This is a genomic window from Thermogemmatispora onikobensis, assembly GCF_001748285.1.
Taxonomy (GTDB): Bacteria; Chloroflexota; Ktedonobacteria; order Ktedonobacterales; family Ktedonobacteraceae; genus Thermogemmatispora; species Thermogemmatispora onikobensis.
On the sequence record NZ_BDGT01000009.1, the window covers coordinates 1 to 57671 of the forward strand.

Sequence of the window (57671 nt, forward strand, 5' to 3'; positions counted from 1 at the left end):
TGCCAGGCGCCCAACGGGCATAGGCACAGATCTCGCTGGCATCCTCGGTGCTCAGATTGAAGCCGCCTCCACCATGAGTGTGCACATCGATGAAGCCCGGCAGCACTATGGCATCCTCAGCCTCGATAACTAGGCCCGACTGCTCCCCTCCACCCACCTGCTCAATACGCCCATCGGCAACCGTCATGCTGCTGTCAGGCAGCTCGGCCAATGCATCGACGAGATGCGCTCCTTGAAAGGTGAATCTGCCCAAATACGTACTCCTTCACTGGTTCAGCGATTTGACACTGGTATTTCACACTGTGGAGTACTCCCAGGAGAAGAGAACTTTTCTACCTGCGACCACAGTATTATATAAAACGCGACCACACCTGCAACGAAAGGCATGTGTACGCGCTTGTACACTCCTGCCACTTGACGCACTGTCGCTCGCCGACAGAGGGCAACCAGGTGGCTATGTGATCTATACAACTATTCATTTATACCTCCAGGCACAAGAGTACCAGGAGATGAGCAACTTGGCAAGTCCATCCACCTGCTCTGGCTTCTGGAGAAAGCACGGCGCGTTCGTTAAGCAGTAGGGTGACGTCAGAGGCAATAGCAGCAGATCGAGGGGGAGCCAGTGACTGGCGTATGGAGGGCAGCAGCCCATCAGGAGAAGAGGGACCAGAGAGAGCAACAGGCTCGGACGTCGGGCAGGCGCCTGACTCATTACTGCCAGGGTAGAGACAAGACGAGCCTGCCCGCCCGACGTCCTCACTTCAGCGAGGAATGCGCTCCTCTGCAGAGGCAAGCAGAGGCATACCGCGCTGAATCAGCGGCTCACTGCGGAGGCCACCTGCTCGCCGGCGCGCTCGCCCAAGACCATCCCGGGCAGCATACCCAGAGCGCCCAGCCCCTCGATGGCCAGGGCTGGGGCCACTGCTCCCACAGGATGCAACTCGGGGACCATCTGCGGCGCAACCTCCAGGTCCACGGCCCAGGTGTAGGCCGGTTCCTGCTCCGCCAGCTCGGGCAGCCAGCGATAAGTCAGCTCCTTCAGCCGGCAATGATAATGGGCGTCATTGCGCGTTACCCCGGCGCGACCGTAGCGGCCACCGGTCACCGTGAGCCGTCCCTCGCCCGGCCTGTAGTCCGCATAAGTGTAGGGCAGGGCATCCCCAAAGATGGGGAAATCGGGTGGCAGCTCGGCACGGAAAGCCAGCGCATACAGGCGCGCAGTGGGGCGAGCGCCTGGACCCACGGCCAGGATCAGCCCCCGTGTCAGCAGCGTGCAGCCGTTAGCCAGATGCAGGCGCCAGCCACTTGCCCCACCGGGCAAAGGCGCCTCTTCGTAGGTGATCACCGGCGCATTGCCGCGCAATTCGACGCCAGCACGACGGGCGCGGCGCGCCAGGTGCGCCAACAGGGTCAGCGGGTGCACGCGCGCCTCATCCGGCAGCCAGAGGGCCGCATAGACAGTGCGCACATTGAGTCGGCCCCCAGTGGCTTCCGCTACCTGGGCCGGGGTCCACAGCTCAGCGCGCAGACCCATACGCAGGCGCAGATGGACCTCGCGCGCCAGGTTGCGCGCCCCGCTGATGGTCTCGGCCAGGCTCAGCGAGCCAGTCAGACGCAGGGAGAGCAGCGAATCGGGGAGAGCCGCCTCCCTGATCAGCGAGAAGAGCACTTCGGTCGTGGCAGGCCAGAGGGCAAGCGCTGGATGCCCCGCAGGCAGGGTCGTCAGGTCAGCATTAATGCCAACGCTTAAGATACCGGCATTGCGCCCACTCGTACCACACCCAATGAGCGCATTGCGCTCCAGCACCAGGACACGCGCGCCCGCACGGCGGGCGCTCAGGGCCGCGCTTAAGCCAGCAACACCGGCCCCAATCACTACGACATCCAGCGGTTGGGCGGGAGGGCCTTCATCAGCAATGTCCGGAAGGTGCAACTCTGCTCGGACCACAGGATCAAGGTCTTCCCACCAGGGGATAACAGACTGAGGAACAGGAGTGGTTGGCGGAACTACAGTCGTACGTCGATCAGGATCGGCTTCAGTCTGCGTTTCAACTCGCATAAAGCTCCTTTTCACAAGGGCAGTAGCGCGGCAGTACGTGACGAGATGCGCATCACCGTCCTCCCAAGGGCAAAGCAGCCCAGGCGAGACAACGACGGCGGCACGCTACAGCACGCCCTCTGAGGAGCAATGCGTCAGGAGCAACCAGGCTCATCCCGCAAGGGAGCCGGCTAGCGGAGGAGAAAAGCCGCGCGGCTCCTGGGCGATGGCGGTCCTGCACATCCCGGGCAGGCCACGCTACCACCTGACAACCATCCTATCTATGATTGATGATAAGAAGCTCTCCCCCGCTCTGTCAAGCCGGCACGGCCCGCGCAGCCTCCTGCTCAGCTCTTCCTTTCTCGTTGTACAGCTTGCACCTTTCTTATCGACCTATCTCGCTTGAGGAGATAGCCCGTTGCTGCAGCCGATCTGACGCATCGTGCCTGGCAGTTTCACCCCCTTCTGGGCTGGCGGTCTCGCGAAAGCCCATGGCATAGAGCCTGGCATAGAAGCCGTTACGGGCCAGTAGCTCCTCGTGCCTACCCTGCTCGACCACTTGACCTTGCTGGAGCACGACGATCAGGTCCGCATTTTTGATCGTCGAGAGGCGATGAGCAATCACTATGGCTGTACGTCCCTGCAGCAGGCGCTGGAGTCCTTGCTGGACGATCAGTTCGGTCACAGTGTCAATATTGGCCGTGGCTTCGTCCAGAATCAGGATGCGCGGATCAGCCAGCAGCGCCCGTGCAAAGGCGATCAGCTGCCGCTGGCCCATGCTCAGGTTGCGCCCGCGCTCACGAATGGGCGTCTCATAGCCCTGGGGCAGGCGCTCAACCAGCTCGTGCAAGCCCACGGCCCGCGCTGCCGCGATGACCTCTTCGTCACTGGCCGCCAGCCGACCGTAGCGGATGTTCTCCTTGACCGTCCCCGTAAAGAGAAAGGGGTCCTGCGGCACAACGCCGATCTGCCGGCGCAGCGAGTGCTGCGTGACCTCCCGTACATCATAGCCATCGATCAGGACAGCCCCCCCCTGGACATCGTAGAAGCGCGTGACCAGGCCAGCGATGGTCGTCTTGCCAGCCCCTGTCGGCCCGACAATCGCCACGGTCTGCCCAGGTTTGATGTGCAGGTTTAGCCCGCGCAGCACCCTATAGCGGGGCGTGTAGCCAAAGGTGACGTTGCGAAATTCAATCTCTCCCCGAATCGGTGGCAGCTCACGGGCCTCCGGCCTGTCTGTAATCTCCACTGGAATAGAGAGGATCTGATAGATGCGCTCGGCAGCCACGGCAGCTCGCTGGAGCTGAGTGTACTGCATGCTCAGCTCCCGAATGGGATCAAAGAAGCGGTTAATGTACAGCGTAAAAGCAACGAGCACACCAACCTGCAGGGCGCCATGAGCAACCTCCATGCCGCCGTAGACCACCACGAGGGCAATAGCAATTGCCGCTACGACTTCGACCAGGGGAAGTACGAGCGAAGAAATGCGGTTCGCCTCCAGGTTGGTATCGCGATTGTAGGCATTCAGCTCGTCGAATTCACTGCGATTGCGCCCTTCGCGCGCCAGACTCTGGATGACGCGCATGCCTGAAATATTCTCTTGCAGCGTGGCATTAACGAGCGAGATGGCCGCTCGCGTGCGTCGGAAGGAGCGCTCGGCATGACGCGACCAGAAGGCGGCGATAATGAACATGACCGGCAGCACGGCGAAGGAGAGCAGGGCCAGCCAGGCATTCATGGCAAGCATGGCTCCGATGATGCCTACGAGCGCTACCAGCGAGCCAAGCATGGAGAGCAGGCCGGAGCTGAGCATGCTCTCCAGCACGTCGATGTCGCTCTGCAGGCGCGACATGACGCGCCCAATCTGGGTGCGATCGTAAAAGCTCAGCGAGAGCTGCTGCAAATGCTTGAACATGTCGGAGCTGAGCAGATAGAGCACCTGCTGCCCCGCCCAGGACATGGTCCAGATCTGCCAGTATTGGGCCTGCCACATCACCACGTTGACAAGCAAGAGCAGTAGGCAGATCAGAGCCAGGCCCCCCAGGTCGGCGCGCGTAATGAAGTGGTCAATGGCCACCTCGATCAAATAGGGGTTGGCGAGATTGGTTGCAGTGTAGATGAGCATCAGCAGGATGCTCAGAATAGTCAGGCCCTTGTAGCGGGCAAGATAAGTCCCAAAGAGACGAATGGAGCGCCAGTCGAAGCGGCGTGTCTCGCTTTCGTCGGCGCTGGCCAGCGTATTCTCTTCCCATAGGAGACGTCGCCTCCGCTCCAGGTAGGCGCGACTGCTTTGGTGTCGCTCGGCTGACCGCTGTTGATCCTTCATCTCGTCCCTCCTCTCTGTTGACAACAGCTTTCTTGCGTCGCGGCCTGGAACGCTTTTTCCTGATCGATCTGAGCTGTGCTCGCCAGCTGGCCAGCCCGCTGATGGCGATAGCGCTCCTCAAATTCCTCCTGCTCACGCAGCTGCAGGTCGTAGAGGCGACGATAGAGACCGTTGCGCGCCAGCAGGCTTTCATGGGTGCCGCGCTCGACAATGCGCCCACGATCGAGAATGAGGATCTGATGGGCATGCTTGATGGTGCGCAGGCGCGAGGCTACCACGAAGGTCGTGCGTCCGCGCATCACTGCCTCCAGGGCTTGCTGAATCAGATATTCAGTCTCCATATCGACACTGGAGGTCGAGTCATCCAGGATGAGGATGCGCGGATTGAGGAGTAGGGTGCGCGCGATGGCAATACGCTGCTTCTGCCCCCCAGAGAGGGTCACGCCACGCTCGCCTACCCAGGTATCGTAGCCATTGGGCAGGCTGCAAATGAAGTCGTGAATGCGGGCAACCTTCGCAGCGGCGATGATCTGCTCCTCGCTGACCTCTTCGATGCCATAGGCAATGTTTTCGCGCAGCGTGGCATTGAAGAGAAAGACGTCTTGCAGAACCAGCCCTACCGAACGCCGCAAGGAGGCGAGGGTGATTTCACGCACGTCCTGGCCATCGATGGTGATGCGCCCCGCACTGACATCGTAGAAGCGCGGGAGCAGATGCAGCAGGGTACTCTTGCCAGCTCCGGTGGCTCCGAGAATGGCGGTGATCTCGCCTGGCCGGGCCTCGATCGAAATATCGTGCAGGACCTCCTGCCCACCAGCGTAGGCAAAGGAGACATGCTCGTAACGTACATGACCACGCACCTCCCGCAGCTCACGCGCTCCAGGCGCATCCGTAATGGCGGGAGGTGTGTCGAGAATCTCGAAGATGCGCTCCGCCGAAGAGATGCCTCGCATGAACCAGGTCACCATAAAGCCCAGGGTGCGCGTCGGCGCGCCCAGCACCAGGACATACTGGGTCACAGCTACCAGGGTGCCCAGACTGAGCCGATGCCCAATCACCGCTACGCCCCCTACCCAGACGAGCAGCACCGTGATCAGGTTGAGAACAAGCACCATCAAGGGCTGATTCCAGGCCGAGAGACGCATGGCTTCCAGATTCAGCTCGCGCAGCTTGCGATTCTGCCGATCGTATTTCTCGACCTCGAACGGCTCGCGGGCAAAGGATTTGACGACGCGCATGCCACTCAGGCTCTCTTGCATGATAGTGCCAAGTACGCCGTTCTCTTGCTGAACCTTCTCCCAGAGCGGGCGCAGTCGCTTGCCCACCTGGACGGCCAGCAACATTAAGAGGGGAACGCTGATGAGCGTAATAAGAGCGAGAAAGATGTCGAGCTGGAGCAGCAGAATGGCTACGGCGCCAAAGGTGACAATCGCGACCAGGGCACGCAGTAACCCCAAGGGGATAAAGTTGCGCACCCCTTCAATATCAACGGTCAGACGCGACATGAGCTGTCCCGTCTCGGCGTCGTCGTGGAAGGAGAAGTCGAGCCGCTGCAGATGATCGTAGACCTGGTTGCGCAGGTCATAGGCAACATGACAGGAGACAGCTTGCGAGAGATAGCTCTGGCCATAGGAAAAGAGGCCACGCAGCGCGCTGATGAGTAGAATAGCACCGGCGGCAAGCAAAAGACTGTGAAATTGCCCTCCGCGAATGCCTACGTCGATGACCCAGGCCAGCAACCAGGGCACCACAAGGGCCGCCACAGTGGCCAGGACCATCGAGATGACCGCGCCCAGGGAGGCAAGCCAGTAGGGCTTCAGAAGGCCAATGATCCGTTTGCAGATGCGCCAGTTGCTTCTCCACCATCCAATATCGATAAAAAAGAATGTTTTGGGCGTCGATTCGGCGACGATCGCTGACATGAGAAGTGTTCCTTTCTGGCAGGCGTCAACAGCAGCAGGTGAGGATTTCTATCGGACAGGCCCGCTAAGGGCCGCACCGCCTGATCAGGAGACTTGAGTGTTCTGTTCCTCCTGGAACAGTCTAGGCGCCTATAGCTGACAGCAAGGTGTCAGTCTTTTGCTCAATCGAGAAGGGGGGGCGAAATTCACCGTGCCTGGGAGAAGCCTGACGCTCTCAGCACTCGCTTAAATCCAGAAAAGCAGCATATAGAGCATGAAATGACTTAATTCTGCAGAGCGTTCCGTATTATCCCTTGTCTTTTCAGAAGGATCGTTCCATACTAGAAGTATGCAGAAGATAGAGCGCTTGCTGGCGATTACTCTGCTCCTGCAAGCACGCGGGAAGATGACGGCCCAACGCCTGGCGAGCATTCTGGGAGTCTCAGCACGCACCATCTATCGCGACATCGATGCCCTTTCGCTTGCGCACGTCCCCATTGCGATGGATTACGGCCCGGGCGGCGGCTACTATCTTGCAGACAACTATCATTTCGATGCGACCGTCTTTACGCGCGAGGAAGCGGTCTCGTTGGTGCTCGGTGTGGACATGGCCGGCAATTATAGCCTCTTTGCCGACGACGATGGCCTACACCGGGCCTTGTTTAAGCTGGAGGCCGCCCTGCCGGAGGAGTACCGCACCGATATTCAGGCGGCGCGCGAGCATATTTTGTTTGATACGACGGCCTGGGATGGCGATGGGACAACGGGCGCCTTTTTAGAAACTATTCGTCATGCGGTGCTGGCCGGGCGCCGTCTCGATCTGCTTTATCCTTGGACAACCCGCCAGGCCATGCCAGCACTGCGCTGGCTGCGGGTTGATCCCTATGGCCTGGTCTATAAGGGCCTGACCTCGCGTCAGATGCGCACCGGCGTCTGGTACCTGGTGGCCTTCTGCCACGCAAGTCAGCAGGTTGAGACCTTCCGCGTTGGCTATATTCAGGATCTGCGTGTTCGCCAGGAGCGGATTCAGCCACCACCGGATTTTGATTTGCAAACCTACTGGAAGGAGGCACGACGCCATCTGGCCGAGACGGAGCAGCCACTGGCGGTAACTTTGCGCGTTCAGGCAGCGGCACGCTATCGCTTACGCGGTAACTGTACGGTGCTGCGGGAAGAGGCCGATGGCAGTGTGCTGGTACGTGTGTCACAGGAGTCGCTACAGGAGGCCGTCGCTTACGTGCTCTCTCTTGGCAGCGAGGCCGTGGTGCTTAGTCCGGCGCGCCTGCGGGCGGCGGTGCTGACTACAGTAGAGCGTATTGCCGCGCTCTATCGCGAGGAGGTGAAGGACGCTTCGAATTTTTAGCTGCTCGACCGGCTGCGGCTCAGCTCCGTCTGCCTGGCAGGCCGCTTCCTTTCCGGCCTGTCAGGAGGGGGTGCCGGCTCGTACCTGTCCGCTGAGGGAAGCGCGCAAGAGAGGCTTGGAGCGCTGGAAATAGGTCTTGGCCGTGGCTTCGGGCATGCTGAGCGCCTGCCCAATCTCGGCAAAGCTCAACTGGGCTGTGTAGCGCAGCAGCACAACCGCCCGAAAACGGGGCGGCAAGCTGTGAATAGCCTCCAGGAGCAAGCGCTGGAGATCATGACGCTCGGCCAGCTCTTCGGGCAGGGGCCGCCCGTCCGCAATGCTCTCCACGGCAACAGGTAGCTCTTCCCCTTCCTCTCCCCCACTCTCTAGCTCGGAAAAGGTCACCGCCCGCTTCCTCCTTAGCTCGTCAAGACAGCGGTTGCGCGCGACTTGAAAGAGCCAGGGCTTGAGGGGAACCCCCAGATGGAGGCCAGGCAGCGATAGATAGAGCTGGAGCAGAACTTGCTGTAAAATATCACAAGCCTGATCGTAGTCGCCTAGAAAGTGACAAATGAAGCTGAAGAGCGGGCCACTGTAACGCTGGACAAGCGCTTCAAAGGCTTTCTCGTCTCCCTCCAGAGCACGCCGGGCCAGGTGCCCATCGCTTCCGCGCTTTCCTCGCCAGAGGCTCTCTTGTTGCTGATCTATTTGCATACGCCATTGCCTCGCTTTCGTTCTTCCTGCTAAACAGGGTAGCCTCTTCTGCCAGAGATGACAAGCGCCGCAGCAGCGGATAAGCTCCACTGTAGGTTTCTCTAAGCAGAAACTAACCTTTGCTGGCTCAGCTTATCCCCCTGGCCCGCTCCGCAGGAGGGCTACCCAGGGCTAGGAATGCTCGCCCTTCTCCTTCGCCTGCCCATCACGGCGCCCCGGCTCCTGTTCGGTGAGCAGCGCAGCTAGCTCCGGCAAACGCTGCTCTTCGAGGGCAATATCCGCCCCTGCTGGATAGGCTTTTAAGGCTGCCAGCAGGACGAGAGCCAGGGCCTCGTTGTCCAGCCGCAGCTGCTGCACTTCGCCCGCGTCACTCTCCCCGCCCCAGTAACGGAGATAGCCTAGCCGCTGCTCGTAGCGCTCCAATCGATCGAGCAGATGAATCAGGCTCCATTGCAGGGTAAGGCCGTCCCTCTTTGCCGCCTGCACCAGCCTGTGAAGGAGTGATAAGTTCATGTTCCCTCCTTTCTCTCTATTTCTTTGGCTGCTTCTCATTCATGAGAAAATCTTTTCTTTATGCAGTATATTCTTAATCAGCATCTGATGCAAGCAAGCAGACAGTACGAGCAGAGAGCGATCGGCCCGAGAAGAGCTTTCCAGTTGGGTGCACGCTCCAGAACTCCTAGCGATTGCAACTTTTCTCTCCGCTCCCACGTCTAACTCTAGCGGAAGGAGAAGAAGAACCTGAAAGGATCAAACCGACTCTCCTGGATACACCCATCTCCAGGCACCTTTCAGGTGGCTTATCGCTGGACCGCATGGAAGCGTCTAGCATTAGTTATTCATGCAGAACACGCAAATCGATCGCTCAGTCTTGAAGAGAAGTTGAAGAAGGAATGTTATGCTAGGGGTTGCTTTTCCTCGCCGCATCGCTGCTAACCGACAGCTTCGCCGCTTAAGCCGCCTGGGGATTGTCGCGGTGATTGGTCTGGTAGGGTTGGTTGACATGCTTTCTCTCTTTGTGCCCGCTCTGGCCGCCTGGGATATTCTTCCCAATGCCTGGCTGGGTGCGCTCCCGGTCTCCCATCCGCACGCCCATCCTTTGACGGCGGTGATAGGCTTCTTTCTGCTGATGCTTTCCTATGGTCTGGCGCGCGGCAAGCGCCAGGCCTGGCTGGTCACCCTGGTCTTGCTCTTGCTCTCGGCCTTATTGCTCCATCACCCTCATGGAGGCTTGTCGCTCCCTTCCCTCTTGGTGTTGGGATTGACCGCGCTCTTGGGTTGCTGCTCCCCACTCTTCCAGGCTCGTAGTGACCCTCCTTCGATCTTCCGCGGCTATCTGGCGCTGGCCTTGGGTTTGGGCATCGTCTTTTTCTATACTCTCGGCGGCTTCCTGACCCTCTACAGCGATTTCGAGCCGTTGATCGACCGCTGGGGTCTGGAAACGGTCCTTTTGGGACTGCTGAGCCGCGCTCATCTCCATTTCCCACGCGGGACGCCGGCTTTTCTGTTTGCGCGGGCACTTCCGCTGCTGTGCATGAGCGCCGTGGGCTACGGGATGCTGCAGCTTTTTCGACCGGTGGCGGCGGCGCTGCTCTCGCAAGCTGGTGAGCGTCAGCGTGTCGAGGAGCTGGTGCGCCTCTACGGGCAGAATTCGATTTCCTATCATTTGCTGGTCGGTGAGAAGTCCTTTTTCTTTGCGGATTCAGGCCGGGCGGTGATTGGCTTTGTGCTCCAGGGAACGACGGCGGTGGTAGCCGGTGATCCTGTGGGACCAGAGGCCGAGTTGCCTGAGCTGATCCGGCAGTTCTTGGCTTTCTGCGAACGCCAGGATTGGACGCCGGTCTTCTGGCAGGTGCGAGCCGAGCTGGCCCCTTATTATCGCGCCGCCGGTCTGCATTTGTTGAAGATCGGTGAGGATGCGATCGTTGAGCTGCCCTCCTTTTCGCTTCAGGGTGGCGCGATGGCCAATCTGCGGACGAGTGCGCGCCGCGCTGAAAAGGCCGGGTTGACGGTGGTCTTCTACGAGGGACGTGTGACTTCCTCTGAGCATGTGGCTCAAATGGTCCGGATCTCCCGCGAGTGGCTCCAGCGGAAAGGCGGCACGGAGATGGGCTTTAGCATGAGCCGTTTCCATCCTTTCGAGACGTCCCCTCAGCTCTATGCCGTGGCCGTCGATCAAGAGGAGGCTGTCCAGGCTTTTGTCTCTTTTGTGCCGATCTATGGACGCCGTGGCTGGGCTTTGGATCTGATGCGCCGCTCTTCTCAAGCGGTCCCTGGCACTATGGAACTGCTCCTGACGCGCTCGCTCTTTTTCCTGAAGGAGCAGGGGGCAGAGGTTGTTAGCCTGGGACTGGCCCCCTTAAGCAACTGCAATCAGGAGGAGGATGAGACGCTGCTGGCAGCGAGCATCAGTTTCCTGAAAGGGCGCCTCTCTGGCCTGACCGGTGGTCCCTCACTCCTGGCTTTTAAGAAGAAGTTCCAACCTCGCTGGGAGAGTCGCTATCTGGTCTATCCAGAGACGCTGAGTCTGCCCAAGGTCGGTCTGGCACTCTACCGCGTCCATCAGCACGATGGCTCGCTGATGCTGGCTCTTCTGCGCTCGTTGCGCCCACTCCTGCGCCCGCAAGGAGTGCCAGCTCTGAAACGCGGCAGCGCTTGAGCGTCCGCCTGCGCTGGCTGGCCTCCCTCTCGGGAGGTCAGTTCTGGCAGGAAGGGAACGCAAGCAGCATAGGGACCCAGAGAAAGTAGCTGGTTGAGGAGAGGCTCCAACGTTCGTCACCCCTCAACCAGCTCACTGCTGCCAGGTGATGGGCCCGCGCCGGTCACTCCGAGGATGGCGAGCCAGGCGTAGGCGTTGTTTGCTGCTCTTGTGACAACGCTTGCTTGTGCTCTTCCGCCTCCGCCTCCAATACCTGTTGTAGCTGCTGATCATGTATCCTGGCCCTCTCTTCAAGGGCCGCCAGCCAGCGAAAGAAGAGAGGGGTCATGACGATCAGGTCAACGAGGCCCGGCACGAGCAACATGGCCCCGGCAGCCTCCTGGTCGCTGAGCGGGGCCATGAGCGGATGCGGCTGCCAGGCATAGATGGGGTAGAAGATGGTCCCCGAGAAGACCAGCAGGAAGGCAAAGATGTCAATCGGTTGCCCATCGAGAAAGGCGTAGAGCATCTGGGCCGGGTAGCTGAGACGCTGCTTTTCGTCTACGGGACCGAGCAGCGGCCACCAGTTGAGGCAGGCTAGCGGCAGGAGGATCACCAGGGCGAGATCATAGAGCAGAGCTTGCTCGCTGATCGCGAGGTAGAGCGGCGGCAGATGCCAGAGAAGGAAGAAGCCGTTATAGAGGATAGAGGCAGGGAAGGGACGTGTCAGCCAGCAAAGCAGAGCAGACCAACGGCTCTGCTCCCGACCCTCTCCCGCCCGGAGCTGCCTGGCCAGGGCAGTCGGCAGCGCGAGCAAGAGGAGAGGGGCACAGATGGTGCTCAGGACGATCACCTGCAGCATATGCATGAGAAAGAGCTGGTTCCGGGCCAGGCGATCGATGGAAGTCGCCAGGACCACGAGCATGGCGACAATGGCGATGAGGAAGGCCAGCAGGCGCCAGCGCGCCTGGCCGGGGCGCTCTTCAGGTGGGGGTTGGGGCTGCCGCAGCTCTCGCCAGAGAGGTGGCAGGTAACCCAGGCAGAGCAGCAGCGCCACAACGAGCGCGGGCAGGTTGACCAGGTCGAGCAGGGGAATGATCGCTTGCATAAGCTGTCTCTCCGTGCGGTAAGGCTGTAAGATAGAATACGCTGTTCTCTACCAGAGACTATAGCGCATCCTGGTCAGAGAGAGCGTATGCCCCCTCTTCCCTGTTAGCGCCGTTCTCATTCGCTATCGGTCGCAGGGGAAAGGAGGAGGAGCGACAAACAACTGGTCAACAGAGAGAAGCCTGGAGGTACTGCTAAGCGATGTCCGCTGCGTCCTGGAGCGAATTTGAGTTGATTGCCCGTCTGACTGCCGGTCTACCCTCGGGCGAGGAGGTGGTCGTTGGTGTTGGAGACGATTGCGCCGTCCTCGATCTTGGCGGCCCGCGCCTCTTGTTGTTGACCTGCGATAGCCAGGTCGAGGGAGTGCATTTTACGCTGCGCACCTCCTCGCCGGAGGAGGTTGGGCGGAAGGCCCTGGCCATCAATCTCAGCGATATCGCGGCAATGGGTGGTGAGCCGCGTTACGCCCTGGTCTCTCTGCATGTGCCGCGCCACTGCTCGCTGGCGGTCCTGGAGGGCCTCTATGCCGGCCTGCGCCAGGAGGCGACTGCCGCCCAGACCTTGATTGTCGGTGGCAACGTCAGCGGCACCGGGGCCGCGGAGACGCTGGCGATCGATATCACTTTGCTTGGAGAGAGCGAGCGCGGGCGGGTACTGACGCGCTCCGGCGCCCGCGTTGGCGATATCATCTTCGTGACTGGTTCGCCAGGGGATTCGGCGGCTGGCCTCTACTCGCTGTTTGAGCCGGACCATCCTTATCCTCCGACAGCCTGCGAGCGGCTGCGCGCCGCCCATCGCGTGCCAAAACCTCGACTGGCCGAGGGACGTCTGTTGAGTCAGTTTGGCCCCCAGATTGTGACGGCCCTCATTGATGTGAGCGATGGTCTGAGTGGCGATCTGGGCCATCTTTGTGAGCGCAGCGGCGTGGGAGCCTGCATCGAGGTAGCGCGCCTGCCCATCTCAGCGGAGCTGCAAGCTCTGGCCGCGACCCTGGGACGGGACCCGCTCGCCTGGGTACTGCATGGCGGCGAGGACTATGAGCTGCTCTTTACGGTCGCGCCTGGCTACGAGGAGGCTGTCCAGGCTCGCTTCGCCGCGGCGGGCGCGGCTCCCATCACCCCCATCGGCCAGGTTACGGAGGCAGCGAGCGGCCTCCGCCTGCGCTGGCCGGATGGGCGCGAGGAGCCGCTGCCAGTGCAGAGCTGGGATCACTTCGCCTCACCCGGCCAGCACTAGCCAGGTCGCTTCCCCGTTCAGGCCCTCCGCAGCCCGCGCTGTCCTGACCTGACCTGCTCGGCGATAGCCCGCGCGGCAGCGGTGATGTCCTCAGCGGCGACAACGGCAGTGATCACGGCGACGCCACAGGCGCCCGCCGCTATGACCTCTGGAGTGTTGGCTGCCGTGATTCCGCCAATGGCAACCAGGGGCACTCGATAGCGGGCGCTGATCGCTCGCAGCAGCTCGGGGCCAGTGGCCGGGCCGGCATCAGCCTTGCCGCGCGTTGCATAGATCGGACCCACGCCCAGATAGTCCGCTCCTCCCGCTACCGCTTGCGCAGCCTCTTCTAGATTGCCCGCCGAGACACCGAGGATGCGCCCAGGGCCGAGCAACTTGCGCGCCAGGGCGGCAGGCATGTCATCCTGCCCCACATGAGCGCCGTCGGCATCGACCGCCAGAGCCACATCAACACGGTCGTTGACAATCAGCAAGGCCCCGTGACGACGGGTTAGCTCGCGCAGCGCCAGGCCCTCCTCAACCAGAGTGTGGGTGGTTGCCTGTTTATCGCGCAGTTGGATAATCGTGGCCCCACCAGCCAGGGCCGCCGCGACCACGGTCAGCATGTCACGCCCCCGCGACCACTGGCGATCGGTCAGGACATGCAAGGCGAGGCGCGGAATCAGCGCTTCGCGCGCCCAGCCACAGGGCAATAGCTCCGTCATCAGGCGATCACCATCACTTTCTGTCCACGACGGATGGCCTCCTCGTCAAGAGCGGCGACGGCATCGATCAGGTGGGAGCGGAAGGTACCCGGGCCAGCAGCCTGCTGAGCGGCCAGCTCACCAGCCAGACCCAGGGCGACAAGAGCAGCGATACTGGCTTTCCAGGCATCCGCTTCGACGGCAAGAAAGGCCGCCACCAATGTGGTGGCCATGCAGCCGCTGCCGGTAATGCTGGCAAGCCAGGGATGACCATTCTCGACGTAGGCCAGGCGCCGACCATCGCTAATGACGTCGCGCGCCCCAGTGATCGTTACACAGCAGCCGAACTGGCGCGCCGCCCGCTGGGCGACGCTTTCCCGCTCCTCGGACAACGAGATCGACTCGACACCGCGCGTTTCGCCCTCCACACCGAGCAAGGCCCCGATCTCGGAGGCGTTGCCGCGTAGAGCCGTGATCTGCAGATCCCGCAGCAGGCGCAGGGCGCTCTCGGTGCGCAGGCGCGTGGCTCCAGCCCCAACGGGATCAAGGACAATGGGGATCTGACGCTCGTTGGCCCGCCGGCCAGCCAGGAGCATGGCCTCGATCTGCCCCGGGGTGAGGGTGCCGATGTTGAGCACCAGAGCGCTGGCAAGATTGACCATCTCTTCCACTTCTTCACGCGCATGGGCCATCACTGGCAAGGCTCCGATGGCCAGCGTGATGTTGGCGGTGTCGTTCATCACGACCATGTTGGTGATATGATGCACCAGAGGCTTACGGGTCCGAATGATCCCCACCAGGGATGCCAGCGCTTCAAGCTCCTGCGCCCCAGGACCTTTAGCTTCTTGCCGCTGCATCAGCGTACCTCTTCTTTCTTGCTTCGCTTCCACTGCCAGAAATGTTCGGTAGGTCCATGACCGCGACCCAGACCCGGGGCCCGCCGAATGGCCTCGGTCACGTAGCGCTTGGCCTCGGCCACGGCCTCAGCCACGGAGAGGCCCCGCGCCAGGAAGGCGGCAAGGGCCGCCGAGAAGGTGCAGCCGGTGCCGTGGGTATGGCGCGTCTCGATGCGCTCGGCGCGCAATTCGCTGAAGCCGGTCCCGTCAAAATAGACGTCGATCGGGGCATCGAGGCGATGACCGCCTTTGACAACCACATGGCGCGCACCGAGATCGTGAATAGCTCGGGCCGCCTCGCGCATCTCCTCCAGCGTCTCGATGTGCCGCCCAGTGAGCATCTCGGCCTCCGGCAGATTGGGCGTCACGACCTCCGCCAGAGGTAGCAGGACACCGCGCAGGGCCGCAACGGCCTCGGGCTGCAGTAGCGGGTCCCCGCTTTTGGCCGCCATGACAGGATCAACAACCAGACGCAGTTTCCAGCGAGCGACGCTGCGGGCGACGACTTCAATAATGGGGGCCGTCGCCAGCATGCCAGTCTTGGCAGCGTCGGCGCCGATGTCCTCGAGCACAGCATCGATCTGGGCCTCCACCAGCTCCGGCGGCAGTTCGAAGGCAGCCCGCACTCCTAACGTGTTCTGGGCTGTGATGGCCGTGATGGCCGAGAGACCATAGACCTCCAGGGCGGCGAAGGTCTTGAGGTCAGCCTGAATGCCAGCCCCAGCGGAGGAATCCGAGCCGGCAATGGTCAACGCCCGCGGGTGTCGTTGCTCTTCGCTCATAATCTCCCTCGTGCTTCTTGTGTCTTGACCATGCTTCCATACTCCGACGGCCCTCTCTGCCGTTGGCACGGCTCTCAGGCTGGCCACTGCTCTTGTCGCCAGGCCATTTCCCAGAAGAGCCATTCATAGCAGGTGCTGATGCGAAAGATCTCGTAGAGACGGGCCAGGGCCTCTGCTGGCAGGCGCTCAGCGTGGAGGTCCAGGCGCTCGCGCAGCCAGCGCCCCACGGCATCGAATTCGGGATCGGCATAGGTGCGCAGCCAATCGGCATAGGGATGCTCAGGAGCCGGCGGCTTGTTGCCCGTGAGATGGGTGCCCACCTCGGCATAGATCCAGGCACAGGGCAGCATAGAGGTGATGATCTCGGGGAGGGTCCCGCTGGTGGCGACGGTCAGCAGATGACGGGTGTAGGCGTAGTTGGTGGGAGCCATCGGCGTGGCCGCCATCTGCTCAGGCGTCAAGCCAAAACGCTCGCCGTAACGGCGGTGCAGCTCCTGCTCGACGACGAGGGTGTTGAGCAGCAGGCGGCCAAACTGCTCGATCTCGGCGTGATCCTCGCTCCGAGTGGCAGCAAAGGCAAAGCATTTGGCCAGCACGTCGAGAAAGAGAGCATCTTGCCGGATATAAAACTCGAAATTGGCGCGCGGCAGGGAACCATCGCCGAGGGCGACCACAAAAGGATGTTGCAGCTGGCGCTGCCACAGAGGGAGAACACTCTCACGCAAACGCGCGGAGAGACCGCTCCCCGCAGGCATAGCGGTGGTTTCAGCAGCAGACATGATGACCTGACCTCCACAAAGCGGATCGATCAAGCACGGGGAGAGCGTTCAGGCCAGGAATCGCCGATTGCGGGATGAATGAAGGGGAAGCAGAAAACCATGACAGCTGCTGCCAGGGCCACAGTTTTCTCAATCACCCGCGTTCCCTTCGCTGGCATTACCCAGATCAGGTCAGTTCAGGGTCCCCCACACACTCCGGTGGTGTTCTCAGCCTGGCTGCACCAAGCTCCCCTAGCGAGTACAGATGCGTCTCAGACCGGCGATCGCCCGCACCAGGCGCACTCTCAGCCTCCGCCTTTTGCGCCCGGGCCTTCCTCTTGCTGGCAGATCGCGACCGACCAGGTTTTTCGCTGCTGAAGGCAGGAGGAACAAACAGCTGATCGCAGCAGCAAGCACCGATCGCCTTGACGCTTCTTCCACCGCCAATTATAGCCAAGCCGCAGTGAAAGTGCAATGCCGCCGTCTGGTGGCAGTGGCCTCGGTTGCCAGCTGACCCACTATGATGACGTCAGCGACCTGGGTGCGCTCTCCGCTTGCCGCTGCCGCCAATCGACCTCGTTGACACAGCCGCCTTTGATGGCCACTGTGCCCACCGCCTGGCCCTCGAGGTTCCACAGGGTATAGATGCCGGCAGGCAAAGCCGCAAAGACGGCAGCGAAGAGCTGCTTGCCATTAAAGTGCCGCTCCAATACCGCTGTGTGGGTACGCCGCTGCGGCTCCTGCACGGGACTCACCTCGATCTCTTTGCCGCGCAGCTCGGGGCCGGTATAGAGGACCAGGGCCCCGACTTCGCCGCCAATTTCCAGAACCACGGGCTCGCTGTGAATACGCTCAAAAAAAGACTGACTTTCCTCCATCTCTTCTCTCCATCCCTCCCATCATTCTTGCTGTGGTGGGCCTGTCACCAGTTACTGCGCTGGCAGTGCTGCACGGTAGACCAGCAGGACAAGCCGGACCCCTGACCCGGCTGGGCCATGAGGACAGTCTGACTATTGGCACTGGAGAAGATGGGCGGCCAGCCACGCTCGGCGCCCGGCAGGCTGACCGGGACCCCTCCCGGGCTGGGCCGCCCGCCCTGGCCTTCAGCTCGCCGGAACATCAAAGCCACTCTTGGGGGTGGCTAAGTAAGGAAAGTGCTTGAGGTAGTTGGTGCGCGGGGGAACGCCTCCAGTGAGCTTGGAGACGGCAGCATCGGGCGTGTAGTTGTGATCGATGAGTGGATAGGTGGCCCCCGCCACGGCTCGCAGCTCAATGGTCACCACGTCGTCGAAGACGCGCCGCCCATTGGGGAAACCAGCCAGGTCGCCGCCGAGAATACCGAAGATGTTCGGCTTGCTGGCGGGCGGAATGGCCACATTCAGCCGTAGCAGGTCAGCGGGCTTCGAGCCGGTGAAGTTCTGGAAGCCGTCAATGAGGCCGGCAGGAATGCCTGTGAGCAGAATGGCTACCAGGTCGGCACGCGGCGCCGTCAGCGCCTGCAGGTGAGGGAAGACGCCAGGATAGAGGACGGGCAGCAGCCGCGCCACTTCGGGATGCTCAACATATTTGACAAAGGCAGCGTCATCTTTGGGAGCCAGGCGATTCCAGAGGTTTTTCTTGCCTAGTGGCACAATGACCTCGTTAAAGAGAGGATTGCCCAGGCGCGAGACCTGCACCCAGGGACCCGTATGGGCCGGCTCCTGCCCGCTGTCGTGCAGGGTCACCTTCTGGCGACTGGCCGAGGCCCAGACCCCAATGACCGAGCGCGGGTTTTTATGATCGGCGGCAGCATAGCGCTCACGTGTCAGGCTGGATTTGGGGACCTGCAGAGCGATGCTGTGCACATTCAGATCTTTGGTAGCATCGACCCCCGGCTGCGGAGGTCGTGGGAAGAGGTGCAGATTCTGTAACGGGCGAATGTCGAGCAAATCGAAAATAGCGCCCAGGTCGACATAGAAGCCTTCGTTGCGCTGACCAGCGAAGACCTGACCCCCACCCGGCAACTGATGAATAGCCGCTTTAGCCAGCTCTTCATAGTTGGGAGTCGAGAGCGGCCCGATGTTGCAGGGCGGACAAGCCAGGTGCCGCCCCAGCACTTTGGTGGTGCCGTCCTCTTCGATGCGCGTCACCGTGTAGAACTGGCGCCGATTCCAGTTGGGGCTGTCGAGCGCAGTGATCGGCCCCGTATTGTAAAGAAAGGTATCGGGATTGCGTACTTCCGTCTCAAAGCGAAATTGATAGGTGATATCGGCCAGAGCGTCACCATCGTTGTCAATGTGAATTTCGTAGAGGACGTCGTCGCCAAATTCGTAAAAGTTGGGGCCTCCGGCTGGCTCCTGAAGCGGAATGTAGTTGGCGATCAGCGTGACCGTCTCTGGCCTGTCTGGGCTGACAAAGGCGTAGACGTCAGTATTGTCAGCGACCGGATCTTTGGCAATCTCTGGGGCTTCGCGATGCGATGACATTGACCTTACCTCTCCTTCCCCTGCCACATGCAGGCAATAATCATGGTTGCGCGGCCCTCTTGAGGAGATGGGCGACCAGATGCGGATCACGATAGGTGATCTCACGTGTACCGGTCAGGATGCTCACCTCTCCCGTGCTCCGCTGGCGCACATGCAGCACCAGCGGCTCGTCGTTCTCTGAGGCAGAGGCCAGGTCGGAACCTGCTGCCCGGCCTGCATTTACTACACCGGCTGCTGCTGGCTGCGCTTCGACCGGCTGCGCCACAGCAAAGGCCCCAACCAGAGCGCTTCCGGTGGCCACGCCAACGGAGGTCCGCTTGAGAAAACTGCGCCTTGTCATTCGCGGCATGGTTATCTCCTCACTTTGCCTTGCTGGTTTGTTCGGTTCGACACCGCTGAGCGCCTGCCCCTCATGACTTGCTGCCGTCATGAGGAGCAGGTAACAGCTCATACATACAACCGCTTCACCTTTGAAGCCGGTCAGGTCTTTACCCCCAGTATAGAGAGGCGCAGAATTCATCTCTATCAAGAAAGGGCCTTTCCTGCCGCCATAAGAATAACCAGGCTCTCGATAGGCCCAAGATCGAGTAGGCCCTCGCTCCGGCGCGCCGGAGCGAGCACCTCATTGCAAGTGGCCAGCAGGCCCCCCTCGGCGCTACGCTTTGCTGGCCCAGGCTTCCCCCACGGGCGTGGCCATCAGCAGGGAAGGCTATGCGCGCTTCGCGACATATCAGCGCTCAAGCATGAATAGCAGCAACAGCTCGTTTATTATCTCTAACGAGCAAGGGCAACGCACATCAGCGTTCAGGTCAGCGCTATTGGTCTAGCTCGCTCCAGCCCATACGTCGCCAGAGCGCCCGCAGGAGCGGCGGCGCCCACCAGTTGAAATCACCCAGCAGTCGCATCGTCGCCGGGACCAGCAAAGCACGGATGATACTGGCATCCAGCAGAACGGCCAGCGCCAGCCCTACGCCAATCTCCTTGATGAAGATGATGCGGGCCGTAGCAAAGGCAGCCAGAACCACCGCCAGCAGCAGAGCGGCACTGGTGATCAGTCCGCCGGTGCGCTGGAGTCCGAGGGCGACAGCCTGGCGATTGTCGCCGCTCTGATCGTAATACTCCTTGATGCGGCTCAGCAGAAAGACCTCATAGTCCATCGAGAGGCCAAAGGCAATGGCGAAAATGAGCACAGGCTGTGTGCCATCTATGCTGCCAGGCGGCTCAAAGTCCAGCACAGAGGCGAGGTGTCCCTGCTGGAAGATCCAGACCAGCGAGCCAAAGGTGACGGTCAGCGAGAGGAGGCTGAGCAGCACGGTTTTGAGCGGAATCAGGAGCGACCCGGTCATGACAAAGAGGAGCAGCATCACCGCCAGGATCAGCAGGGCCAGAGCCACAGGAATCGTGGCCCGCAAATTGGCGAAGAGATCGATCTGCTGGGCCGTCAGGCCGCCCACGAGAGCCGTCAGTCCACCTGGCAGGCTGAGCTGCCGGATCTGTTCAACCAGATGGCTGGCCTGTGGAGAGAGCTCGTTGTAGGCCAGTGCCACGGTGACCTGGGTGTAGCGACCGTGAGCCAGTAGATGGGCCACGTTCGTCAGCTCGGGCTGCCTGGCCGGCTCTGGCTGGGCATAGAGCCGCTGGTACTCAGCTAGCGAGAGCCGGGGATCAACGGTGACCAGGCTCTCAATATGGATGACGCCAGGGAGGCGCTTCAGCTGCTGGACATAGCGATCGAGCCGGGCCAGGCCCACAGCCGAGAGGACACCTGTCTCGCTGCTGAGAGCAATCGTAATCTGAGCGGCCCCGTGTTCGCGAAAGTCATGGCTCAGACGCTCAGCCAGCAGCCGCGCCGAGGCTGTTGCGGGCAGTACACTGACATCCGGCGTCGAGAAGGAAACTGAGAGAAAAGGCCAGCCTGGGAGGAGCAGGCACGGCAACAGGACCAACAAGACAGGCCAGGGATGCCGCATGACCAGTTCGGCAATCCAGGCCCAGGCTCCCGTAGTCCTCCCGCGGCCCTCCTCCCTCGGCCTAGATGCAAGAGCACCCTGAGCAGCTGACCGGCCCTCCCGAAGCAGTCGGAAACCACCGCGCAGGCTCAGCAGGTTAATCCGTTTCCCAAGGACAGCCAGGAAGGCAGGCAAGAGCACCAGCGCGGTCAGCAGAGCCACGAGCACGGTAGTGATCGCTCCCAGACCCAGGCTGCGCAGAAAGACCTCTGGGAAGAGGAGCAGGCCCAGGAGGCTCAGGCTAACCGTCAGCCCCGAGAAGAGGACGGCTCTCCCCGCCGTACGCAAGGTGGCTCGCAAGGCGAGAGCCACCCGCGGCTCCCCCGCATGATCCCCCGCCACCAATTCCTCTCGAAAGCGCGTGATCATCAGGAGCGCATAATCTATCGACAGGCCCAGACCCAGCATAGTAACGACGTTAATGGCAAAGACCGATATCTCAGTTACTTCTGCCAAGAGATGCAGGATAGCAAAGGCCAGAATAACCGTCATTCCGCCAATCACTAGCGGCATCATGGCTGCGACAAGACCACCAAAGACGATCAGTAGCAGCAAAGTCACCAGTGGGAAGGTCAGCAACTCAGCTCGTTCCAGATCCTGGCTGACCTGCTGGTTGAGTTCCACAGCAAAGGGGACACTTCCCCCGGCGGTAATCTGCAAGAGGGGCGAGGTCAAAAGCGGCAGGATCGCCCGGTACTCTTGTTCTTTTGTCGACTCGTCCTGATGAGCGAGCTGAATGAGGACCAGCGTTTCGCGTCCATCGTCGGAGAGGAGCTGAGGGCTGCGCCTAGTATAGTAGGAAGTCAGCCCAGCAACCTCACTGCGGGCCTGGAGCGTACGCAAGAGCGCGCGCGCTGCCTCCTCAAAGACCGGGTCAGTCGGATGCAAGCCCGGCGCTTTGAGCAGCAGGATCACATCAGGAGTTGCTCCTGGAAGCTGCTTTTCAAGGAGCTGCTGAGCCTGGAAGGATTCGCTTCCGGGCACATCGAAGCCGCCAGTCTTGAGAGCAGCAAAGAGGCCGGTCCCGTAGATGAGCGCCAGGACGATGAAGAGGGGCGCTGTACCCAGGACCAGCCAGCGCCAGCGATAGAGCCAGGGGGCATAACGCATACTGAGCATGAATCTTTCTCCCCACGATGCATGCAGCCGTGTTCACCAGGACCAGGAAAGAAAGGAGCTTACACCGGCATACCAGCACAAATGCGCTCGCTGAGCGACGGCAGCCAGCGCTCAAGCAGGAACAGCAGGCGGAGAGACCTGGTAAGCGCCCGCTGCGTCTGACCAGCAGCAACGGCTCGCAAGAGCAGCTCTGCACAGCGTCCGGCCTCCATCTTCTGGCCGTGCTCGTGCCAGCGCGGTAGACGCTCCGGCGGGAGTTGCTGGCCTGCTCCGGTCGCCGTTGGTCCTGGATAGATGGTGAGCAGACGCACACCGCTACGCCTGCATTCGCGACGCAGCCCCGTCAGCAGCGCATCACCCGCCGCCTTGCTGGCTGCATAGGCACTCGCCCAGGGAAAGGCCAGGCGCGCCATCGGCGAGGAGACGCTGACGATCGTTCCCTTTTCTCGCTGCTGCTCCATCAGGGGCAGAAGCTGCTGCAAGAGGAAGAAGAGACCGTAGAAATTGGTGGCCATCATCTCTTCCAGCTCCGCGCTGCCTATCGTCTTCAGCGGCCCGAGATACTCGATACCGGCACAGTAGATGGCCAGATCGATGCGCCCAGTACGCTCCCAGACCTGGCTCAGCAGGTCCGCCACCTGCTGAGGATCGCGTACATCGACGGGACAGGTCAGGAGCTGAGCTGACTCCTCCACCTCACGCGCCAGCATAGCCAGACGCTCCGGTGAGCGCGCCGCGGCGATCACCTGCGCACCGGAAGCCAGCAGCCGGTGGACCAGGGCCGCGCCGATTCCTCCGCTGGCTCCTAAGACCAGTACAACCTTGCCCCGGAAGCCCGGTCTTTCCATGTCGCTGCCTCCTTCCCAATCAGCGGCCAGCAGTCTGGACCAGTGGCCAGGTCAGCAGGCCGAAAGAGAGCAGTAGGGTTCCAACGGAGAGGAGTACCAGCTCACGCCGCTCGCGCACCCCGATGGCGCTCCCACCCTCGCCGGCGGCACCTTCTTCACGCTGCTGCCTCTCAACCCAGTGCAGACGACGGTCGATCAAGAGTTTGCGCAGGAGCGCTAGGGCACACAAGGCCGCTCCCACGCTCAGTAAGAGGTACTCGCTCTGGCCACTCATCAGGGCCTGCCAGACAAACAGCCCAAGGAGGAGCAGCGCACAGCATAAGGCCAGATCGTTGAAACGGCCCCATACCTGCAGGCGCAACTGATCGGTAAGATTGACCTCCAGAGCAGAACTGGCTTCCCTGAGCGCACGCAGCAGGGGCGGACGCACACAGATGGCCATGATCAGGCTCCCACCAGCCAGAACAGCGAGCAGCAGCCGTTCGACAAGGACCAGCCACACGGTCATCTCAACACCTCATTAACATTGTCAACTAATAGAACAAAGTTCACCAAATTTCAAAAAAAAATTAGTGCGCGGGAGCCTGTTCCCAGGCCCGCAGCAGATCGCGCACCGCCCGCGTCAGGAGCAGCTTCGCGCGGGGAGGGCCGCCGTAGACCAGGTGTGCCAGGGCGAGGCTCACCAGGCCATGCAAGGTTGCCCAGAGGATATCGACGGCGTCATCCAGGTTGCGCAGGGTCACAGAGCGGGCCTCGCTCCAGTTTGCCAGTACCGACCGCACCAGAGCAAAGGTAGCTTTGGCCTCTTGAATGTTGTGCAACCCGCCCTGACGCAGGCTAAACATCAGCTCGTAGAGCGTCTGATTGCGCCAGACGAAGCCCCAATAAGCTGTGGCTATATGGAGCAGCCGCTCCTCGGGGTCCCTCTCCCCAGCAGCAGCGCGGCGCAGCTCCTCCAGCAACTGGGCAAAGCCCTGCACCAGCAGCGTTTCTAGAATGGCGTCCTTATCCTCGAAATACTTATAGAGCGCGGAAGGACTATACTCGATGCGCTCAGCCACCCGACGCACCGTCACAGCCTGCCAGCCCTCCTGTGCCGCAATCATCAGCGCCGCCTCCATAATCGCCTGCCGCATGGCTTCGCGCTCGCGCTCCCGTCTCTCCTTGCTGCCCACGCTCTGCTCTCCTTTCCGCTTTCATCAGCAATGGTAAACTAAGTTCACCCAAAAGTCAAGCGCTCGTTTGCAGAAGAGTGGCGATTGAGACCATCGCAGGCCCCTGCAGGAGCGGCGAGCAGCCGTCAGCCGCAGGGGCCTTGTACGGGAGAAAGCGCGTTTGTCAGGTTGCAATCGAAGCCTTCCTACGCCCCTGGTCCTTCGCGCTCGCAAGCAACCCAACCGCCCAGTGACTGGTCCTGCCTATCCCATTCGCTCAGTTCTCCTGGACAGGTGGCAAGAGCACCGCCGCCAGCAGTTGGCCCTCGACCAGGCGCTGCGGGGGTCCGCTGCGGCCCAGCAGGGGGATTTCCTGAGCGCGCAGGACCCGTGTCTGCTCGCCTCTGTTCGCTCCTTCTGGGCGCCAGACGAAGAGCAGCTGATCCGTAGGCTGAACCAGCAGCGTCGTCAGCAGCTGATCGCCAGGGAGGAGTGTCAGGCTGGTCACGCCTGCCGTGGCTCGTCCGCGCAAGGGCAGCTCCTCCACGGCCAGGCGCTTAGCGTAGCCTTGCTCGCTGAGGAGGAGCAGAGCGGTCCCTGTCGCCAGTTCTCCCGGCTGCTCTGGCTGGAGATAGGCAGCGCTCACCAGGCGCGAGCCAGCGGCCAGGGTCATGGCCATCACCCCCTGACCACTACGGCCCTGGGAGCGCAGACTCTCATCGGCAAAGCGCAGGGTCTGCCCGCTATCGCTACTCACCAGATACTCGCCGCCGGCTCTGACCACCAGGGCCGTTGCCACCGCATCGCCTTCCGCCAGCTTCATATCTTGCAAGCCCTCCTCATCTACCGTGCGATACTCGCTCAGCGGCGACTTTTTCACCTTCCCCTGGCGACTAAAGGTTACCAGATAGCGATCCTCCTCGTGCGCCGCCAGTGCGAAGAGCGCCACTGGCTCCTCTTCTGGATTGAGGGCCAGCAAGCGAGCCAGTGGCTCACCGCGGGCCGAGCGCGTTGCCTGCGGTAGACGGAACGCCGGCACCTGGAAGACGCGCCCGCTGGAAGCAACGCAGAGCACAGCGTCCTGTGAGTAGCCTGGCAGGATCTGGCGCAGCTGCTCATCGCCACGCACCGGCCCATAGCGCTCCGACGAGCGCGTTCCATAGGCCCCGGGCGGCAGAGCCTTCACCGCCGCTGCGCGCGTCAGCACCAGCGTCAGGGGTGTCCGCTCATAAAGGGGCTGCACTTCGCGCACCGGCTCATCGACGCGCGCCTGGGCGTCAACGACCGTGCGGCGCCCATCTCCGAAGCGCCGGATCAACTGCTGCATCTCTCGCTTGAGTTGCGCCACCAGTGCTCGTCGATCGCTCAGAAGGTGCTCCAGCTCGGCTACCCGCGTCTGCAGCTCTTCGCGCTCACGAACATACTTCTGCGCGTCCAGGCGCGTCACCTGGGAGAGCGTCATCCCGGCGATCACCTCCGACTGGGCTGCCGTCAGCCGATAGCGCTCCTCGATGGCCCGGCGCGCCGCTGCGCGGTCCTCCGCCTGCTGAAAGAGGCGCACGATCTCCTGAGCGTTGGCTGCGCCGATGATCAGCCCCTCCAAAACGTGCAAGCGCTCGCGGGCCTTACGCAGTTGAAACTGCGCGCGGCGTGTCAGAACATCGATCTGGTGGGCATTCCAATAGTTGAGCAGCTCCAGCATGCCCACCTGGCGCGGCTGGCGAGCCGGCTGCATTGGTTCCCCGAAGAGAAAGACCATTTGGAAGGAGAGCGAGACTTGCAGATCGGTCTCCTGATACAACTGGGTCAGTACGCGCGCCGGATCGGCATCTTTTCGCAGGTCGAGGACAATGCGTGTGCCCTTCTCGGCGTCGCTCTCATCGCGCACATCCGGCAGCAGCCCCTCAACGCGCCCGGCATTGATGGCCTCGGCAATGGAGACCTTCACTCGATCGCGCCCTACCGGCGGGATCTGCACGACCACCAGCGAGCGGCTGCGCGGCGTCTCCTCAAGCCGCACCTCGGCTCGGACTACGATGCGCCCCTTGCCGGTGGTGAAGTAGTCGCGAATGCCATCCAGGCCAATCACACGCCCGCCCTGGGGGAAGTCCGGCCCCTGGATCATCGTCATCAGCTGCTCGACGCTCATCTCGGGCTGATCAAGCAGGGCAATACAGGCCCGCAGGACCTCGGCCAGATTATGGGGCGGAATATTGGTCGCCAGGCCGACGGCGATGCCGCTGGAGGGATTAATCACGGGCGGCAGGCGCCCGGGCAAATAATCTGGCTCCAGGACCTTGGGGTCCTGCTTATAGGTCGGGTGCAACGGCACCGTCTCGCATTCCAGATCGGCCATCAAGGCCTCGGCCAGCGGCGAGAGACGCATCTCTGTATAGCGATAGGCGGCGGGGGCATCGCCATCCTCGCTGCCCATATTCCCCTGGCCCTCGATCAGGGGGTAGCGCATCGTAAAAGGCTGGGCCAGGCGCACGGCGGCCTCATAGACCGAGGCATCGCCGTGAGGATGGTAGTTACCCAGAATCAGCCCCACCACCTCGGCGCTCTTGACCGTAGGACGCTCGGAGCGATAGCCGGCCTCGCGCATCCCGGTCAGAATACGGCGCTGCACCGGCTTGAGACCATCGCGGGCATCCGGCAGCGCGCGATCGGTCACCACCGACAGCCCGTAGGTGGCGAAGGCGCGCGCCAGCAGGACCGCGAAGTCCTCCTCGCGAATCGTCCCCTGCTCAACCGAACGATCAGACATGCGTGCCATACGTCTGCCTATCCTTTGCTCTGTCTCCGTCATCGATTGGCTCCTGCCCTCCTGCCGCTAGACATCGATCTCCCTGATCTTGCGCGCGTGCTCGGCCAGAAAGCTGCGACGGGCCTCGGCGTTGCGATCCTCCATCAATTCGGCCACCAGCCTCGAGGCCAGGACCGCATCCTCCAGCGTCACGCGCTTGAGCGTGCGCTGAGCCGGATCGAAGGTTGTATCCCGCAGCTCCTGGGGATTCATCTCCCCCAGCCCCTTATAGCGCTTGAACTCCAGGCCCTGAGCCTCGGGATGCGTCGCCAGAAATTGCTGACGCGCCTCGTCGTCTAGCAGCCAGACGACACGCCCCCTATAGCGCACCGAGTAGAGGGGCGGGCAGGCAATGTAAACATGGCCACGCTCAATCAGCTCGCTAAACTCCTGGTGGAAAAGGGTCAGCAGCAGACACTGAATGTGCAGGCCGTCGACATCGGCATCGGTGGCAATGATGATGCGCTGGAAGCGCAGCTTGCTAATATCAAAGGCATCGCGGGTGCCCGTGCCAAGGACATTAATAATGGTGCGGATCTCCTCGTTGCGCAGGATGCGCTCCAGATCGGCTTTGGCCACATTCAGGGGCTTCCCTTTCAGCTTGAGCACCGCCTGGTACTCCGAGAAGCGCCCCTGGCCAGCGCTGCCTCCGGCAGAGTCGCCTTCGACAATAAAGAGTTCAGCCCGCGCCGGATCGTTGGTATTGCACTTCAGAAACTTGCGCGAGAGCGAGGTGTCGATGAGTTCGCCATTCTTCTTCTCACCGCTGCGCGCCAGCTCCTCGACCAGCTGAGCTTCGTTACGAGCCTTCTGCATTTGTTGGATCTTTTTGATCCACTCTTTGCCAGCAGCCGGATTGCGCTCAAACCACTCTTTGAGTCCTTCATCGACGATCGAGCGCACAATGCCCTCAACCGGGGCATTGTTGAGACGATCCTTGGTCTGCCCCTGAAACTGGGGGTTGGTGAGCTTGACCGAGATAACGGCGTTGAGGCCCTGCTGAATGACCTCGGGGCGGAAGCCCTCCTTGTCGCGGCTCTTGATGATCCCCCATTTGAGGGCGTAGTCATGGACCACGCGCGTCAGGGCCGCTTTGAAGCCTGTTTCATGGACGCCACCATCGCGCGTGCGCACGGCATTGGCGTAGCTGAAGAGCGTCGTTTTAAAGCCGGTTGTCGGTTGCAGGGCCACCTCCACCTGGACGCCATCGCGCTCACCGGCAATGGCGATCACCTGCTTGAAGAGCGGCTGGCCGCCCGCAGCGCCCCCGGCGGCCAGGTCGCGCACGTAATCGGGCAGGCCCTCGCGCGAATAAAAGAGATATTGCACCTGCTGCCCGCTGGCTTCATCCCAGAGATCGAGGTGGAAAGCTACCCCGCGATTGAGATAGGCGGCGGCCTTGAGCCGGCTCTGAACCGCTTCGGGAGCGTAGTAGGCCTCCGCGTCGAAAATGCTGCGGTCGTAGAGCCACCAGAGCTGCGTCCCATGCAAGCGCGGATCACATGGGGTAATCTCATGGGGAAGCGCAAGGCCGCGCTGGAAGCGCTGGCGAAACTGCTGCCCGTTGCGCCAGATGGTCAATTCCAGCTCTTCGGAGAGGGCATTAATCACCGTTGCCCCGACCCCATGCAGGCCGCCAGCCGTCTTGTAGGCCCCTTCAGCAAATTTGCCGCCCGAGTGCGGCACGGTCATGATGACGGTCGCCGCCGGCAGCGTCCGGCCCTGATAGGTCATGGGATCAAACGGCATGCCGCGCCCCTCGTCGCGCACCGTGACCCGGCCATCACGCTCAATGCGTACCCAGATATGGCGGCCATAGCCCGCCACAGCCTCATCTACAGCGTTATCAAGAGCCTCCCAGAGCAGATGCAACAGCCCAGAGGTTGAGGTCGAACCAATGTACATGCCAGGCCGATGACGAATAGCCGTTAGCCCTTCCAGTACCTGGATATTGGCCGCTGAGTAGCCAGTCGGATCACTGCCGGCTGAGCCTTCCCTGCTTCTTCCCCGGCCCCGCCCACGCCGCTCCCCGTCCTGAAACGCTCCCTCCTGCTCTTCGACCTGCTCCGCCCGCGCGCCCGACACCGGTTGCAGCTGCTCCTCGGTTTCTGTGTCAACTGTACCTACTGAAAAAAGTGAAAGTTGTCCGTCTATTCCTACAGGTTCCCCTGTAGGAACAGCGCTAGCCCGGGGGGAACGAGTCATCTGAGAAAGTTCCTCTCTTGCCTTTGCTGTTCTTGCCGAGACAGGATACAGCCTTGTTTGGGGAAAGTCAAGGGGGTTTTGGACCAAAAGTTCTAGCTTCTCCCCCCGCTGTGGGCCCGCTTCCCTGCACCAGACCAGCAGAGGTGAAGGGCAAACGACGCTTGCTAAGAGCAGGAGAAGCAAAGAGAACAAACAGTACGGTCAGCAGGTTGATTGAAATTTTGACCGTCATTGATTATAATCGTTTTACATTTAAAAGGGTGTCGCATTATGCCTGGTGACTCGCGCCAAGCGAGCCGTTCCCGGGCGAGGGCGGCAGAGCCGAGCATTGTGAGATTGATTACGGGAAGGACGGAAGGAACGTATGGCACGTCCAGCCAAGCGAGTATCTCCTGACACGCTAGGAGGGCGTATCCGCGCAGCACGGCAGAGCCTACGCCTCTCGCTGGCGGATGTCGCTGACGGTCGCTACAGTACCAGCCTGATCTCTCAAATCGAGCGCAACCGCGTCGAGCCTTCGCCAGAGAGCCTGCGCTTCCTGGCTGAGCGGCTGAATCTGCCCCTGGACGATTTGATGGTCCTGGTTCAGCAGCAGCGCGAGTCGGAGGCCGAGGCCAATCGCTACAAGGAAAACGAGGAAAAGTTGAATCACGCTCTCCGCTTGCTAGAGAGCAAACATGTGAAAGCAGCCCTGGACCTGGTTACGACCATCAACATCGAGCATGCTCCTCCTTCACTGCGCTGGAGGCTCTATGCTTTGAGAGGACAGTGCTTCTTTAGCATGCGGGAGTTTGTGCAGGCTCAGCGGCAGTTCTTCCAGGCCGCCGCTTTGCGCCCTGAGCGACTACCAACCGAGCAGGTCTATGAGGCGACATTGCTCCACCTGCACCTGGCCGCAACCTGCCGCGAGCTGGGCTATCTCGATCTGGCTAATGATCACTATGAGACGGTGCTGAAGCTGATGCAGCCAGAAACCCCCATTCACTACGTGGCTGAAGCCCACTGGGGGCTCGCTCTGGTTTCGTTCGAGCGCGCCGATACGCACCGCGATAATGAGCAGTGGCCCGCTGAGTCCGAGCGACTGAAGTATCGCGCCCTCCATCATGCCGAGAACGCTCGTACGCTTTATCGCTCGATTGGCGACGAGATCAACGAGAGCTTGCTGAGCTGCGAAATCGCTCTGATCTACCAGGGCCTGGGCCGTTTGGACGAGGCCCGCGCCTGTCTGCGTGAGGTGCTGGAGAAGTGGCAGCCGCGAGTGGCTGCTGCCTCACCCGTGGCGAAGAATAGTCTGGAGGAGCGCCGTCAGAAGCGCGAGGCCAATGTGGTAGCAGCGGCAGCGGCCTATCTGGCGAGCCTTGAGCTACAGTGTCAGCATTATGAACTGGCCCTGGAGTACGTTCGCCAGGCTCACGAGGCGGCACGCAAAAGCTATACGCTGCGCCGCGCGGAGGCCTATCTGATCGAGGGCCAGATCCTGGAGGCCCTGGAGCAAGAGCAGGACAGACCGATCAGCGGCGAGTCCGGGGCTGAGCGAGCTTTCCGTGCCGCTATCGAGGAGCTGAAGCCTACCGATCGGATGGCGGCCCTGATTCATGCTCACGATCTGCTGGGACGCCATTTGTTGAAGCGCGGTAGAATTAGGGAGGGCGAGTACGAGCTGGATGTGGCGCGTGCTCTGGCTCAGACACGCCGTCAGTGGCAGGAGCCGCTGGCGATCACCGATGAGCAGTGAGTACGGCACGGCGCCAGGGCCAGATCCATTCGCCGGCACCGCTCAACGATGACTGGCGCAACTTCCTCCTTGTGCCAGCCGTAGATTCTCTAGCAAGGCCCAGCAGGAAGCAGCCTGTGGGATAGCTCAGCTGACAGACTGGGCCGCGCGTCATGCCGAGCATCGTTCGATAGGAGCCAGAGCATACCGAGAGAGGATCAGCAGCAAGCAGTCTGCCCCTCCAGACGCTAGTGCGCGCATTACGGGGAGGTTCACATGCAGAAGCCAGTGACTGGACAGTATGAATGCCAGCATCGTTCGCTGCCGGTGCCGGGGCTGGATGCCTGGACTGCACGGGTCGACCGTCTGACTCTGCTGCCCAATGGACGTTTTGTGCTGTTCACTCAGGAGCGCTCGCGCCTGGCCCAGGCCGCTCAGAGTCTGCTGACCAGCTCAGGCAGCGGCGCTGGGCCTGCTGTGAGCCAGCCACCCGCAGCGACGCGGTACGAGGGTCAGTATGTCTGCCAGGAGCGTCGGCTGCTGCTGCTCTTCGACGATGGGAGCCGCCTGGAGGGCCAGTTTGCCTGGAATGGTGAGGGGGTACAGCTCGGACCGAACTTCTTCCAAAAGGTTTCTGACAACACGTTTTTTCCTCCTCCCCAGCGCCTCAAGCAGGAGATGGAGGAGCTGGCCAAGGGTCTCAAGGTAGCCGCCACGCTGGGAAGTCTGGCTGTGAAGGCCGCCCGGGCCCTCCAGAGCACTCAAACGAGCAGCCCTGCTCAGCGTCCTTTGTCTTCACCGCCCTCTCCGGCAGGCATGGGACCATCCGCCCCCCCTTCCGCTGCTCCAACACCTGCGCCTCCGACCACCCCCGGCTCGTTTCCTCCCCCCGCCGCTGATGGCCAGAGCCAGGCCGCGGCTGATAGCGAGACCTTTTTCTGCGATCAGTGCGGGGCCCGCGTGCGCCCAGGCAAGCACTATTGTGGACAGTGTGGCGCCCTCCTGCCCTGACGCCCGGCCAGGCCGGTCGCTCTATCGCCTCACCGCGCCATGTCTCTCAACCTGAACCGCTGCGAGCCTGACTCGCGCCACGCGGCGCCGCGCCCTTGAAACAGAGAGGGCCTTTCTGGCGTGAATAGACTGGGAGCTTTTCTCTGGAGTTTGTGGATGACTATGACAACGGAAGAAGTCTCTGAAGGGAAGCAACAGCATCGCACGCGCCCAGGAGCCTCCAGCCGGGCCAGATTGGAGAAGATCGTGCAGCGCGCTCAGGCTTTTTTTGTCAAATTCAACAATGACTGGGTCATGAACCTGGCGGCAGCTCTGGCCTTTAACTTGCTGACCGCAATGGCTCCGCTAGCCGTGGCACTGCTGGCCCTTCCAGGTCTGCTGCTGGGCAAGGCCGAGGTCCGCATGTACCTCAGTCAGGTCATTCTTTCGATCTTTCCGCGGATGACGGCCTCGCCTGAGCTGATCGATGCCCTGCTGCGCCAGCTCAATCGCGTCTCTGGTCCCCTCGGCGTCGTCTCCGTCCTGATCGCTCTCTTCACAGGCTCTCGCCTCTTCGTCTTGCTGGAGGGCTGTTTCGGCATCATCTACCGACGGCGCCCTCGCGCCCTGCTGCAGCAGAATCTGATGGCCCTGGGTATGCTCTTGCTCTTCGCCGTGCTGACTCCGCTGATGGTCCTGGCGGCCAGCCTGCCGGCCCTGGTTATCTCCTTCCTGAAGCAGACCCCGCTTGGTCAGATACCCGGCAGCGGCTTCGCTTTCAGCTTGGGTGGCCTGCTGGGCGGCCTGGCACTCTCGTGGGTCTTCTTTTTGACGATCTATACCTTCGTGCCCAATCGACGCATCCGCTGGCGTTCAACCTGGCGCGGCGCCTTGCTGGCCGCTGTGCTGACCCAAATCTATCTGTCTCTCTTCTCCCTCTACGCCGCCCATTTCCTGAACGGCCTGGGTGGCCAGATCGGCTTTGCCATTATTCTGGTGACCTTCTTCTACTACTTCGCGGTGATTCTCCTGCTGGGCGCAGAGGTCAACGCTTTCTTCGGTGAGAAGATTCGCTCGGCCCCCGCCGATCTGGTGACACTGGTAGCTGCTAGCTCCGCTCAGGAGGCCGTCGCTTCAGCTGAGCCAGCTCCACCCCCTGCTCCTTCCAGCAACCTGATTTCATCAGGAACTAGAGACCCCAAAGAACAATCAGGGCAATCGTGACCAGGTGCAGCAGCTGGTCAACCCAGATGGAGGGGATTATGTGGTAGCGCGCCTTGAGGGCATCAATGATCAGGTGGGTGGTGAGGAGTAAAACAATGGCCAGCACCGAGGGACGGGCAAAGAGGACGAAGACCGCGGTGTAAGTGGCGCAGTGATAGAAGGCGACTTCCCAGCTCTTGCCTTTCTCCAGTGCCATCCAGCTGCTTTGGAAGGCGAAGTCTCCGACAAAATGGCAGGCCAGCCAGGTGAATAGCGTTGACAACAGACTGGTGACAACCATCGGCCATCCCCTCTGAACTCAGCTAGAGCAACAGTGCTCACTTTTTCGATCTAGCCTAGTGCCAGAGGGGATGGCCAGACTATGACCTGGCTCGCATCTCAAGAGTGAACTGGCTTACATTGCCCCCACAGAGGCACTCTGGCCCCGCCAGGGTGTCTTTGACAGGACGCGCAGCAGGAGCAGAGCCAGCACCAGTATCCAAAAGCAGAAGGCCAGGTCCTGCTCCAGCACCGAGCTATCGACCATCCCCTGGACCAGGGCGGCCACCATTGCGCCGCCGATGCTGAGCGCGCCCCAGACTAACCAGGGATCAGCTTCGGCCTGGCGATACAGGCGCGCCAGAATACGGAAGAGCAGCCAGAAGAAGAAGACCAGCACCGCCAGGAAGGCCAGGAGGCCCACAGTGCCAACGCTGACCCAGATTTGCAGAAAAATATTATGCGGATGAGAGAGGTCCGGCTCGTAGCGCAGGCCGGTGGGCCGGTGCGTCTGCGGATCGGTGGTGATCCAGTAGTGATAGAGATTCGTGCTGTGGCAGACGTTGTTCAGGCTATAATGACAGAGCCAGTTGTCGAGACCGTAGCCCGTAACAGGGCTGTCTTTGATCATGTGGAGGGCGCTCTCCCAGAGGTAGAGGCGCTTGGTAAGGGTGCCAATGCCCTGGGCGTTGGCATGCCGCTCCAGGAGATAGCTACTGATGGTGCTATGGAAGCAGAGGAGTCCAAGCCCTGCCAGGAGCATTAGCCCCAGCCCACAGATCAGCAAGAGACGGCGATCAGCAATGGCGCAGGCAATAAGAAAGATAACCGCTCCCGCACAGGCTGCCCAGGCGCCCCCAGAGCGCGTGAGATAGAGGACGAAGACGAGCGGCAGGCAGAGCGCCAGAGCTAAGAGGCGACAACGCCAGGAGGCCAGGAAGCCGCTAGTGGTCACCCGCGGCATGAGCATCAGTGCGAGGCCCAGAGGCAGGGTATAGTCGAAAAGCAGCCCCACACTGTTGGCACTCCCATAGACAGTGTTAATGCGCGGGATATCGCTGAGGCTGGCACCGCGGGCCAGCAGATCCAGGTACTGCCCTATACCGAGGAAGGCAATCAGCAAACCAGTGGCGAAGAGCGCCAGCAGCAGCCTCACCAGGTCCTGGCGCGTCCGGAGACAGTAGAGAGCTAACAGGAGATAGACCAGCGGATCAAAGACCTCCTCGCGGAAAGCCCGGAGAGCTACCGTACGGTTATAGGCGATGACAACGGAAAAGGCCGCGGCCCCCAGGAAGAGCAGAATCGGCCACAGCAAGGGACCCAGGCGGGCCCGCAGCTCGGATCCGCTCAGCCAGTAGGGCCAGTGCTGCCTCCGCACCAACGCCTGGATCACGATAACAGCCACACAACTCCAAAGGCCAATCTCCGCCGCACTAAAGCTGTAATGGCTAATAACGGTCTTTTGTTGTAAGTAGACGGGTAGACTGAGCGGCAGGAGCGCAACGGCCATCGCTGGACGATACCAGCAGAGGATCATAAAGACGAAGAGGAAAGGCAAGGTTGCAAGCGGGGAGAGATGGAAGAACGGCCCTGATCCCAGATGGGAATTGCCCGCACAATAGTAGAGGGCCATCGAGAGCACCAGGCCAGCCTCAAGAAGACGATCAAGCCAGAAAGGCGATAGAGCACGGGCAGTGGGCGAGCCTGGGGCCGGCTCGCCCCCTCTAGCCAGCCTTTCTCGCTGGACCCCGATCTCCGGTACATTGGAAGGAAGTACTTTTTCGCTCATTTTTAGACAAAACCTTCTCTATATTCCGGGTTCTGCGTACTCCCCATAGCTATACATCGATAGAAAGGGCACATTCGTCGCACTGTGACCAACTGAGCTGGTCGGGAGCGCAAGAGGTAAGATAGCAAAGAGGCGCCCCTGCTACACGTCTGCTCGCTTCAGCTGACAGGAGCAGGGGCAGCGAGTTCAATGTTCCCATTGTAGCATATGCCTGCCGGAAAGCTGCCGTCCGCGCCAAGAATAGCCGACTCGGGTGAGCACGGTTCCCGCCGAAGGCGGAGGGGACGAGCAAAGAAAGAGGATGGCCAGGCCGTCGGCGTTTAATGCGAGGCGCCTTTAGTAGCCGCTTCGGCAGGCAGGGTCTGCGACGGTTGCGCAGGAGACTGCGGGACGGGTTTGCGCGTCAGGCGCCAGAAGAGCGTCCCAAAGATGAGCAGGAAGACGACATAGACGCAGGCTTGCAGCAGCGTTGGCGCATCACTGTAACCCAGCAGGCCATGCAGCAGGCTGCCCAGCGTGCTCTCTTCGCTCAGCCAGCCACTGCTATCCCAGAGCACCGTCGTTCCAAACGGCAGCCAATGCAGCTCCTCTTGCATGGTCTGGACAGCATTACCCAATAAGCCAGCGGCAAAAAAGAGCAAGAGTAGCCCCATGACCCGGAAAAAGCGACGATAGTCGAGGCGGTAGCCCAGACGATAGATCAGGACGCAGAGAGCCACGGCCAGCACCAGGCCAAGCAGCGCCCCCAGCATGAGCAGCGGGGCCTCGTGTGTCTGAAGAGCGAAGGCCAGCGTAAAGAAAGCTGTTTCCAGCCCTTCACGACCGACCGAGGTGAAGGCCAGCAGCCCCAAAGCCAGACCTGAGCTGGCCATACTGGCCTTTGTCATCATCTCACGCTTCAAGGTGCGGCTATGATGCTGCATCCAGAAGGTCATTGAAGTCAGAAGCACCACCGCCACCAGGTAGGTCACGGTCTCAAAGACCGCCTCAAACCAGGTACCGTCGTAGATGCGAACAGTGACATATAAGGCCAATGCAGCGAGAAAAGAGCAGAAGACGGCCAGCAGCACCCCGATCCAGACTGCGCGCGCCTGGCGCATCAGCTGTAACTGGCGCAGAGCTGCCAGGAGGATGCTCACAATCAGGCTGGCCTCAAGTCCCTCGCGTAGATAGAGAATGGCAGTCGCCAGCATCGAACGCTACTTTCTCCATGTTTCGCTGACAGCGCAGCGGGCTAGTCAATGCTCTCCCTAATCCCTTCCGCTACGTTTCCAAATCCGAGTATCCTACTCAGATATGAGCCTATTCAGATGATAGCACCAGCTGCAAGCCACGGTCAAGGGATGAGTTTGCTCGCTGCTCACGCCCTCCTGCTACCCAGGCGTTGCCCAGGCCAGCCAGCCGCTCCCGGCTCTTTTCCCTTCCCCCACCCCAGCCCTGAACAGGGCTGGGGATCATCCACCTCGTCGGGAGGCCGGAAGACGCCTAGCGTGTGACCCAGATCTTGGGCGCAATGGACTTCATGATGGCCACTTCATGCCCCTCGACCATGAGCACCACACTCTCCTCGCTATCGTCAGGATTGAGCTTGCGCCCCTGAGAAACTACGGTCAGGCGCGTGCCCGGCGTCAACCCACGCTGGTGGAGATAGAGGATCAGGGCCGATTCGTCCTCAACCACCTCTGAAATGAGGAGAATCGTCGCCGTCTCACCCGGAGCCAGGGTGGAAAGCCGCACAGCTCCACAGTCGCTGAGATAGGTCCGCGCGTTGGGGACAAGACCAGGGATGGGATTGCCATGCGGGCAGGTGGTTGGTTGCTTGAGGTTGAGGATGACCTGCTCCTCAAATTTGCCTGAGATGACATGCTCCAGACGACAGGCCTCTTCATGGACCTGGTGCCACTCCATGCCCAGAAGATCGACCAGGAAGCGCTCAGCAAGCCGGTGACGTCGCAGCACAGACTCGGCGATCCGATAACCCGCTTCGGTAAGACGTACCTGCCGCTTGCTATCCATCTCTACGTATCCATCACGGACAAGCCGCTTAAGCGTCTCAGTTACCGTCGGAGGAGCTACGCCAAATTTCTGAGCTAATCTTGCTCCAATGACTGTCTCTCCCTCCATACTCATGTTATAAATTGTTTCCAGGTATTCCTCGACAGTCTGACTCACTGATTCTGCGGTCTTCATGATTCTTCTGTTCCCTTTGCTGCAGGCCAAAACTCGTGCAAATGGCGATACTACCCCACATGCAGTATAGCATATCAAGCAGGCGGTGCCAAATCAACGCCTGCTTTCTTCCGGTGAACCGGGCCGGGCCGCCAGCGAGTGCTTCCGGCGACGACAGAGCCTCAGCGCTCTCCCTATCCACCCCTCTCTACCAGGAGAGGAAGGCAGACGGGCCGGCGCTCCTCCCTGTGGCGCCGAGTGGCCTGAAGGTCCTGTCATCACTTCAGCTGCTGAATTTTGGACAGCAGCCTGCTTCGTGTGGTACGATGAGGATGAGAGCAGCCTCCGTCGCCCCACCCTCCTCCGGCGCTGAGGTGCGGCGGACCAGCTCGTTGGTGGTTTTTGTACCTTACGAGGAGATTTTATCAAAAGGAGCGAATGAGTAGTAGTACAGTATTAACCAATACGATCTATCTTGTACGTCACGGAGAGAACCCAGCCAATCTGACTAAGGAATTTTCCTACCGTCTTGTCGATTATCCCCTGAATGCCAAGGGTCTGCTGCAAGCCAGGCAGACCGCCGCTTTTTTTCGAGGCCAGCCCATTGATGCGATCTACGCCTCACCGCTGAGGCGCGCGCGCCAGACCGCCGAGATCATTGCCGAGGCAGTGGCCCTGCCTGTGACCCTGCTAGAGGAGTTTCGCGAGATCAACGTTGGCGATCTTGAGCGCCGCCCTCCAACCGTCGAGCACTGGAAGCTCCACGATCAGATCATTGCCGATTGGTATAGTGGCAACTACCTGACCCGCTTTCCCGAGGGGGAGAACTTTCTGGAGCTCCTGCAGCGTATCCGCCAGGGCCTGCGCAAGGTCATCGCTGGCCAGAGCGGACGCCGCATCATTATCGCCGGACACGGCGGCATCTTCACGGTACTGGTCAAGTCCCTCTGCTATAATGCGGATCGCGCGCCCATCTATCACGGGGCAATGGACAACTGCGCAATCACGGAAATCGAGCTGCAGGCCTTCGAGGAGGTGCTCGTCGGCAACCTGCGCCTCTGGGCCAGCACCGCTCACCTCTCTGGCCAGGCCGCCGAGCTGGTCCCCGGACAGCTCCAGTACGCCGAGAAGCCCTCTGTCTCGCCCATCGCCGAAGGGCTTTCTACCGCCCCTTGACAGAGCCCTACCCGGTCATCTATACTCTTACCTGGATACCAAGGCGATAACAACGACATACGATCAGCGACGAGCAGGAAGAGTATACGACTCCGCTGCGCACCAGAGAGTCGGGAATGGTGGAAACCGATGCTGCAGCAGTCGTAGAATGGGCCTGTGAGCTGGAGTGCGAACCTCTCCCTCGCCAGGCAGGCGAGGAGAGTAGTAGCTGGCTCCCGGAGCGTCCCCCGTTATCGAGGACAGGGTATCAGAGCGTACCCGGCAACGAGGGACCTTGTCCGCCGTGGGCCGGCGTGTCCCGTACAACAGGACGCCCGGCGACGCGGCTACGGCAACCGCTTGCTCTCTCTCAAGCTTCCTGGAGAGAGGTCTACGTATGGCGGGAGCCAGGGTCTGAAGAAGGGTGGTACCACGAAAGCTTCACGCTTCTCGTCCCTGTGACGAGAAGCGTTTTTTTATTGGTTGCCTTCCGTTCTACTCATCAGCACGCTCTGAGCCAGACCACGGGCCTCACCCCGGCAGTTGCACATGTGACGAGGTGTGGCTCCCAGGCCCCGCTGGAGGGAGGTCTTTTCTATGACAACGATTGATCACGATCAACAGGTACAGACGAGCAGCAGCAGTGCACCGCCGCTGAAGAAGCGCACCTTCTCCGGCATACAACCAAGCGGCGATATCCACCTGGGCAACTATCTGGGGGCGATCCGCAATTGGGTGCGAACGCAGACAGAATATGACAATATTTATTGCATTGTGGATCTGCATGCAATTACGCTGCCCATCGATCCCCAGGAGCTGCACCAGAATATTCGCAAGCTGGCTGCCATCTATCTGGCTTGCGGCCTCGATACGCGCTACTGCAAGCTTTTTGTGCAGTCGCATGTGCGCCAGCATGCCGAGGCGAGCTGGATTCTGGGTTGCTTCACACCGATGGGCTGGCTGAATCGCATGACCCAGTTCAAGGCCAAAGCCGGCGAGAACCAGGAGACGGTCGGGGCGGGTATCTATATGTACCCGGTGCTGATGGCTTGCGATATTCTGCTCTATCAGACGCACCTGGTTCCTGTCGGCGAGGACCAGCGCCAGCATCTGGAGCTGACGCGCGATCTGGCTCAGCGCTTCAATCATCTCTACCGGCAGGAGGTCTTTACGATCCCGGAGCCGCTCATCCGTGAGGTTGGGGCTCGCATTATGTCGCTCACCGATCCGACTCAGAAGATGAGCAAGTCGAACCCTAACCCTAACTCGCGGATCAATCTGCTCGATGACCCGAAGACGATCAAGCAGAAGATCGCCCGGGCAACGACAGATTCGCTGCGCCTGATCCGCTTCGATCCCGAACGGCCTGGGGTCAATAATCTGCTGACGATTTATCAGGCGCTGACGGAGCAGTCGCGCGAGGAGATCGAGGCAGAGTTTGAGGGCAAAGGCTATGGCGAGCTGAAGGCACGCCTGACAGAGGTTATGGTGGCTACGCTGGAGCCAATTCAGCGCCGCTACGAGGAGTATATGCGTGATCCGGCAGAGCTGGAGGCGCTCTTGCGCGCCGGAGCCGACGCGGTACGCCCGATTGCTGAGGCGACCTTACAGCACATGAAGGATGTGATTGGCCTCGGCTAGCCTCGGCTCGGGTTGCAAACTCAGGCCGGCGGCGCCGCCGAGGCGCTCCGGGGAAGAAGGAGAAGGAGAAGAGGCTGTCTATGTTTTCGCCATCTCTGGACGAAGTGCGTTCCTTGCGCCAGAAGCTGGAGGCCGAGGGGGAGCTGGCCAGCGGCAGGATTCCGCTGGTCCCCCTCTATCGCGATGTGCTGGCCGATACAGAGACGCCGGTTTCGGCTTACTGCAAGACAGCCCGCGGCCCCTATACGTTTCTGCTGGAGAGCGTGGAGGGCGGCGAGCGCATCGCCCGCTATTCGTTTATCGGCATCGATCCGTACCTGGTGCTGATTCAGGATGAGCAGACGGCAACGCTGCGCTATCTGAGCTATGAGGATGGAACACAGCGCTGCCGCTCGCTGGTCCGCTTGCCTTCTTACGATCCGCTCCAGCTGATTGAGCAGGAGCTCGGACGCTATCGCCTGCTGAGACCGAGGCAAGAGGGCAATGACGCTTTGCCGCGCTTCTATGGCGGCGCCGTGGGCTATCTGGCCTATGAGGTGGCTTCCCGCTTCGAGCGGCTCCCGGTGCCCTCCGCCGATGAGTTGGGCCTGCCCCTGGCTATCTTTAGCTTTACGGAGACGGTGCTGGCCTTCGATCATTTGAAGCATCGTCTGCGCGTGATTACGCACCTCCATCTGGACGCCCCCGACCTGGAGGCGGAGTATGCCCGCTGCCTGCAGGCGATCGAGGGCGTGGTCGCTCGCCTGCAGGAGGAGCTGCGCCTGCCCGCTGAACCGGAGCCGATCTATACCGGGACGCCCACGGTGACCTCTAGCTTTACACGCGAGCAGTATGAGGCGATGGTGCGCCGCGCTAAGGAGTACATCGCAGCGGGCGATATTTTCCAGGTGGTGCCTTCCCAGCGCTTGCGCCGCCCGGTCAATGCCGCGCCGTTTACGGTCTATCGAGCGCTGCGTACGATCAATCCCTCCCCGTATATGTTCTATCTCGATCTGGAGGACTTTGTGGTGCTCGGCGCCTCGCCAGAGCTGCTGGTGCGCGTCGAGGAGGGCGAGGTGACCATCCATCCCATTGCCGGCACTCGCCCCCGCGGGGGCGATCCCGAGAGCGATCGCTTGCTGGAGGAGGAGCTGCGCCGCGATCCCAAGGAGCGCGCTGAACATGTGATGCTGGTGGACCTGGGCCGCAACGATGTGGGCCGTGTCAGCCTGCCCGGTAGTGTTTCCGTGAGCCAGTTTATGGAGATCGAGCGCTATTCTCATGTGATGCACCTGGTCTCGAATGTGGTCGGACGGCTGCGCCCCGAGCTGACTCCTTTCGACGCTCTGCGCGCCGGCTTTCCTGCCGGGACGGTGACCGGGGCGCCGAAGATCCGGGCCATGGAGATTATCAGTGAGTTGGAAGGAATGCGCCGCGGCGTCTACGCCGGCGCCGTCGGCTACTTCAGCCATTCGGGCAATCTGGATACCGCAATCGCTCTGCGTACTATGGTTATGAAGAGCGGACATGCGTATATCCAGGCAGGTGGCGGCGTGGTGGCAGACTCTGATCCCGCCGCTGAGTACCAGGAAAGCATGAATAAGGCCCGCGCGCTGCTGCGCGCTGTGGAGACGGCTGAGGAGATGGCCCGCGCACAGCGTCCTCGTTACGCTCACACCTGACCTGGCGTGCTGCCTGCCGGTCTTTGTCTGGAAGAGAGGCGCTAGCAATGATCTTACTGATCGATAACTACGATAGCTTTACTTACAATCTTTATCAGTATCTCTCTGAGCTGGGGGCCGAGGTGCTGGTCCGGCGCAATGATCAGTTGACGCTGGACGAGATTGCTGCCCTGCAGCCGGAGCGCATTGTGATTTCGCCTGGCCCCTGTACCCCCAATGAGGCCGGTCTCTCGTGCGAGATCATTGCCACGTTCGGGTCGCGCCTGCCGATTCTGGGCGTCTGCCTGGGCCATCAGGCCATCGGCCAGGTCTACGGTGGCCGCGTCATCCGGGCGCCGGAGCCGGTGCATGGGAAGACGAGCCTGATCTATCATCGTGGCCAGGGTTGTCTCCGTGATCTTCCCAATCCTTTCGAAGCCAATCGCTACCATAGCCTCATCGTTGAGCGCTCCTCGCTCCCGGCTGAGCTGGAGATTACCGCCGAGACGGCGGATGGCTTGATTATGGGCCTGCGCCACCGTCGCTATCCCGTCGAAGGGGTGCAGTTCCACCCCGAGTCGATTATGACAACGGTCGGCAAGGACCTGTTGCGCAACTTTCTCACCCGTTAAGCTCAGGCGTCCCTCCAGCCTTGACGGGCGCGCTGGCGCCAGGACGCCTGGGTGAAGCTGCTGAGCCAGGCGCTCAGTCAGGTAGAAGACCAGCAATATGACAGGCTGGTTAGCACAGAAAAGAGGTGCTCCCGATGATTCGCGAAGCCATCGCGCAAGTTGTTGCCGGCGCTACGCTCAGCGAGGAGGAGGCGGCGGCGGTGATGGAAGAGATTATGTCGGGCGTGGCAACCCCCTCCCAGATGGGGGCTTTTCTGACCGCTCTGCGTATGCGTCCCGGGGGCGAGGCGCCCCAGGAGATCGCCGGCCTGGCGCGCGTGATGCGCGAGAAGGCGCTGCGCGTCCATCTCCGTGAGGAGGTGGCCACCCGCGCGCTGGATACCTGCGGCACAGGCGGCGACGGAGCCGGTACCTTCAATTTTTCGACCGCGGCAGGCATCCTGGCCGCTGCCGCCGGGGCCCACGTGGCGAAGCACGGCAACCGCTCGGCGACGAGCCGCTGCGGCAGCGCCGATGTGCTGGAGGCCCTGGGCGTGCGCATCGATTTGGGGCCGGAGGCCGTGGCGCGCAGTGTTCAGGAGACGGGCTTTGGCTTTATGTTCGCCCAGACCTATCACCCGGCGATGAAGCATGTTGGTCCAACACGCCGCGAGATCGGTATTCGTACGGTCTTCAATATTCTCGGTCCGCTGACGAATCCGGCTGGCACTCGTTACCAGGTGCTGGGCGTGGCCGATGGCTCGCTGCTGCGCAAGATGGGGGAGGTCTTGCTCCTGCTGGGCTGCCGTCATGCGCTGATTATCCACGGCGAGGATGGCGTTGATGAGTGTTCGCTGGCGGCGCCTACGCGCGTCTGCGAGGTACGCGAAGGGGAGGAGCTGCGCGAGTATGTGATTACGCCCGAGGAGGCTGGCCTGACGCGCTGTAACGATCGCCGCCTCTTCCAGGGGGGTGATCCTCAGCAGAACGCGGAAATGCTGCGCCGCTTGCTCAGTGGCGAGATCGACGGTCCGCTGGCCGACATGCTCTATTTGAACACGGCGGCGGCTCTGCTGGCGAATGAGTGCGTCTCTTCGCTGGCGGAAGGGGTCCGACTGGCACGCAGCACGGTGCGCGAGGGCCGGGCCAGACGCAAGCTGGAGGAGGTCGTGGCTTGCTCGCAGTCGCTGGCCACCACCACTGGCTTGTAGGTCTGTCCCGTTTCCTTCCAGCGCTAAGCCTGCCAGACCAGACTCAGGGGAAGGCAGAGACGAGGGAGGAGATGAGCGATGTTTCTTGAGCAGATTCTGGCCCGCACGCGCCTCGATCTGGAGGCACGTCGGCGCCTGCTTCCTTTGGAGAGGCTGCAAGAGCGGGCGGCGGCCCAGCCACCGGCTCGCGATTTCGCCGCCGCCCTGCAGTCGAGAGCAGGTGAGCATGGGCTGCGGCTGATTGCTGAGATTAAGCGCGCCTCGCCCTCGAAGGGAGCGCTGGCGCCCGACCTTGATCCGGTGGCCCTGGCTCGCACCTACGAGGCTGCCGGGGCGGCAGCGATCTCGGTCCTGACCGAACCGCATTTCTTTCTGGGCGCACCCGAGCACCTGACAGCAGTCAAGGAGGCGGTAAGCCTGCCTGTGCTGCGCAAAGATTTCATCGTGGATGAGTATCAGGTCTATGAGGCGCGCGCCTGGGGCGCCGATGCGCTGCTGCTGATCTGCGCGGCTCTGAGCGCTCAGGAACTGGCGCGGCTCTTGCAGCTCACACGCCAACTGGGGATGGAGGCCCTGGTCGAGGTCCACAGCCCGGCGGAGGCAGAGATGGCCGTAGCCGCAGGGGCGCGCGTGATCGGGGTCAATAGCCGCGATCTGGTGACCTTCACTATGAACCCGTTCTTGATCCGCGAGCTGCGCCGGCTGCTGCCTGCCGATTGCATCGTGGTAGCCGAGAGCGGGATTCATACGGAAGCCGATGCACGCCGGTTGCGCCGCTACGATGTGCAGGCCATGCTGGTGGGCGAATCGCTGGTGAAGGCCGGCGATGTGCGCGGACAGATCAGCCGTCTGCTGCGCGGGGCCAATGACGGTCTCCAGGTAAAGGTCTGCGGCCTGCGCCACCCGGAGGCTCTGCGGACAGCCCTGGAGAGCGGGGCCGATCTGCTGGGCCTGATGTTCTACCCGCCGAGCAGACGCTACCTGGCTCCGTCGAAGGTTCGGGACCTGCTGGGCGAGGCCGGCTATCTGGCTCTGGCCGAGCAGGGTCAGGCAGTGCCTGATCTGGTCGGGGTTTTTGTGAACGAGGAGAGCCAGCGCATCAATGAGCTGGCTGAGGAGTTGGGCCTGCACTTTGTGCAACTGCATGGGGGGGAGTCGCCGGAGTTCTGCGCCAGCCTGCAGCGCCCGGTTATCAAGGCGCTGCCGGTGCAGGGTCCCGCGTCCCTGGAGGAGGCACGGCGCTATGCCACGGTCGCCTGGCGGTTGCTGCTTGATACACCCACAGCGAGCTATGGAGGCAGCGGTCGGACCCACGACTGGGAACTGGCGCGGATGATCGCCGCTGAGATGCCAGTCCTGCTGGCTGGCGGTCTGACCCCCGCCAACGTCGCTGAGGCCATTGCTACTGTTCGACCCTGGGGCGTCGATGTGAGCAGCGGCGTTGAGAGCAATGGTGAGAAGGACCCGGACAAGATCCGTTCCTTCATTGAGGCCGTGCGCCAGAGCAGCCAGCAGCGGCCTGACCTGCAACCTGTCGAGCATTGAGGGGAAACACTAGCTTTCTTCTCGCAGCAGAGCAATCTCATTTTCGATTGGTTTTCTCTAGCGAGGCAAAAAGAGATGCAGCAACATCTAGAACAGCAGGAGCGTGAGTCGCCGGCAACAGAGCGGTATCAGCATGGCTCCTATCCCGACGTCCGCGGGCGCTTCGGCCCCTATGGGGGTAAGTTCGTGCCAGAGAGCTTGATGCCTCTCCTGAGCGAGCTGGAGGCGGCCTATCGCGAGGCACGCCATGATCCAGCCTTTGAGGAGGAGCTGCAGGAGCTGCTGCGCTCGTTTGTGGGCCGCCCGACGCCGCTCTATTATGTGCCGCGCTTCTCGCAGTTGGTGGCCCCGGGGGTGCGCGTCTATCTGAAGCGCGAGGATCTGGCTCATACGGGGGCCCATAAGATCAATAATGCGCTGGGACAGGGCCTTCTGGCGAAACGCATGGGCAAGCGGCGCATCATCGCCGAGACGGGGGCCGGCCAGCATGGCGTGGCCACGGCGACGGTCTGCGCGATGCTGGGGCTGGAGTGCATCATCTACATGGGCGCCGAGGATATTGAGCGTCAGTCGCTCAATGTCTTCCGTATGCGCCTGCTCGGCGCCGAGGTGCGCCCGGTCGATAGCGGCAGCCGTACCCTTAAGGATGCGATCAATGAGGCGATCCGCGACTGGGTGACCAACGTCGAGACGACCTTTTACTTGATCGGCTCGGTGGTTGGGCCGCATCCCTATCCCTTGATGGTGCGCGATTTCCAGTCGATCATCGGACGGGAGGCGCGCGAGCAGATTCTGCGGCTGGAGGGTCGCCTGCCCGACCTGGTCGTGGCCTGCGTAGGCGGCGGGAGCAACGCGATGGGGATCTTCTACCCCTTTGCCGATGCACCCGAGGTGCGTCTGCTCGGCGTTGAGGCGGGCGGCCAGGGCCTGGCTACGGACCAGCACGCCGCTACTCTGGTGGCAGGCCGTCCGGGTGTGCTCCACGGCGCCTTTAGTTATCTGCTCCAGAACGAGGATGGCCAGGTGCTGGGGACGCACAGTATTTCCGCCGGCCTCGACTATCCCGGCGTCGGCCCAGAGCACAGCTATATGAAAGATACGGGGCGCGCCAGCTATGTGGCAGCCGATGATGCCCTGGCCCTGCGCGGCCTGCAGGCTCTGAGCCAGAGCGAGGGTATCATTCCCGCCCTGGAGCCAGCCCACGCCCTGGGCTACTTGCTGGAGATGGGCGCACGGGGCGAGCTGGTTCCTGGTAGCCTGGTCATTGTTAATCTCTCGGGGCGCGGCGACAAGGATATGGCGACGGTGGCCCGGGAGTTAGAGGTCAAGATCTCATAAAATGCTAGTCGAGCAGAACCATGCAGCAATCACAGCAATCTGAGACAAGCGAGCGACCCAAAGGCGAGGCGCTGCCAGCTCAGCGCATTGGGCAAGCCTTCGCCCGGGCTAGTAGTGAGGGGCGCTGCGCGCTGATCCCTTACCTGATGTGCGGCTTCCCTTCGGTAGAGCAGAGCCTGGAGGCGATAGTGGCGGCCATCGAGGGCGGAGCCGACCTGATCGAGCTGGGCCTGCCTTTCAGCGATCCGCTGGCCGACGGCGCCACGATCCAGCACGCCAGCCATCAGGCGCTAGAGCAGGGTATCAATGTGGCCGCCTGCCTGTCCATGGCGCGTCAGGTGGCGGCCCGGAGCAGCGTCCCTTTGATCTTGATGGGCTACTATAATCCGCTGCTGGCCTATGGCGTCCAGCGCTTCTGCCGCGAGGCTGCTGCCGCGGGCGCCTGTGGACTCATCATCCCCGATCTGCCGCCCGAGGAGGCGGGGCCGCTGCTGAAGGCCGCCCACGAGGAGGGGCTGGCGCTGATTTTCCTTGTGCCGCCGACGACACCGGATGAGCGCATTGCCACAATCGTGCGCGTCGCTGCCCAGGAGCCGCGTGGTTTTATCTACTGCGTCTCCCTCAGCGGGGTGACCGGTGCGCGCGCTAGCCTGCCGCCCCATCTGCAGAGCTTTATCGCCCGCGTCCGTCGGCAGAGCGCTCCTTATGGCCTTCCCTTAGCGGTTGGCTTTGGCGTCTCGCGCCCGGAGCACGTGGCGGAAATCGCGCGCTATGCCGATGGGGCGGTCGTTGGCAGCGCCCTGGTCAATCTGCTGGAGCGCCATGCCGCTGATGGAGCAGCCCAGCGGGCGGCAGTCCGGGACTATATTCGCAGCTTGCGTGAACGCACTGCTCGTCTGCCTTGACGACTGAGGGCGTTCGCCGCGCCTGGCGGAGCGCTTCACAGTGCTTGCGGCTACCCTTTACAATAGAAGGCGTGCCTGCTCGCCCCTCAGCGCCGAGCGCGAGAGCAGCAGCAGGTCGCCGCCATTCTTGCCATGAAAGGGTGATGGGCGTGTACTGTCGAGGCATCCGGGGCGCAACGACGGTCGAACGCAATGATCGTCAGGAGATTCTGGCCGCCACCGCCGAGCTGCTCCAGTTAATGGTGGAGTTGAATCAGATCCGGAGTGAGGATGTCGCCAGCGTTATTTTCAGCGTGACCGATGATCTGGATGCCGTCTACCCGGCCCAGGCCGCACGGGAACTCGGCTGGACCGAGGTCGCTTTGCTGTGCGTGCGGGAGATTCCAGTGCCGGGCAGCCTGCGCAAGTGCATTCGCATCTTGCTGCACGTCAATACTGAGCGGAGTTCCGCAGAGCTGCGCCATGTCTATCTGCGCGGCGCCGTGCAGCTGCGCCCGGAGTTTAGCGTCGAGCGCTCCTGAGCAGGCATCGTTCGGAGGCGGCTCTAGCCAGGTCAGCCCGAACAGGGGCGCTGGTCTGTTCGTCCTTCCCATCTCTGCCTTGCCTCTTTCCTCACTGGCTTCGATCATGACGACGATGGCGTCGCGATGGAGGAAGGGAAGCGCTGTGTGGCCAGGGCAGTTCCTCTTGCTGGTCGGCTGCCGAGCGCAGCGATCGGCAATCAGCTCATCCAGCCAACCACCTTACGAGCCAGCCAGTCAGTCAGCCGGTGGACCAGGCCAGGCTTCAACAATCGAGAGCAAACACACTGAGTTGACTACTGACAGAGACTGAGGATGGAGAAACGCGCCTGTCAGGGCCGTGGCCAGAGTCAACTCTGGTTCGCTGCCAGGCCCCCGCCAGAGGGAAGGCGCTTCTATCCAGATCTCGAAGCCTGCATACGTCTGCCAAAGGAATGAAGGAGCCACGAGTCATGATCGTTGTAATGAAGCCTAACTGTAGTGAAGCTGCTATTGAGCACGTCCTGCGCTTCCTGGAGCAGGAGGGGTTCTCTGGCCATCTCTCGCGCGGTGTGGAGCGCACGGTGATCGGCGTGATCGGCTCGGTCAACGTGCAGAATCCTCCCGGCAAGGGAATGATTACGCCTGCCCTGGGCGAGGCCCTGGAGGCCTTCCCCGAGGTAGAAGGGGTCTTCCGGGTCTCGAAACCCTATAAACTGGCAAGCCGCGAATTCCATCCAGATGATACGGTTGTCGAGGTGCCGGTCGCCTGTGTGGCGGGCGGCACGGTCTCCATCGGTGGCCCCGCCGTGGTGATGATGGCCGGCCCCTGCACGGTAGAGAACGAGAAGCAGCTGATGACAACCGCCGAGGCCGTGCGCAAGGCGGGTGCGGTGATCTTGCGCGGCGGGGCCTTTAAGCCATCAACCTCTCCCTACGGTTTCCGCGGCCTGGGTGAGGAGGGCCTCAAGCTCCTGGCCAAAGCCTCGCGCGAGTTTGGCATGGCCGTGGTGACCGAGGTCATGACGCCAGCCGATGTGCCGCTGGTCTGCGAATATGCCGATATCCTGCAGATCGGTACGCGCAACATGCAGAACTATATGCTCCTCGACGAGGTCGGGCGCGCGAAGAAACCAGTGCTCCTGAAGCGGGGAATGGCGGCGACCATTGAGGAGTGGCTCCTGGCAGCTGAATATATTCTTTCTCAGGGCAATCGCGAGGTGATCCTCTGCGAGCGCGGTATCCGTACCTTTGAGAGGAGTACGCGCAATACGATGGATCTGAGCGCGATCCCCCTGGTGAAACAGCTCTCGCATTTGCCGATTGTGGCCGACCCGAGCCAGGGCACAGGCCGGCGCGACCTGGTGGCGCCAATAACGCTGGCCTCCGTAGCCGCCGGCTGCGATGGCCTCCTGATCGAGGTTCACCCCAACCCCGAGGTCGCGCTCAAGGACGGCGCTCAGTCGCTGACCACCGAGCAGTTCGCGGAGCTGATGCCGCGCGCAGAGGCGGTGGCCCAGGCCATCGGGCGCTCGTTTGTGACAGCCTGAATAAGGCGCTTTCTCAGGTCTCTCTGGCCTGGACAGGAAGAGAGGGAGAGGGATAGCCCCCCGCTCTGAGCAGAGCCAGAGACGACCAGGGCCAGGAGAGGCGCGGGGCCTGCGCTCGCTCTTTCAGTGGTTGCTGGAGCGCGCCTCGCGCCTTTTTCTTTAGATCTGATGTACTGATCTGTGTTGCCTCTCAGCTAAAGTTTGGCTCTTCCATACTGGAAATGCAGGAGCTAACCGGCTGGACCTGGGGATTGTCAAGAAATTCTTCCATGATCAGGTTGGCGCACGAGCCAGTTAGAAAGACACCGTGGCCAGTCCCTGGGAAGACAAAGAGGTAGCTGTGGCTGAGAGTTTTCTGAGCCATGAGCGCGTTGCTCGTCGGCGTGATTGGGTCATACTCGCCGGAGAGAATCAGCGTCGGCAGATTGCTTGTGACGGGCTGCTTCTGCTCAGGCGGCACCGCCGGAACGTTCCAGAGCTGGCAGACCTGATAGTCGGCCTGGAGGCCATCCTGCATGCCAGGCCGCAGCTCAGGATGCAGCACAGCCACGGCTTTGTCCAGCTCTTGAGGAGAGGTGTAGCGCATGTCTTCGCCACACTCGACCGAGTAGTACATGCCGTAGCTGACGTCATTGGCCAGGAGCAGCTCCCCATAGGTTTCGGAGATCAGCGCATACTGACCATGATCAACCTCGCTGATGGCCCGCGGCAGGTCGGGAATAAAGCTGGTCACATAGAGCGAGGTAAAGACCCACTGGGCAAAGTTATCGCCCGTCAGCAGGACTGGACCATACTGCAGATCATTGAAGGTCACCGGGTGAGCGTTGAGGCGATCGACCAGGCGATAAAAGGTGGTTGCCAGGTTGGGATAACTCTCGTTGCAGAGGGCATCTTTCTGACAGCCGTTGAAGAGGGTGTCAAAGGCGTGCTGCATCGAGGCTGGTAGGGAGGTGAAGAGATTGCTCTGCGTGGGAACGGTCGAATCGAGGATCACGCTACGCAGGTCCTGTGGGAAGAGCCGCATGACGGTGAGGGCCAGGCGCGTGCCGTAGGAGACGCCATAGAGGTTCACCTGCCGATAGCCGAGGGCATGGATCAGATCGTGAACATCCTGGGCGTCAGCGATGGTAGTGTAGGCACTCAGGTGGATGCCTTCGGCGGTGAGCCGATCACGGCAGGAGCGCATGGCCTGGAGATATCCCGTATCATTGGCCTGGCGGCTGAGATTCTCATCCTTGGTGTCCCGGTTGAAGCGGTCCACTTCACCACAGTAGAGCGAGGGCGAGGAGTAGCCCGTGCCGCGCTGGTCAAAGAGAATGAAGGTGTGCCCCAGTGTCACGGCTTGCAAGTTCGCCTGACTGATGTAAGGACCTAGCTCGCTGAGCGTGGCCCCCCCAGGTCCTCCAGAGAGATAGAGAAATGGGGCGCTATCCGCCTGAGCAGCGCTGGCTTTGAAGATGGCCACCGCCAGATGAATGGTGTTCCCCTGCGGCTGAGTACGGTCTTCAGGAACAGTCAAGACTCCGCACGTCACGTCCCTCCCCTGGACAATGCCGATGCCAGGCTGAAAAGGGCAGGGACCCTGACGGAAACTCCCAGTGGCCACGGCGCTTGCTTGCGCCGTCGGCTGCGGCTTCGTCGCGCTGCTGCTCCCACGGGCCATAAACACAAGGTAGGTTGCTATCCCGCCAGCGAAGAGGATGAGGGCGATCAGCAAGACGAGAATAATGAAGCGCCAGGGACCAGGTGGACGCGACGGCGCCATCGGCGGAACAGGCGGCGCTTGATCGGCGATGACCGGTGGCCCCTGCAGCCCGGAATTCATGGACGGCGGTATGGATCTCCCCCCACTCTCAGACGCCAGAGGCCCGTACGGCCCGTTGGCTACTCCAGCTCCAGCCGGCGGCGCTACGGGAGCAACTGGCCCTTCACGGAAGAGTGGATAGATGATGTCGTTGCGCTCCTGGTAACGGAGACCGGGTGACGAGTACTCGTAATAAGGAGCATCACTATAAGGTAGCTGGGCCTCGTCTCTCTCACGCGGCTCTTTCTCAAACGGTGAGGTCTGCTCTGTCATCAACACACCTTTCTAGCGCAGCCCGGCAAGGCTACCAGGCTCGTGCCTGAGTGAGCAGCGGGGGCAAGCATGGCTCTGCCTTCTGATCACCTCTCTCGCTCACTGGAAGCTGCTTCCGCTCTCTCCTTCTCCCTCCCACCTTTCAGCCTGCCTTGCTCGCCAGGCAGCCTGCTCCTGCTGCAACTGGAGCAGTTCACGCTCAAGTTCAAAGATCTTCTGCTGAAGTAGTTGCTTTTGTTGCTGTGGTTGCATTAAACGTAGATCTTCGATGGCCTTATATCCCCAGCGCAGGAGACCCCGAGGTACAAAGGCGGCGCTCATATAGTATTGGGTGCGCACATTGGCAAGGTAGGCATTGAGCTGTCTCAGATCCAGCTTCAGCGCCCGCAACTGGAGACGGAGCTGCTGAATGCGCTCACGATAGGGATCTTGCCGGCGGCTTCCCCGGCGCGGCTGCTGTCGACGGCCTTGCTCCAGCCGCTCGCCCAGCTCAGGGCCTGGGGCCAACAGCCCTCTCTCTCTTTCCAGCCCCGCGGCGTCAGCTCCTTCCAACGGCGCGCCACACCAGGTGCAGAAACGAGTTCCCGCTGCCACAGCTGCGCCACATTGAGAGCAGAACATCGCATCATCTCCTCTGTCAGTGCTTTACCCGGGGAACGCCGGGAATAGGTGAATTTTTTGCCTTCGATCAGCACCATTATAGCAGATGTTCCTGAGAGGAGGAACCAAAAGCCACAGGAGGAACCAGACTGCTCCTCTCACTTATTCCTACCTTCCTCCTCCTCACCTCACCTTTAACTTTTCTCATGAATGTTCTAGCTACTCATTTTTATGGGAAGAGCTGGGATGCTGGTAATTTTTGCTCTCCTCTGAACTTCTTGTGGAGATCTCTCGCGACCTATGGAAACAGCCACTGATCCCCATCATCTTCGGAGGACACTTGTTGCTAGAACTGATAGGAGAAACGGTCTCTGATGAGACAGGACAGCTAGCCTTTCTTGCCTTTATCGGTCAGCGCTCGGCGTCTGGTGCTGGCCACCAGGGTCCAGCCTCTTCCTTGACGCTCTTCGCCTTTGCAACATACAATATGATGTACCGCAACAGCAACCCGGCTCCTGTCTGCTCACTGGCTGGCCATTGATCGGTCATGCTGGCCAGAGAACAGCGGTGCCCTCTGATCAGTGGCCGCCCATCGGTCACGTACGCCGCGCGCCTGCCTGTCTGCACGGCTCCATAGGCGGCATCAGAGGCTGATCGTTTGCTTATGGGAGGCTCTCGTTGAACCAGGAACAGCAGTCACTGGCACTTCCCTTCTCGTCAATCGAGGATGTGCAACGGGCAATGTTTGCCCGACGCTATGTTGCTGATCGCAGTCTGGCCACAGCAGTGTTCCTGGCCCTCAAGCGCCGCAAGCCGCTGCTGCTTGAAGGCGAGCCGGGCGTCGGCAAAACCGAGGTGGCCAAGGTCCTGGCCGATCTGCTGGAGACGCGCCTGATCCGCCTGCAGTGCTACGAAGGAATCGACATCAGCACGGCGGTCTATGAGTGGAACTATACGCGCCAGATGCTCTATATCCGCCTGATGGAGGCCAGCGGGGCCACACGCCAGGAGGAGCTGAAGGAGATCTTCGGCCCCGACTTCTTGATCAAGCGCCCCCTGCTCCAGGCTATCGATCCCGCCAACGCCAAGGCCCCTGTCCTTCTCATCGACGAGCTAGACCGCAGCGATGAGGAGTTTGAGGCTTACTTGCTTGAGCTGCTCTCGGATTTCCAGATCACTATTCCTGAGATCGGCACGATCGCGGCCAAAGAGCCGCCAATCGTGGTGATTACGTCGAACCGCACGCGCGAGATTCACGATGCGCTGCGGCGACGCTGCCTCTACTATTGGATCGATTATCCAACGCTGGAGAAGGAATATTCCATTGTACTGGCGCGCATGCCGGAGGCACCAGAGTGGCTGGCAAAGCAGGTCTGCGCCTTCGTGCGCGAACTGCGTGCGCTCGATCTGTTTAAGGCCCCCGGCGTCGCCGAAACGCTGGATTGGATCGCTTCGCTGCTGGCCCTCAATCAGCTGGAGCTGGTCGAGGGGACAGTGCGCGATACGCTCGGCGCGCTGCTGAAGTATCAGGATGACGTGCTCAAGGTGGGCGGGAGCAATCTCGGCAAGCTGCTTGAGAAGGCCCGCAACGTAAGCTCGTGACCGCAGGTGCCTATGGATGCCCACAATTTCGAGCGCCTTGACAATCCCTTGTTTTTCACCAGGGAAAGGACTGACCCTTCTGCTGGCCTGCCCGAACCTGGCCAGGACGGCCTCCGTCCCACAGGGGCAGCTCTGACACCTCCGCTCTCCCCGAGCGAGCTGGAACGCGGCGAGCGTTTGCTCTACCGCCTGGCTGAGTTCGGCCACCTGCTCTGGGAGTCGGGGATCGAGGTCGGCCCACAGCAGCTGCTCGATCTGGCCGAGACGCTCAACGAGATCGATATTACGAATCCAGGCGATTTCTACTATACTCTGAAATGCTCGCTCCTGACCCGACACGAGCAGGAGACGCTCTTCGATCAGCTGTTCAATTACTACTGGCTGACCCGCGACCGTCAGGATCGCCCGCCTGATCCAGGCCCAACCCGCCGCGACGATCGCCAGATTCGCCTGCCTCCCTCGGAGCGCAAGCGCCTGGCCGAGCACCTGAACGCCGATAATCAGCAGCGCGAGTTGCGCATGGGTGAGCGTGAGAGCGAGCGTCGACGCCTGCTGGATGAGCAGGCCGGCGAGCCTGAGGATGAGCAGGCCCCTCCCCAGGGCACAGCCTACAGCGCCCTGGAGCTACTGCGCAAGAAGGATTTCGAGTCTTTCACCTGGGAGGAGGTTCAGGAGGCCAAACGCCTGATGGCCGAGATGCGCTGGAACCTGGGCCTGCGCCCAACGCGCCGCAAGCGTCCAGTACGTAAGGGCGATTATCCCGATATGCGCCGCATCGTACGACGCAATCTGAAGTACGGGGCAGAACTGCTGGAACTGACCTGGCGTGAGAACAAGGAGAAGCCTCGTCCTTTGGTGATTATCTGCGATATCAGTGGTTCGATGAGCCTCTACTCACGCCTGCTCCTCCACTTTATCCATACCGTTTCGAACGGGCTGCTGAACGTCGAGGCTTTCGTCTTCGGCACGCGCCTGACACGCATCACGCGCCAGCTGAAACGGCGCGACGTCGACGACGCGGTACGCGAGGTCTCGCGCACGGTGCAGGACTGGTCGGGCGGAACGCGCATCGGCGAGGCGCTGCATACGTTTAATCAGCAGTGGGCCAGGCGTGTTTTGGGCCGCGGCGCAGTGGTGCTGATCATTAGCGATGGCTGGGACCGCGGCGATGCCAGCTTGCTGCGTGCCGAGATGGACCGCCTGCAGCATAGCTGTCATCGCTTGATCTGGCTGAACCCTTTACTTGGTTCGCCCGACTATCGCCCGCTGACGATCGGCATGAAGACAGCCCTGCCCTATATCGATGACTTCCTGCCAGCTCATAATCTCGATAGCCTGATTCATCTTGGTAAGCTGCTTGAGCGCATTGATGATCGGCGCCCGACACGTACTCCTGCCACTCGCCGCGAGGCGGTCAAGGCCTGGAATCGCCCCACTCCCTGAGCCGGACCCGCTCCCCTCCAGTCACCTGCTCGCTTGGGGGAGCAGGCGTGGACGATAGGCACTGTAATAGACGCTGTCGATCTTCTTTTTGCGGAGGTGTTCCCTATGCGCGATATTCTGCCGGATGTTGAGCGCTGGCGGGCGCGCGGCGAGCGCGTGGCCGTGGCAACAGTTGTCTCGGTAGCCGGTTCGGCTCCCCGCCGGCCTGGGGCCAAGCTGGCCGTCAGCGAGAAGGGGGAAATCAGCGGCTCCGTAAGCGGCGGCTGCGTGGAGCCAGCGGTGATCGAAACCGCCCTGCAGGTCATCAAGGATGGCAAGCCCCAGATGCTGGAGTTCGGTATCAGCGAGGAGGAGAACTTCGAACAGATCGGCCTGGCCTGCGGCGGGACGATCCATGTCTTCGTTGAGCGCCTCGACTGGTAGTGGGTAGATGGCAAGCGAGCGGCGATGGGCAGGCAGGCGGAACGAGGCCTTTCTCGCTGGCTACGCTTGCACAGGAGTTGGTCTCTTATGAGTGGTCTCTATGAGGAATTAAAACAGCAAGTGGCGCAGGAGCGTGGCGTGGCTCTGGCCACGCTGGTGCGCTCCTCTTCCGGCCAGGGGATCGGCGCGAAGCTCCTGGTGTTCTCCGATAAGAGCTTTCATGGCTCCTTTGGCCTCCCGGAGCTGGAAGCGCGCGTTGTCGAAGACGCCGAGCAGGCCATCTGGATCGGCGAGCCAGGCACGCGGCTCTATACCCTGGGAGAAGAGACCTTTGAGGTCTTTATCGAGGGCTTTCCTCCTCCCCCACGCCTGATTATTGTCGGCGCTGGCCATATTGCTATCCCTCTGACAACCTTCGCTCGAACGCTCGGCTACCGCGTGGTGGTGATCGATGCGCGCGCGGCCTTCGCCACACGCGAGCGTTTCCCTCACGCCGACGAGCTGATCGTGGCCTGGCCAGACGAGGTTTTGGCCAGCATGGATCTCAATCCTTCGACCGCGGTCGCTATCCTGACCCACGATCCCAAGTTCGACGAGCCATCCCTTAAGGTGGTGCTCTCGCGCCAGGTCGGCTATGTCGGAGCCATCGGCAGCCGCAAGACCAGCCAGGAGCGCAACGAGCGCCTCAAGCAGCAAGGCTTGACCGACGAGCAGCTGAGTCGCATCCACGCGCCCATCGGCCTGAATATCGGGGCCAAGACCCCCGAGGAGATGGCACTGGCAATTATGGCCGAGATTGTCGCAAGCCGCTATGGCAAAGATCGTACTACCATCCTGGACTGGTCCCGCAAATAGAAGTTGCAACTTCCCGGCGGTCGCTACGTTTCTATCAGAGAAAGGGGGGTTTACCTGCTTCTCTGTAGGTAGGCAGTGCTGGGAGGAAGAAGGTGGCAGTGCTGTAACTACAGAAGCACTAGTCTTGAGAAGGAAAGAATATGCCGGACTATCCCTATGATCCTCATGAAGATCTGACAGAGCCAGTACCTCCATCTGCCCCGCCTCCCGCTAGTGGCGGCCAGGGGAAGTTGATCATAGGTGGCTTTCATAATGCAGCTGGGAACCAGCCACAGGGCAGGCGCCAGCCACCACCTGGCTACCAGGGCTATCGAGGGGGAGTCTCTACTCCTCCGCGCCGCCCTGGAGCTGAGCCTTATCCGGGGAGCTACCCGGTAACAGCTACTCCCGCTCTGCGCCCGCGCCGCTCCTTCCTGCGCCGGCGCGGCTGCGCCATCGGCTGCCTCTCTTTGCTACTGGTGGTGGTGATCCTGGCAGGCTTCTCGATCTATGTGCTCCAGCGCGTCCTGGCTTTTGGCTCGGCCATCTCAACACAGGCCCCGCTGAGTACCCAGACAGGCTTTATGAACACTGCAGATCGCGTCAACCTCCTGGTCATGGGCTTCGGCGGAGGTGACCATCCTGGCGCCTACTTGACCGACTCGATGGTGCTCATGAGCCTCATTCCTTCTACTCAGCATACGACGCTCATCTCGGTTCCTCGCGATCTGTGGGTCCAGGTTCCTTCCGGCTCCGGCCACTACGGTAAGATTAATAGCGTCTACGAAGTGGCTTCGAATAATAACCAGGACCCCGTGGCAGGCGGCAACGCCGCAGCTCAGAAGATCTCATTGATCACCGGCCTCGATGTCAAGTACTGGATGACAATCGACTTCAACGGCTTCCGCGACTTGATCAACGCCATCGGCGGCATCGATGTCTATGTCCCCGATTCGTTTACTGCCCTCTATCCAAAGAACGATGACCCGAACGTCGATGCAAGCTGGATCAAGGTGCACTTCTCCAAGGGTATGCAGCACATGGACGGCGAGACGGCTATCCGCTATGCCCGCGCCCGCGAGTCGCTGGACAATCCCGCCGAGGGGACTGATTTCGCTCGCTCTGCCCGCCAGATGATTATCATTAAAGCGGTGATCAGCAAGGTGAAGCAGTGGTCAACCTGGCCCCACCTCTTCGATGCGATGGATGCCTTGAAGCATACCATCTATACGAATATGTCCCTGACCGACCTCGGCCTCTTCTCGCTGAAGATGGATCTCAATCAGGCTCACCGCATCGGCCTGAGCAATCAGAATGTGCTGGTCGACTCTCAGTCAGCGGACGGGCAGTACATTCTGCTGCCGGCAAACAATAACTGGCAGCTCATTATTGACTACATTCGTAAAAATCTCTATAACTAGAGAG

Annotated in this window: 46 protein-coding genes and 1 pseudogene; 21 read left to right on the forward strand and 26 right to left on the reverse strand. The window is 61.3% G+C overall.

All coding sequences use genetic code 11. From position 1 onward, the window contains the following. From BGC09_RS05880 to BGC09_RS05895, 4 genes and pseudogenes are all read right to left on the reverse strand, one after another. A pseudogene (locus tag BGC09_RS05880) lies at positions 1–253 on the reverse strand (N-acetylglucosamine-6-phosphate deacetylase); the annotation flags it as partial. A gap of 561 nt (positions 254–814) precedes the next feature. Then, positions 815–2059 carry an NAD(P)/FAD-dependent oxidoreductase gene (locus tag BGC09_RS05885; RefSeq protein ID WP_069802967.1) on the reverse strand — a complete coding sequence of 415 codons (1245 nt, stop codon included), beginning with the start codon at positions 2057–2059 and terminating at the stop codon, positions 815–817. Between the two features lie 364 nt (positions 2060–2423). Further along, positions 2424–4364: an ABC transporter ATP-binding protein gene (locus tag BGC09_RS05890; RefSeq protein ID WP_069802968.1), complete on the reverse strand. Its 1941-nt coding sequence runs from the start codon at positions 4362–4364 to the stop codon at positions 2424–2426. Further along, the gene (locus tag BGC09_RS05895; RefSeq protein WP_069802969.1) at positions 4361–6286 is read right to left on the reverse strand and encodes an ABC transporter ATP-binding protein; all 1926 of its coding nucleotides are present in this window, start codon (positions 6284–6286) and stop codon (positions 4361–4363) included. Before BGC09_RS05895 ends, BGC09_RS05890 begins: the two co-directional genes overlap by 4 nt. A gap of 328 nt (positions 6287–6614) precedes the next feature. On the opposite strand from BGC09_RS05895, the gene BGC09_RS05900 reads away from it, so the two are divergent. Then, the gene (locus BGC09_RS05900; protein ID WP_069802970.1) at positions 6615–7628 is read left to right on the forward strand and encodes a helix-turn-helix transcriptional regulator; all 1014 of its coding nucleotides are present in this window, start codon (positions 6615–6617) and stop codon (positions 7626–7628) included. A gap of 60 nt (positions 7629–7688) precedes the next feature. Here the strand turns inward: BGC09_RS05900 and BGC09_RS05905 are convergent, their stop codons facing one another. After that, positions 7689–8321 carry an RNA polymerase sigma factor gene (locus tag BGC09_RS05905; protein ID WP_069802971.1) on the reverse strand — a complete coding sequence of 211 codons (633 nt, stop codon included), beginning with the start codon at positions 8319–8321 and terminating at the stop codon, positions 7689–7691. A gap of 171 nt (positions 8322–8492) precedes the next feature. Beyond that, entirely contained in the window at positions 8493–8834 is a 342-nt protein-coding gene (locus BGC09_RS05910; RefSeq protein WP_069802972.1) for a hypothetical protein, read from the reverse strand. A 385-nt stretch (positions 8835–9219) separates the two neighbouring features. On the opposite strand from BGC09_RS05910, the gene BGC09_RS05915 reads away from it, so the two are divergent. Then, complete coding sequence (locus tag BGC09_RS05915; protein WP_069802973.1) at positions 9220–10980, forward strand: bifunctional lysylphosphatidylglycerol flippase/synthetase MprF; 1761 nt, start codon at positions 9220–9222, stop codon at positions 10978–10980. A gap of 163 nt (positions 10981–11143) precedes the next feature. On the opposite strand, the gene BGC09_RS05920 is transcribed toward BGC09_RS05915, so the two are convergent. After that, entirely contained in the window at positions 11144–12067 is a 924-nt protein-coding gene (locus tag BGC09_RS05920; RefSeq protein ID WP_069802974.1) for a cytochrome c oxidase assembly protein, read from the reverse strand. A gap of 200 nt (positions 12068–12267) precedes the next feature. On the opposite strand from BGC09_RS05920, the gene thiL reads away from it, so the two are divergent. Next, the gene (thiL, locus tag BGC09_RS05925; RefSeq protein WP_069802975.1) at positions 12268–13302 is read left to right on the forward strand and encodes a thiamine-phosphate kinase; all 1035 of its coding nucleotides are present in this window, start codon (positions 12268–12270) and stop codon (positions 13300–13302) included. A 17-nt stretch (positions 13303–13319) separates the two neighbouring features. Here the strand turns inward: thiL and thiE are convergent, their stop codons facing one another. The 13 genes from thiE to BGC09_RS05995 all read right to left on the reverse strand — a co-directional run bounded on the left by thiE (position 13320) and on the right by BGC09_RS05995 (position 28907). Next, the gene (gene thiE / locus BGC09_RS05930) at positions 13320–14006 is read right to left on the reverse strand and encodes a thiamine phosphate synthase (protein ID WP_069802976.1); all 687 of its coding nucleotides are present in this window, start codon (positions 14004–14006) and stop codon (positions 13320–13322) included. Next, positions 14006–14842 (reverse strand): hydroxyethylthiazole kinase, encoded by an 837-nt coding sequence (thiM, locus tag BGC09_RS05935; RefSeq protein WP_069802977.1) that lies wholly within the window; start codon positions 14840–14842, stop codon positions 14006–14008. Before thiM ends, thiE begins: the two co-directional genes overlap by 1 nt. Further along, positions 14842–15663, reverse strand: a complete 822-nt coding sequence (thiD, locus tag BGC09_RS05940) for a bifunctional hydroxymethylpyrimidine kinase/phosphomethylpyrimidine kinase (RefSeq protein ID WP_069802978.1) — start codon at positions 15661–15663, stop codon at positions 14842–14844. The genes thiM and thiD overlap by 1 nt, the downstream gene beginning before the upstream one ends. 74 nt (positions 15664–15737) lie before the next feature. Next, positions 15738–16442 carry a thiaminase II gene (tenA, locus tag BGC09_RS05945; protein WP_069802979.1) on the reverse strand — a complete coding sequence of 235 codons (705 nt, stop codon included), beginning with the start codon at positions 16440–16442 and terminating at the stop codon, positions 15738–15740. A 497-nt stretch (positions 16443–16939) separates the two neighbouring features. After that, complete coding sequence (locus tag BGC09_RS05950; RefSeq protein ID WP_069802980.1) at positions 16940–17299, reverse strand: hypothetical protein; 360 nt, start codon at positions 17297–17299, stop codon at positions 16940–16942. 225 nt (positions 17300–17524) lie between these two features. Further along, positions 17525–18886: a DUF4331 domain-containing protein gene (locus BGC09_RS05960; RefSeq protein WP_069802982.1), complete on the reverse strand. Its 1362-nt coding sequence runs from the start codon at positions 18884–18886 to the stop codon at positions 17525–17527. A 40-nt stretch (positions 18887–18926) separates the two neighbouring features. Further along, positions 18927–19235, reverse strand: a complete 309-nt coding sequence (locus BGC09_RS22780; RefSeq protein ID WP_176728854.1) for a twin-arginine translocation signal domain-containing protein — start codon at positions 19233–19235, stop codon at positions 18927–18929. Between the two features lie 466 nt (positions 19236–19701). After that, entirely contained in the window at positions 19702–22014 is a 2313-nt protein-coding gene (locus BGC09_RS05970; protein WP_069802984.1) for an MMPL family transporter, read from the reverse strand. 59 nt (positions 22015–22073) lie between these two features. After that, complete coding sequence (locus tag BGC09_RS05975; RefSeq protein WP_069802985.1) at positions 22074–22862, reverse strand: SDR family NAD(P)-dependent oxidoreductase; 789 nt, start codon at positions 22860–22862, stop codon at positions 22074–22076. Between the two features lie 19 nt (positions 22863–22881). Further along, positions 22882–23370, reverse strand: a complete 489-nt coding sequence (locus BGC09_RS05980) for a hypothetical protein (protein WP_069802986.1) — start codon at positions 23368–23370, stop codon at positions 22882–22884. A gap of 61 nt (positions 23371–23431) precedes the next feature. Further along, positions 23432–24037 (reverse strand): TetR/AcrR family transcriptional regulator, encoded by a 606-nt coding sequence (locus BGC09_RS05985; RefSeq protein WP_069802987.1) that lies wholly within the window; start codon positions 24035–24037, stop codon positions 23432–23434. Between the two features lie 256 nt (positions 24038–24293). Further along, positions 24294–26792, reverse strand: a complete 2499-nt coding sequence (locus tag BGC09_RS05990; protein WP_069802988.1) for a DNA gyrase/topoisomerase IV subunit A — start codon at positions 26790–26792, stop codon at positions 24294–24296. Between the two features lie 57 nt (positions 26793–26849). Then, a complete protein-coding gene (locus BGC09_RS05995; RefSeq protein WP_218103978.1) occupies positions 26850–28907 on the reverse strand; it encodes a DNA gyrase/topoisomerase IV subunit B in 2058 nt (685 codons plus the stop codon). A 484-nt stretch (positions 28908–29391) separates the two neighbouring features. Here BGC09_RS05995 and BGC09_RS06000 point away from each other — a divergent pair, with 484 nt between their 5' ends. The 3 genes from BGC09_RS06000 to BGC09_RS06010 all read left to right on the forward strand — a co-directional run bounded on the left by BGC09_RS06000 (position 29392) and on the right by BGC09_RS06010 (position 32955). Further along, complete coding sequence (locus BGC09_RS06000) at positions 29392–30762, forward strand: helix-turn-helix domain-containing protein (protein ID WP_069802989.1); 1371 nt, start codon at positions 29392–29394, stop codon at positions 30760–30762. 255 nt (positions 30763–31017) lie between these two features. Then, entirely contained in the window at positions 31018–31752 is a 735-nt protein-coding gene (locus tag BGC09_RS06005) for a zinc ribbon domain-containing protein (protein ID WP_069802990.1), read from the forward strand. Positions 31753–31914: 162 nt separating this feature from the next. Then, positions 31915–32955: a YihY/virulence factor BrkB family protein gene (locus BGC09_RS06010; protein ID WP_069802991.1), complete on the forward strand. Its 1041-nt coding sequence runs from the start codon at positions 31915–31917 to the stop codon at positions 32953–32955. Here BGC09_RS06010 and BGC09_RS06015 read toward each other — a convergent pair. The 4 genes from BGC09_RS06015 to BGC09_RS06030 all read right to left on the reverse strand — a co-directional run bounded on the left by BGC09_RS06015 (position 32921) and on the right by BGC09_RS06030 (position 37192). Further along, positions 32921–33235: a DUF3307 domain-containing protein gene (locus BGC09_RS06015; protein ID WP_069802992.1), complete on the reverse strand. Its 315-nt coding sequence runs from the start codon at positions 33233–33235 to the stop codon at positions 32921–32923. The two genes, BGC09_RS06010 and BGC09_RS06015, sit on opposite strands and share 35 nt — an antisense overlap. Positions 33236–33349: 114 nt before the next feature. Beyond that, positions 33350–35002 carry an O-antigen ligase family protein gene (locus BGC09_RS06020; protein ID WP_069802993.1) on the reverse strand — a complete coding sequence of 551 codons (1653 nt, stop codon included), beginning with the start codon at positions 35000–35002 and terminating at the stop codon, positions 33350–33352. A gap of 320 nt (positions 35003–35322) precedes the next feature. Then, the gene (locus tag BGC09_RS06025) at positions 35323–36195 is read right to left on the reverse strand and encodes an FTR1 family iron permease (protein WP_069802994.1); all 873 of its coding nucleotides are present in this window, start codon (positions 36193–36195) and stop codon (positions 35323–35325) included. Between the two features lie 292 nt (positions 36196–36487). Further along, complete coding sequence (locus BGC09_RS06030; RefSeq protein WP_069802995.1) at positions 36488–37192, reverse strand: metal-dependent transcriptional regulator; 705 nt, start codon at positions 37190–37192, stop codon at positions 36488–36490. A 417-nt stretch (positions 37193–37609) separates the two neighbouring features. Here BGC09_RS06030 and BGC09_RS06035 point away from each other — a divergent pair, with 417 nt between their 5' ends. The 10 genes from BGC09_RS06035 (at position 37610) to aroF (ending at position 49267) form a co-directional block, all read left to right on the forward strand. After that, on the forward strand, positions 37610–38347 hold the full coding sequence (locus tag BGC09_RS06035) for a histidine phosphatase family protein (protein WP_069802996.1): 738 nt from the start codon (positions 37610–37612) through the stop codon (positions 38345–38347). Positions 38348–38923: 576 nt separating this feature from the next. Beyond that, entirely contained in the window at positions 38924–39967 is a 1044-nt protein-coding gene (trpS, locus tag BGC09_RS06040) for a tryptophan--tRNA ligase (RefSeq protein WP_069802997.1), read from the forward strand. Between the two features lie 80 nt (positions 39968–40047). Beyond that, positions 40048–41628: an anthranilate synthase component I gene (trpE, locus tag BGC09_RS06045; RefSeq protein WP_069802998.1), complete on the forward strand. Its 1581-nt coding sequence runs from the start codon at positions 40048–40050 to the stop codon at positions 41626–41628. Positions 41629–41675: 47 nt separating this feature from the next. Then, on the forward strand, positions 41676–42239 hold the full coding sequence (locus tag BGC09_RS06050; protein WP_069802999.1) for an anthranilate synthase component II: 564 nt from the start codon (positions 41676–41678) through the stop codon (positions 42237–42239). 134 nt (positions 42240–42373) lie between these two features. Then, positions 42374–43429 carry an anthranilate phosphoribosyltransferase gene (trpD, locus tag BGC09_RS06055; protein ID WP_069803000.1) on the forward strand — a complete coding sequence of 352 codons (1056 nt, stop codon included), beginning with the start codon at positions 42374–42376 and terminating at the stop codon, positions 43427–43429. A 78-nt stretch (positions 43430–43507) separates the two neighbouring features. Beyond that, on the forward strand, positions 43508–44974 hold the full coding sequence (gene trpC, locus BGC09_RS06060; RefSeq protein ID WP_084657995.1) for an indole-3-glycerol phosphate synthase TrpC: 1467 nt from the start codon (positions 43508–43510) through the stop codon (positions 44972–44974). Positions 44975–45049: 75 nt separating this feature from the next. Next, a complete protein-coding gene (gene trpB / locus BGC09_RS06065) occupies positions 45050–46312 on the forward strand; it encodes a tryptophan synthase subunit beta (protein WP_069803001.1) in 1263 nt (420 codons plus the stop codon). A 20-nt stretch (positions 46313–46332) separates the two neighbouring features. Beyond that, positions 46333–47217 (forward strand): tryptophan synthase subunit alpha, encoded by an 885-nt coding sequence (trpA, locus tag BGC09_RS06070; protein WP_084657998.1) that lies wholly within the window; start codon positions 46333–46335, stop codon positions 47215–47217. A gap of 143 nt (positions 47218–47360) precedes the next feature. Then, positions 47361–47738 (forward strand): chorismate mutase, encoded by a 378-nt coding sequence (aroH, locus tag BGC09_RS06075; protein WP_069803002.1) that lies wholly within the window; start codon positions 47361–47363, stop codon positions 47736–47738. Positions 47739–48190: 452 nt separating this feature from the next. Next, the gene (gene aroF / locus BGC09_RS06080; RefSeq protein ID WP_069803003.1) at positions 48191–49267 is read left to right on the forward strand and encodes a 3-deoxy-7-phosphoheptulonate synthase; all 1077 of its coding nucleotides are present in this window, start codon (positions 48191–48193) and stop codon (positions 49265–49267) included. Between the two features lie 190 nt (positions 49268–49457). On the opposite strand, the gene BGC09_RS06085 is transcribed toward aroF, so the two are convergent. Both BGC09_RS06085 and BGC09_RS06090 read right to left on the reverse strand, forming a co-directional pair. Further along, on the reverse strand, positions 49458–51344 hold the full coding sequence (locus BGC09_RS06085; protein ID WP_084658000.1) for an alpha/beta hydrolase: 1887 nt from the start codon (positions 51342–51344) through the stop codon (positions 49458–49460). 99 nt (positions 51345–51443) lie between these two features. Beyond that, on the reverse strand, positions 51444–51965 hold the full coding sequence (locus BGC09_RS06090) for a zinc ribbon domain-containing protein (protein WP_141727660.1): 522 nt from the start codon (positions 51963–51965) through the stop codon (positions 51444–51446). Positions 51966–52685: 720 nt separating this feature from the next. Between BGC09_RS06090 and BGC09_RS06100 the strand changes: the two genes are divergently transcribed. The 5 genes from BGC09_RS06100 to BGC09_RS06120 all read left to right on the forward strand — a co-directional run bounded on the left by BGC09_RS06100 (position 52686) and on the right by BGC09_RS06120 (position 57667). Further along, the gene (locus BGC09_RS06100; protein WP_069803007.1) at positions 52686–53546 is read left to right on the forward strand and encodes an AAA family ATPase; all 861 of its coding nucleotides are present in this window, start codon (positions 52686–52688) and stop codon (positions 53544–53546) included. 12 nt (positions 53547–53558) lie between these two features. After that, the gene (locus tag BGC09_RS06105) at positions 53559–54989 is read left to right on the forward strand and encodes a vWA domain-containing protein (protein WP_084658002.1); all 1431 of its coding nucleotides are present in this window, start codon (positions 53559–53561) and stop codon (positions 54987–54989) included. Positions 54990–55094: 105 nt separating this feature from the next. Next, positions 55095–55412: an XdhC family protein gene (locus tag BGC09_RS06110; protein ID WP_052889841.1), complete on the forward strand. Its 318-nt coding sequence runs from the start codon at positions 55095–55097 to the stop codon at positions 55410–55412. A gap of 87 nt (positions 55413–55499) precedes the next feature. Beyond that, positions 55500–56267: an XdhC family protein gene (locus BGC09_RS06115; RefSeq protein ID WP_069803008.1), complete on the forward strand. Its 768-nt coding sequence runs from the start codon at positions 55500–55502 to the stop codon at positions 56265–56267. Positions 56268–56407: 140 nt separating this feature from the next. Continuing rightward, the gene (locus BGC09_RS06120) at positions 56408–57667 is read left to right on the forward strand and encodes an LCP family protein (RefSeq protein ID WP_069803009.1); all 1260 of its coding nucleotides are present in this window, start codon (positions 56408–56410) and stop codon (positions 57665–57667) included. The last annotated feature ends 4 nt before the right edge of the window (positions 57668–57671 follow it).

Excerpts from the sequence above, each read along its gene's own strand:
- BGC09_RS05885 (WP_069802967.1), bottom strand. The coding sequence starts at position 2,059 with ATGCGAGTTGAAACGCAGACTGAAGCCGATCCTGATCGACGTACGACT.
- BGC09_RS05890 (WP_069802968.1), bottom strand. The coding sequence starts at position 4,364 with ATGAAGGATCAACAGCGGTCAGCCGAGCGACACCAAAGCAGTCGCGCC.
- BGC09_RS05895 (WP_069802969.1), bottom strand. The coding sequence starts at position 6,286 with ATGTCAGCGATCGTCGCCGAATCGACGCCCAAAACATTCTTTTTTATC.
- BGC09_RS05900 (WP_069802970.1), top strand. The coding sequence starts at position 6,615 with ATGCAGAAGATAGAGCGCTTGCTGGCGATTACTCTGCTCCTGCAAGCA.
- BGC09_RS05905 (WP_069802971.1), bottom strand. The coding sequence starts at position 8,321 with ATGCAAATAGATCAGCAACAAGAGAGCCTCTGGCGAGGAAAGCGCGGA.
- BGC09_RS05910 (WP_069802972.1), bottom strand. The coding sequence starts at position 8,834 with ATGAACTTATCACTCCTTCACAGGCTGGTGCAGGCGGCAAAGAGGGAC.
- BGC09_RS05915 (WP_069802973.1), top strand. The coding sequence starts at position 9,220 with ATGCTAGGGGTTGCTTTTCCTCGCCGCATCGCTGCTAACCGACAGCTT.
- BGC09_RS05920 (WP_069802974.1), bottom strand. The coding sequence starts at position 12,067 with ATGCAAGCGATCATTCCCCTGCTCGACCTGGTCAACCTGCCCGCGCTC.
- thiL (WP_069802975.1), top strand. The coding sequence starts at position 12,268 with ATGTCCGCTGCGTCCTGGAGCGAATTTGAGTTGATTGCCCGTCTGACT.
- thiE (WP_069802976.1), bottom strand. The coding sequence starts at position 14,006 with ATGACGGAGCTATTGCCCTGTGGCTGGGCGCGCGAAGCGCTGATTCCG.
- thiM (WP_069802977.1), bottom strand. The coding sequence starts at position 14,842 with ATGCAGCGGCAAGAAGCTAAAGGTCCTGGGGCGCAGGAGCTTGAAGCG.
- thiD (WP_069802978.1), bottom strand. The coding sequence starts at position 15,663 with ATGAGCGAAGAGCAACGACACCCGCGGGCGTTGACCATTGCCGGCTCG.
- tenA (WP_069802979.1), bottom strand. The coding sequence starts at position 16,442 with ATGTCTGCTGCTGAAACCACCGCTATGCCTGCGGGGAGCGGTCTCTCC.
- BGC09_RS05950 (WP_069802980.1), bottom strand. The coding sequence starts at position 17,299 with ATGGAGGAAAGTCAGTCTTTTTTTGAGCGTATTCACAGCGAGCCCGTG.
- BGC09_RS05960 (WP_069802982.1), bottom strand. The coding sequence starts at position 18,886 with ATGTCATCGCATCGCGAAGCCCCAGAGATTGCCAAAGATCCGGTCGCT.
- BGC09_RS22780 (WP_176728854.1), bottom strand. The coding sequence starts at position 19,235 with ATGCCGCGAATGACAAGGCGCAGTTTTCTCAAGCGGACCTCCGTTGGC.
- BGC09_RS05970 (WP_069802984.1), bottom strand. The coding sequence starts at position 22,014 with ATGCTCAGTATGCGTTATGCCCCCTGGCTCTATCGCTGGCGCTGGCTG.
- BGC09_RS05975 (WP_069802985.1), bottom strand. The coding sequence starts at position 22,862 with ATGGAAAGACCGGGCTTCCGGGGCAAGGTTGTACTGGTCTTAGGAGCC.
- BGC09_RS05980 (WP_069802986.1), bottom strand. The coding sequence starts at position 23,370 with ATGACCGTGTGGCTGGTCCTTGTCGAACGGCTGCTGCTCGCTGTTCTG.
- BGC09_RS05990 (WP_069802988.1), bottom strand. The coding sequence starts at position 26,792 with ATGGCACGCATGTCTGATCGTTCGGTTGAGCAGGGGACGATTCGCGAG.
- BGC09_RS06000 (WP_069802989.1), top strand. The coding sequence starts at position 29,392 with ATGGCACGTCCAGCCAAGCGAGTATCTCCTGACACGCTAGGAGGGCGT.
- BGC09_RS06005 (WP_069802990.1), top strand. The coding sequence starts at position 31,018 with ATGCAGAAGCCAGTGACTGGACAGTATGAATGCCAGCATCGTTCGCTG.
- BGC09_RS06010 (WP_069802991.1), top strand. The coding sequence starts at position 31,915 with ATGACAACGGAAGAAGTCTCTGAAGGGAAGCAACAGCATCGCACGCGC.
- BGC09_RS06015 (WP_069802992.1), bottom strand. The coding sequence starts at position 33,235 with ATGGTTGTCACCAGTCTGTTGTCAACGCTATTCACCTGGCTGGCCTGC.
- BGC09_RS06020 (WP_069802993.1), bottom strand. The coding sequence starts at position 35,002 with ATGAGCGAAAAAGTACTTCCTTCCAATGTACCGGAGATCGGGGTCCAG.
- BGC09_RS06025 (WP_069802994.1), bottom strand. The coding sequence starts at position 36,195 with ATGCTGGCGACTGCCATTCTCTATCTACGCGAGGGACTTGAGGCCAGC.
- BGC09_RS06030 (WP_069802995.1), bottom strand. The coding sequence starts at position 37,192 with ATGAAGACCGCAGAATCAGTGAGTCAGACTGTCGAGGAATACCTGGAA.
- BGC09_RS06035 (WP_069802996.1), top strand. The coding sequence starts at position 37,610 with ATGAGTAGTAGTACAGTATTAACCAATACGATCTATCTTGTACGTCAC.
- trpS (WP_069802997.1), top strand. The coding sequence starts at position 38,924 with ATGACAACGATTGATCACGATCAACAGGTACAGACGAGCAGCAGCAGT.
- trpE (WP_069802998.1), top strand. The coding sequence starts at position 40,048 with ATGTTTTCGCCATCTCTGGACGAAGTGCGTTCCTTGCGCCAGAAGCTG.
- BGC09_RS06050 (WP_069802999.1), top strand. The coding sequence starts at position 41,676 with ATGATCTTACTGATCGATAACTACGATAGCTTTACTTACAATCTTTAT.
- trpD (WP_069803000.1), top strand. The coding sequence starts at position 42,374 with ATGATTCGCGAAGCCATCGCGCAAGTTGTTGCCGGCGCTACGCTCAGC.
- trpC (WP_084657995.1), top strand. The coding sequence starts at position 43,508 with ATGTTTCTTGAGCAGATTCTGGCCCGCACGCGCCTCGATCTGGAGGCA.
- trpB (WP_069803001.1), top strand. The coding sequence starts at position 45,050 with ATGCAGCAACATCTAGAACAGCAGGAGCGTGAGTCGCCGGCAACAGAG.
- trpA (WP_084657998.1), top strand. The coding sequence starts at position 46,333 with ATGCAGCAATCACAGCAATCTGAGACAAGCGAGCGACCCAAAGGCGAG.
- aroH (WP_069803002.1), top strand. The coding sequence starts at position 47,361 with ATGGGCGTGTACTGTCGAGGCATCCGGGGCGCAACGACGGTCGAACGC.
- aroF (WP_069803003.1), top strand. The coding sequence starts at position 48,191 with ATGATCGTTGTAATGAAGCCTAACTGTAGTGAAGCTGCTATTGAGCAC.
- BGC09_RS06085 (WP_084658000.1), bottom strand. The coding sequence starts at position 51,344 with ATGACAGAGCAGACCTCACCGTTTGAGAAAGAGCCGCGTGAGAGAGAC.
- BGC09_RS06090 (WP_141727660.1), bottom strand. The coding sequence starts at position 51,965 with ATGTTCTGCTCTCAATGTGGCGCAGCTGTGGCAGCGGGAACTCGTTTC.
- BGC09_RS06100 (WP_069803007.1), top strand. The coding sequence starts at position 52,686 with ATGTTTGCCCGACGCTATGTTGCTGATCGCAGTCTGGCCACAGCAGTG.
- BGC09_RS06105 (WP_084658002.1), top strand. The coding sequence starts at position 53,559 with ATGGATGCCCACAATTTCGAGCGCCTTGACAATCCCTTGTTTTTCACC.
- BGC09_RS06110 (WP_052889841.1), top strand. The coding sequence starts at position 55,095 with ATGCGCGATATTCTGCCGGATGTTGAGCGCTGGCGGGCGCGCGGCGAG.
- BGC09_RS06115 (WP_069803008.1), top strand. The coding sequence starts at position 55,500 with ATGAGTGGTCTCTATGAGGAATTAAAACAGCAAGTGGCGCAGGAGCGT.
- BGC09_RS06120 (WP_069803009.1), top strand. The coding sequence starts at position 56,408 with ATGCCGGACTATCCCTATGATCCTCATGAAGATCTGACAGAGCCAGTA.